General features: G+C 62.6%; 61 protein-coding genes (1 of these 61 running past the window's edge). 16 read left to right on the forward strand and 45 right to left on the reverse strand.

The genetic code is table 11. The features are described 5' to 3' along the window. Window positions 1-268: 268 nt before the first annotated feature. Window positions 269-985 (reverse strand): hypothetical protein, encoded by a 717-nt coding sequence (locus ACZIRK_RS32425; protein WP_474418834.1) that lies wholly within the window; start codon window positions 983-985, stop codon window positions 269-271. Here ACZIRK_RS32425 and ACZIRK_RS32430 point away from each other — a divergent pair. Continuing rightward, window positions 974-1372, forward strand: a complete 399-nt coding sequence (locus ACZIRK_RS32430; RefSeq protein ID WP_130226755.1) for an ester cyclase — start codon at window positions 974-976, stop codon at window positions 1370-1372. The two genes, ACZIRK_RS32425 and ACZIRK_RS32430, sit on opposite strands and share 12 nt — an antisense overlap. Before the next feature lie 72 nt (window positions 1373-1444). Here the strand turns inward: ACZIRK_RS32430 and ACZIRK_RS32435 are convergent, their stop codons facing one another. The 5 genes from ACZIRK_RS32435 to ACZIRK_RS32455 all read right to left on the reverse strand — a co-directional run bounded on the left by ACZIRK_RS32435 (window position 1445) and on the right by ACZIRK_RS32455 (window position 7167). After that, window positions 1445-3073 carry a class I adenylate-forming enzyme family protein gene (locus ACZIRK_RS32435; RefSeq protein ID WP_474418835.1) on the reverse strand — a complete coding sequence of 543 codons (1629 nt, stop codon included), beginning with the start codon at window positions 3071-3073 and terminating at the stop codon, window positions 1445-1447. 4 nt (window positions 3074-3077) lie between these two features. Further along, entirely contained in the window at window positions 3078-3899 is an 822-nt protein-coding gene (panB, locus tag ACZIRK_RS32440; RefSeq protein WP_130226757.1) for a 3-methyl-2-oxobutanoate hydroxymethyltransferase, read from the reverse strand. 2 nt (window positions 3900-3901) lie between these two features. Then, a complete protein-coding gene (locus ACZIRK_RS32445) occupies window positions 3902-4486 on the reverse strand; it encodes an NnrU family protein (protein ID WP_130226758.1) in 585 nt (194 codons plus the stop codon). A gap of 217 nt (window positions 4487-4703) precedes the next feature. Then, entirely contained in the window at window positions 4704-5312 is a 609-nt protein-coding gene (locus ACZIRK_RS32450) for a hypothetical protein (RefSeq protein ID WP_464347993.1), read from the reverse strand. A 235-nt stretch (window positions 5313-5547) separates the two neighbouring features. Next, window positions 5548-7167: a peptide chain release factor 3 gene (locus ACZIRK_RS32455; RefSeq protein WP_028166038.1), complete on the reverse strand. Its 1620-nt coding sequence runs from the start codon at window positions 7165-7167 to the stop codon at window positions 5548-5550. Window positions 7168-7322: 155 nt separating this feature from the next. Between ACZIRK_RS32455 and sugE the strand changes: the two genes are divergently transcribed. Continuing rightward, entirely contained in the window at window positions 7323-7637 is a 315-nt protein-coding gene (gene sugE, locus ACZIRK_RS32460; protein ID WP_028166037.1) for a quaternary ammonium compound efflux SMR transporter SugE, read from the forward strand. Here sugE and ACZIRK_RS32465 read toward each other — a convergent pair whose 3' ends face one another. The 7 genes from ACZIRK_RS32465 to ACZIRK_RS32495 form a co-directional block, all read right to left on the reverse strand. Then, a complete protein-coding gene (locus ACZIRK_RS32465; protein WP_130226760.1) occupies window positions 7638-8642 on the reverse strand; it encodes an inorganic phosphate transporter in 1005 nt (334 codons plus the stop codon). It lies immediately after the preceding gene. A 96-nt stretch (window positions 8643-8738) separates the two neighbouring features. Continuing rightward, a complete protein-coding gene (locus tag ACZIRK_RS32470; RefSeq protein ID WP_028166035.1) occupies window positions 8739-9383 on the reverse strand; it encodes a DUF47 domain-containing protein in 645 nt (214 codons plus the stop codon). Between the two features lie 202 nt (window positions 9384-9585). Next, a complete protein-coding gene (locus ACZIRK_RS32475) occupies window positions 9586-10554 on the reverse strand; it encodes a branched-chain amino acid ABC transporter permease (protein WP_028166034.1) in 969 nt (322 codons plus the stop codon). A gap of 1 nt (window position 10555) precedes the next feature. Next, a complete protein-coding gene (locus ACZIRK_RS32480) occupies window positions 10556-11419 on the reverse strand; it encodes a branched-chain amino acid ABC transporter permease (RefSeq protein WP_028166033.1) in 864 nt (287 codons plus the stop codon). Between the two features lie 68 nt (window positions 11420-11487). Next, window positions 11488-12708 carry an ABC transporter substrate-binding protein gene (locus ACZIRK_RS32485; protein ID WP_028166032.1) on the reverse strand — a complete coding sequence of 407 codons (1221 nt, stop codon included), beginning with the start codon at window positions 12706-12708 and terminating at the stop codon, window positions 11488-11490. 39 nt (window positions 12709-12747) lie between these two features. Continuing rightward, a complete protein-coding gene (locus ACZIRK_RS32490; RefSeq protein WP_130226761.1) occupies window positions 12748-13494 on the reverse strand; it encodes an ABC transporter ATP-binding protein in 747 nt (248 codons plus the stop codon). Continuing rightward, on the reverse strand, window positions 13487-14242 hold the full coding sequence (locus ACZIRK_RS32495; protein WP_028166030.1) for an ABC transporter ATP-binding protein: 756 nt from the start codon (window positions 14240-14242) through the stop codon (window positions 13487-13489). Before ACZIRK_RS32495 ends, ACZIRK_RS32490 begins: the two co-directional genes overlap by 8 nt. Window positions 14243-14577: 335 nt before the next feature. On the opposite strand from ACZIRK_RS32495, the gene ACZIRK_RS32500 reads away from it, so the two are divergent. Continuing rightward, window positions 14578-15180 carry a PAS domain-containing protein gene (locus tag ACZIRK_RS32500; protein WP_130226762.1) on the forward strand — a complete coding sequence of 201 codons (603 nt, stop codon included), beginning with the start codon at window positions 14578-14580 and terminating at the stop codon, window positions 15178-15180. A 175-nt stretch (window positions 15181-15355) separates the two neighbouring features. Here ACZIRK_RS32500 and ACZIRK_RS32505 read toward each other — a convergent pair whose 3' ends face one another. After that, complete coding sequence (locus ACZIRK_RS32505; protein WP_130226763.1) at window positions 15356-16180, reverse strand: helix-turn-helix transcriptional regulator; 825 nt, start codon at window positions 16178-16180, stop codon at window positions 15356-15358. 91 nt (window positions 16181-16271) lie between these two features. On the opposite strand from ACZIRK_RS32505, the gene ACZIRK_RS32510 reads away from it, so the two are divergent. Beyond that, window positions 16272-17162, forward strand: a complete 891-nt coding sequence (locus ACZIRK_RS32510) for an SDR family oxidoreductase (protein ID WP_130226764.1) — start codon at window positions 16272-16274, stop codon at window positions 17160-17162. A 121-nt stretch (window positions 17163-17283) separates the two neighbouring features. Beyond that, window positions 17284-17916 carry a TMEM175 family protein gene (locus ACZIRK_RS32515; protein WP_130226765.1) on the forward strand — a complete coding sequence of 211 codons (633 nt, stop codon included), beginning with the start codon at window positions 17284-17286 and terminating at the stop codon, window positions 17914-17916. On the opposite strand, the gene ACZIRK_RS32520 is transcribed toward ACZIRK_RS32515, so the two are convergent. The 8 genes from ACZIRK_RS32520 to ACZIRK_RS32555 all read right to left on the reverse strand — a co-directional run bounded on the left by ACZIRK_RS32520 (window position 17881) and on the right by ACZIRK_RS32555 (window position 24456). Next, window positions 17881-19641, reverse strand: coding sequence for an MOSC and FAD-binding oxidoreductase domain-containing protein (locus ACZIRK_RS32520; protein WP_130226766.1), 1761 nt, complete (start codon window positions 19639-19641; stop codon window positions 17881-17883). The genes ACZIRK_RS32515 and ACZIRK_RS32520 overlap by 36 nt on opposite strands. Before the next feature lie 34 nt (window positions 19642-19675). After that, a complete protein-coding gene (locus ACZIRK_RS32525) occupies window positions 19676-20479 on the reverse strand; it encodes a DUF427 domain-containing protein (protein WP_474418836.1) in 804 nt (267 codons plus the stop codon). Window positions 20480-20693: 214 nt separating this feature from the next. After that, window positions 20694-21026: a cupredoxin domain-containing protein gene (locus ACZIRK_RS32530; RefSeq protein WP_130226768.1), complete on the reverse strand. Its 333-nt coding sequence runs from the start codon at window positions 21024-21026 to the stop codon at window positions 20694-20696. A gap of 19 nt (window positions 21027-21045) precedes the next feature. Beyond that, window positions 21046-21564 (reverse strand): DUF4142 domain-containing protein, encoded by a 519-nt coding sequence (locus ACZIRK_RS32535; RefSeq protein WP_474418837.1) that lies wholly within the window; start codon window positions 21562-21564, stop codon window positions 21046-21048. 94 nt (window positions 21565-21658) lie between these two features. Then, entirely contained in the window at window positions 21659-22348 is a 690-nt protein-coding gene (locus tag ACZIRK_RS32540; RefSeq protein WP_130226770.1) for an RNA polymerase sigma factor, read from the reverse strand. 79 nt (window positions 22349-22427) lie between these two features. After that, the gene (locus ACZIRK_RS32545; protein ID WP_474418838.1) at window positions 22428-22799 is read right to left on the reverse strand and encodes an ArsC family reductase; all 372 of its coding nucleotides are present in this window, start codon (window positions 22797-22799) and stop codon (window positions 22428-22430) included. Window positions 22800-22879: 80 nt separating this feature from the next. Beyond that, on the reverse strand, window positions 22880-23383 hold the full coding sequence (locus ACZIRK_RS32550) for a cytochrome P460 family protein (RefSeq protein ID WP_130226772.1): 504 nt from the start codon (window positions 23381-23383) through the stop codon (window positions 22880-22882). A gap of 26 nt (window positions 23384-23409) precedes the next feature. After that, complete coding sequence (locus tag ACZIRK_RS32555) at window positions 23410-24456, reverse strand: alpha/beta fold hydrolase (RefSeq protein ID WP_130226773.1); 1047 nt, start codon at window positions 24454-24456, stop codon at window positions 23410-23412. Window positions 24457-24613: 157 nt separating this feature from the next. On the opposite strand from ACZIRK_RS32555, the gene ACZIRK_RS32560 reads away from it, so the two are divergent. After that, window positions 24614-26155 (forward strand): winged helix-turn-helix domain-containing protein, encoded by a 1542-nt coding sequence (locus ACZIRK_RS32560; RefSeq protein ID WP_474418839.1) that lies wholly within the window; start codon window positions 24614-24616, stop codon window positions 26153-26155. 18 nt (window positions 26156-26173) lie between these two features. On the opposite strand, the gene ACZIRK_RS32565 is transcribed toward ACZIRK_RS32560, so the two are convergent. From ACZIRK_RS32565 to ACZIRK_RS32585, 5 genes are all read right to left on the reverse strand, one after another. Then, the gene (locus ACZIRK_RS32565; RefSeq protein ID WP_130226775.1) at window positions 26174-26581 is read right to left on the reverse strand and encodes a DUF1801 domain-containing protein; all 408 of its coding nucleotides are present in this window, start codon (window positions 26579-26581) and stop codon (window positions 26174-26176) included. Window positions 26582-26630: 49 nt separating this feature from the next. Beyond that, window positions 26631-27155, reverse strand: a complete 525-nt coding sequence (locus tag ACZIRK_RS32570; protein ID WP_474418840.1) for a DUF1801 domain-containing protein — start codon at window positions 27153-27155, stop codon at window positions 26631-26633. Window positions 27156-27173: 18 nt separating this feature from the next. Next, complete coding sequence (locus ACZIRK_RS32575) at window positions 27174-27605, reverse strand: SRPBCC family protein (protein ID WP_130226777.1); 432 nt, start codon at window positions 27603-27605, stop codon at window positions 27174-27176. Next, window positions 27602-27925 (reverse strand): ArsR/SmtB family transcription factor, encoded by a 324-nt coding sequence (locus ACZIRK_RS32580; protein ID WP_130226778.1) that lies wholly within the window; start codon window positions 27923-27925, stop codon window positions 27602-27604. Before ACZIRK_RS32580 ends, ACZIRK_RS32575 begins: the two co-directional genes overlap by 4 nt. A 152-nt stretch (window positions 27926-28077) precedes the next feature. Continuing rightward, entirely contained in the window at window positions 28078-29400 is a 1323-nt protein-coding gene (locus tag ACZIRK_RS32585) for a dicarboxylate/amino acid:cation symporter (protein WP_130226779.1), read from the reverse strand. Between the two features lie 404 nt (window positions 29401-29804). Between ACZIRK_RS32585 and ACZIRK_RS32590 the strand changes: the two genes are divergently transcribed. Beyond that, entirely contained in the window at window positions 29805-30560 is a 756-nt protein-coding gene (locus ACZIRK_RS32590) for a GntR family transcriptional regulator (RefSeq protein WP_130226780.1), read from the forward strand. On the opposite strand, the gene ACZIRK_RS32595 is transcribed toward ACZIRK_RS32590, so the two are convergent. Beyond that, window positions 30561-31664, reverse strand: coding sequence for a Zn-dependent alcohol dehydrogenase (locus tag ACZIRK_RS32595; protein ID WP_474418841.1), 1104 nt, complete (start codon window positions 31662-31664; stop codon window positions 30561-30563). A gap of 26 nt (window positions 31665-31690) precedes the next feature. Then, window positions 31691-32014, reverse strand: coding sequence for a DUF6166 domain-containing protein (locus tag ACZIRK_RS32600; protein WP_130226782.1), 324 nt, complete (start codon window positions 32012-32014; stop codon window positions 31691-31693). Window positions 32015-32162: 148 nt separating this feature from the next. On the opposite strand from ACZIRK_RS32600, the gene ACZIRK_RS32605 reads away from it, so the two are divergent. From ACZIRK_RS32605 to ACZIRK_RS32615, 3 genes are read left to right on the forward strand one after another with little or no spacing between them, the layout of a single operon-like run. After that, window positions 32163-32954 (forward strand): sterol desaturase family protein, encoded by a 792-nt coding sequence (locus tag ACZIRK_RS32605; RefSeq protein WP_028166010.1) that lies wholly within the window; start codon window positions 32163-32165, stop codon window positions 32952-32954. A 5-nt stretch (window positions 32955-32959) separates the two neighbouring features. Next, window positions 32960-33352 (forward strand): hypothetical protein, encoded by a 393-nt coding sequence (locus tag ACZIRK_RS32610; protein WP_474418842.1) that lies wholly within the window; start codon window positions 32960-32962, stop codon window positions 33350-33352. A gap of 12 nt (window positions 33353-33364) precedes the next feature. Further along, a complete protein-coding gene (locus ACZIRK_RS32615) occupies window positions 33365-33535 on the forward strand; it encodes a hypothetical protein (protein ID WP_165421325.1) in 171 nt (56 codons plus the stop codon). A gap of 13 nt (window positions 33536-33548) precedes the next feature. Here the strand turns inward: ACZIRK_RS32615 and ACZIRK_RS32620 are convergent, their stop codons facing one another. Continuing rightward, window positions 33549-34214 carry a DUF429 domain-containing protein gene (locus ACZIRK_RS32620; RefSeq protein ID WP_130226783.1) on the reverse strand — a complete coding sequence of 222 codons (666 nt, stop codon included), beginning with the start codon at window positions 34212-34214 and terminating at the stop codon, window positions 33549-33551. A gap of 146 nt (window positions 34215-34360) precedes the next feature. Between ACZIRK_RS32620 and ACZIRK_RS32625 the strand changes: the two genes are divergently transcribed. Next, the gene (locus ACZIRK_RS32625; RefSeq protein ID WP_130226784.1) at window positions 34361-34741 is read left to right on the forward strand and encodes a tautomerase family protein; all 381 of its coding nucleotides are present in this window, start codon (window positions 34361-34363) and stop codon (window positions 34739-34741) included. Between the two features lie 59 nt (window positions 34742-34800). On the opposite strand, the gene ACZIRK_RS32630 is transcribed toward ACZIRK_RS32625, so the two are convergent. The 4 genes from ACZIRK_RS32630 to ACZIRK_RS32645 form a co-directional block, all read right to left on the reverse strand. Then, on the reverse strand, window positions 34801-38127 hold the full coding sequence (locus tag ACZIRK_RS32630) for a DEAD/DEAH box helicase (protein ID WP_474418843.1): 3327 nt from the start codon (window positions 38125-38127) through the stop codon (window positions 34801-34803). 279 nt (window positions 38128-38406) lie between these two features. Next, the gene (locus ACZIRK_RS32635) at window positions 38407-39162 is read right to left on the reverse strand and encodes a hypothetical protein (protein ID WP_474418844.1); all 756 of its coding nucleotides are present in this window, start codon (window positions 39160-39162) and stop codon (window positions 38407-38409) included. Window positions 39163-39181: 19 nt separating this feature from the next. Next, complete coding sequence (locus tag ACZIRK_RS32640) at window positions 39182-39742, reverse strand: MOSC domain-containing protein (RefSeq protein ID WP_130226786.1); 561 nt, start codon at window positions 39740-39742, stop codon at window positions 39182-39184. 136 nt (window positions 39743-39878) lie between these two features. Beyond that, window positions 39879-40229 carry a Lin0512 family protein gene (locus ACZIRK_RS32645; protein WP_130226787.1) on the reverse strand — a complete coding sequence of 117 codons (351 nt, stop codon included), beginning with the start codon at window positions 40227-40229 and terminating at the stop codon, window positions 39879-39881. 231 nt (window positions 40230-40460) lie between these two features. Here ACZIRK_RS32645 and ACZIRK_RS32650 point away from each other — a divergent pair, with 231 nt between their 5' ends. After that, window positions 40461-40625: an alpha/beta fold hydrolase gene (locus tag ACZIRK_RS32650; RefSeq protein ID WP_130226788.1), complete on the forward strand. Its 165-nt coding sequence runs from the start codon at window positions 40461-40463 to the stop codon at window positions 40623-40625. Between the two features lie 39 nt (window positions 40626-40664). On the opposite strand, the gene ACZIRK_RS32655 is transcribed toward ACZIRK_RS32650, so the two are convergent. From ACZIRK_RS32655 to ACZIRK_RS32670, 4 genes are all read right to left on the reverse strand, one after another. Next, complete coding sequence (locus tag ACZIRK_RS32655) at window positions 40665-41333, reverse strand: methyltransferase family protein (RefSeq protein ID WP_130226789.1); 669 nt, start codon at window positions 41331-41333, stop codon at window positions 40665-40667. A gap of 23 nt (window positions 41334-41356) precedes the next feature. Further along, complete coding sequence (locus tag ACZIRK_RS32660; protein WP_130226790.1) at window positions 41357-42577, reverse strand: MFS transporter; 1221 nt, start codon at window positions 42575-42577, stop codon at window positions 41357-41359. Window positions 42578-42699: 122 nt separating this feature from the next. Further along, complete coding sequence (locus ACZIRK_RS32665) at window positions 42700-43164, reverse strand: RrF2 family transcriptional regulator (protein WP_130226791.1); 465 nt, start codon at window positions 43162-43164, stop codon at window positions 42700-42702. Window positions 43165-43212: 48 nt separating this feature from the next. Beyond that, window positions 43213-43800: a TetR/AcrR family transcriptional regulator gene (locus ACZIRK_RS32670; protein ID WP_474418845.1), complete on the reverse strand. Its 588-nt coding sequence runs from the start codon at window positions 43798-43800 to the stop codon at window positions 43213-43215. A gap of 161 nt (window positions 43801-43961) precedes the next feature. On the opposite strand from ACZIRK_RS32670, the gene ACZIRK_RS32675 reads away from it, so the two are divergent. Then, window positions 43962-44738: a DUF3313 domain-containing protein gene (locus tag ACZIRK_RS32675; protein ID WP_474418846.1), complete on the forward strand. Its 777-nt coding sequence runs from the start codon at window positions 43962-43964 to the stop codon at window positions 44736-44738. 149 nt (window positions 44739-44887) lie between these two features. On the opposite strand, the gene ACZIRK_RS32680 is transcribed toward ACZIRK_RS32675, so the two are convergent. The 4 genes from ACZIRK_RS32680 to ACZIRK_RS32695 form a co-directional block, all read right to left on the reverse strand. After that, window positions 44888-45256 carry a YciI family protein gene (locus tag ACZIRK_RS32680; RefSeq protein ID WP_130226793.1) on the reverse strand — a complete coding sequence of 123 codons (369 nt, stop codon included), beginning with the start codon at window positions 45254-45256 and terminating at the stop codon, window positions 44888-44890. 772 nt (window positions 45257-46028) lie between these two features. Then, window positions 46029-47306, reverse strand: coding sequence for an MFS transporter (locus ACZIRK_RS32685; RefSeq protein ID WP_130224789.1), 1278 nt, complete (start codon window positions 47304-47306; stop codon window positions 46029-46031). Next, window positions 47296-47820, reverse strand: a complete 525-nt coding sequence (locus ACZIRK_RS32690; protein WP_130224787.1) for a hypothetical protein — start codon at window positions 47818-47820, stop codon at window positions 47296-47298. The genes ACZIRK_RS32685 and ACZIRK_RS32690 overlap by 11 nt, the downstream gene beginning before the upstream one ends. Before the next feature lie 8 nt (window positions 47821-47828). Next, window positions 47829-48662 (reverse strand): class I SAM-dependent methyltransferase, encoded by an 834-nt coding sequence (locus tag ACZIRK_RS32695; RefSeq protein WP_130224785.1) that lies wholly within the window; start codon window positions 48660-48662, stop codon window positions 47829-47831. An 87-nt stretch (window positions 48663-48749) separates the two neighbouring features. On the opposite strand from ACZIRK_RS32695, the gene ACZIRK_RS32700 reads away from it, so the two are divergent. Beyond that, complete coding sequence (locus ACZIRK_RS32700) at window positions 48750-49724, forward strand: LysR family transcriptional regulator (RefSeq protein ID WP_130224783.1); 975 nt, start codon at window positions 48750-48752, stop codon at window positions 49722-49724. Between the two features lie 132 nt (window positions 49725-49856). Here the strand turns inward: ACZIRK_RS32700 and ACZIRK_RS32705 are convergent, their stop codons facing one another. Continuing rightward, entirely contained in the window at window positions 49857-50516 is a 660-nt protein-coding gene (locus ACZIRK_RS32705) for a TetR/AcrR family transcriptional regulator (protein ID WP_165435113.1), read from the reverse strand. 88 nt (window positions 50517-50604) lie between these two features. Here ACZIRK_RS32705 and ACZIRK_RS32710 point away from each other — a divergent pair, with 88 nt between their 5' ends. Further along, window positions 50605-51345, forward strand: coding sequence for an SDR family NAD(P)-dependent oxidoreductase (locus ACZIRK_RS32710; protein WP_130224779.1), 741 nt, complete (start codon window positions 50605-50607; stop codon window positions 51343-51345). A gap of 198 nt (window positions 51346-51543) precedes the next feature. Here ACZIRK_RS32710 and ACZIRK_RS32715 read toward each other — a convergent pair whose 3' ends face one another. After that, entirely contained in the window at window positions 51544-52479 is a 936-nt protein-coding gene (locus ACZIRK_RS32715) for a DMT family transporter (protein ID WP_245474601.1), read from the reverse strand. Between the two features lie 76 nt (window positions 52480-52555). Here ACZIRK_RS32715 and ACZIRK_RS32720 point away from each other — a divergent pair, with 76 nt between their 5' ends. Beyond that, window positions 52556-53329, forward strand: a complete 774-nt coding sequence (locus ACZIRK_RS32720; protein WP_130224777.1) for an AraC family transcriptional regulator — start codon at window positions 52556-52558, stop codon at window positions 53327-53329. Between the two features lie 145 nt (window positions 53330-53474). Here ACZIRK_RS32720 and ACZIRK_RS32725 read toward each other — a convergent pair whose 3' ends face one another. After that, window positions 53475-53996: the 3' portion of a LysR family transcriptional regulator gene (locus ACZIRK_RS32725; RefSeq protein ID WP_130224775.1), read on the reverse strand. The gene runs 375 nt beyond the window's last position; the window shows 522 of its 897 coding nt (coding positions 376-897); the start codon falls outside the window, past its right edge — the gene reads right to left on this strand; its stop codon occupies window positions 53475-53477.

Genomic DNA, 53996 nt, shown 5'->3' on the forward strand with positions numbered 1-53996 from the left:
GGAGATACGGTCCCATTGCGTGTCGTTTAGAACGAGCCGATCCAGAACCCCCAAGGCTTCCTCCTAAAAGAAAGCCTTGAATCACGTTCCGTCTGATTTGAGAATCCCAAGAGTCCACACAGCCTAGAGCGTGATGATTTTTCTTCGAATCATCATCTCGCTCTATCTTTTTGTTTGAGCATGATCTCCGCGCAAACGCTTCGCGTTTGTCGCGAGGGAAAACCGGTACCCACTTTTCCGGATCATGCTCTAAAGCCGGGCAGATCGGTTACGGTGAAGGATTGAGCGCGAGCAGCGGCGGGTCTGCACTCGCCGCAGTTGTCCGCTTCAACGTTCCCCCGTGAAGGAGCTTGCCATCCGGCGCCGCAACCTCGATCAGTTCTGCCGCAAGGAAAGCGTGTTGATCGGGTTTGAATTGGAAACTGTGGTTGCCGCTTCCAAGATCGGCGTTTTCGAGATCCTGTCGATAGCGGTCGGCCAGAACGCTACCGACCAGCCTGCCGTCAAAATAGAGTTCCACGCGAAGCGGGATTTCGGGATAGTCGACGCACTGAGCCCAGCCAGCAATGGTGTGAGGCTTTATATGATCGACGTAACCTCGCAGCGTGCCACCCTTCAAGATATCCTGGACGCCGTCTTCGATCGCGGCGAGATCCTGCCGGCACAGATCACGTGATAGCGCGAGGCTGAACTGATCCGTGTCAAGCGCCCGAGAGAGCAGTTCCTTTCGGTGAGCCTTCATCTCCAACAGCGCCGTCACATTCTTCAGTCTGACATAGGCGCCAACGACCTGCTGGATTCCCTGGTTCATCGCCTTGCGAAATCCCTTAAAAATCGTTGGGGAAATATGCCTTGGCTGCCAGGCTGGGTAAAGGTTGTCCTGACAGCCACAGCGCATTCGCAGGGCAGCGATGTGACCGTGGTGGCGATGGAACCCATTGATCTCGGATACCTGCGTTAAGGGAGGTTTGTCGTGACGCCGCAATATCTCTCCAAAGTCTATCGAGACTACATCACCTGCTTGAACGCGCAGGACTGGACGAATTTGGGACGGTTCGTCAACGATGACGTACGCCACAATGGCCGGCAGATTGGATTGTCAGGCTATCGCCAGATGCTCGAAAATGACTTTCAGCAGATCCCGGACCTCTCGTTCAATATCCAGCTCTTGATCGCGGAGCCGCCTTACGTGTCGAGCCGCCTGCTCTTCGACTGCACGCCGAAAGGAGAATTTCTCGGGCTCAAGATCGACGGGAAACGAGTTTCGTTCGCCGAGAACGTTATTTACGAATTTCGGGAAGGTAAGATCGTCGAGGTTTGGTCGGTCATAGACAAGCCGGCCATCGAAGCCCAGTTGCGACGCTCGCAATGACGCCCATCACTACCGTCGCTTGTGATGTGCTCCGCCGCAACCGCTTGCTCGCGCCGCAACGCCTCCCTGTGGTTATGGGTACCTGCTTTCGCAGGACGACGGGAGAGGTTGGGCGTCCGCCAGCGCTTCGCGTAACTGTCGCTTGATCACCTTGCCGTTGGCATTGCGCGGCAACGGGTCGCGCGTGATCGCCATTGTTTCCGGCACCTTGTAGTCGGACAACCGCTCGGCGCACCAGGCGCGCAAAACTTCTGCGCCAACCTCGTCGCGGGTCACCACCACCGCATGGACGCGCTCGCCCAGCACCGGACAGGGCTTGGCGATGATCGCGCTCTCCACGACTGCGGGATGGCCTGCCAGCACCGACTCGACTTCGGCGGAATAGATCTTCAGGCCGCCGCGGTTGATCATGTCCTTGGCGCGATCGAGCACGCGGACAAAATCGCGCTCGTCGATTGAGCCGAGATCGCCGGAGTGCCAGAAGCCGGCGGTGAAGCTCTCAGTGGTCGCCTGCGGATTGTTCCAGTAGCCTTTGATGACCGAGCCGCTGCGGATCCAGATCTCGCCGATCTCGCCGCGCGGCAGCTCGCGGTGATTGCCGTCCATCACGATGATCTCCGCGCCGGGGCACGGCAGGCCGACGCTGTCGATATGCGCAGCCGTCAATTCGCCCGGCATCAGGGTCGAGGGCGATGTGGTCTCGGTGGCGCCGTAGCAGTTCGCGAGCTTCAGTCCGGGCAATTTCGCGTCCAATCGCTCGATCGTCGCAACCGGCATCGGGGCGCCGCCGAAGCCGCCGATGCGCCAGCTCGAGAGATCGTAACTGTCGAAATAGGGCTGCAGCAGGCAGAGATTGTACATCGCCGGCACCATCACGGTGTAGGTGACGCGCTCGCGGGAGGCGACCTTCAGATATTCCGCCGCCTTGAACTCGGGCATGATGATCAGCGCGCCGCCGCAGCAAGCCATGGTCGTGATATTGGCGACCGCGCCGGTGACATGCGCCAGCGGCACGGCCGCGATCGAACGATCCGCCGCTGTGAGTTTCAGGGTGGACACGAACACCATCGAGGAATGGATGACGTTGCAATGCGCGAGCATCGCGCCTTTCGGCCGTCCCGTGGTGCCTGATGTGTAGAGGATCATCGCGATATCCTCTTCGCCGACCATTGCGGGCGCTTCGGATGGCGCATTGTCCAGCAGCGCCGCGAATTGCGAGGTGCTGTCATCGCTGACCGAAATCCGATGCTCCAGCGCGGGGACATCGGCCGCGTCCGGCACACGCGCGGCAAGCGTCGCCTCGTGGATCAGGAGCCTGGCGCCGCAGTCGCCCAGGACATAGGCGATCTCCGGCTTCTGCTGCCGGGTCGAGAGCAGCACGGTCACCAGGCCCGCATGCGCGGCGGCGAACATCGTCAGCACGAATTCGATGCGATTGCCGAGCAGCACCGCGACACGATCGCCGGCGCGCAGGCCGAGCTTCTGCAATCCGGCGGCGACCTGCGCCGATTGCTGCACGACCTCGCGCCAGCTCATCCGCCTGTCGCCGCAGATCAGCGCCTCGCCGTCAGGGTTTCTTGCGGCGGCGTCCGATATCATTGCCCAGATGCTGTTCGGCCGCGCGCAAAACACCGGCACGACGCGGTCGCCGAAACGCGCTTCAAGCCGCATGTCCGGAATCGAATGGCCTGACCAGTCCATCTGGCTAGCTCTTTTTCATGTCGTAGACATGCTCGGGCCCGGGGAATTTGCGCGTGCGGACGTCGGCGGCATAGCCTTCGATGGCCGCTTCGATCGAGGGCCCGAGATTGCCGTAGCGGCGGACGAATTTCGGGGTGCGCGGCGACAGTCCGAGCATGTCCTCGAGCACCAGCACCTGGCCGTCGCAGGCGGCGCTTGCGCCGATGCCGATGGTGGGAATGGCGATCTCTTGCGTGATCTTGCGCGCGAGCGGCTCGGCCACGGCCTCGATCACGACCGAGAAGGCGCCGGCTTCCGCGATCGCCTTGGCGTCGTTCTCGATCGGCGCCCAGCCCCTCTCGTCGCGCCCCTGCGCGCGGAACGAGCCGAGCGTGTTGATCGATTGCGGCGTCAGCCCGATATGGCCCATCACGGGAATGCCGCGCTCGGCCAGGAACGCCACGGTCTCGGCCATGCGAGCGCCGCCTTCGAGCTTCACCGCGCCGCACTCGGTCTCCTTCAAGATCCGCACCGCGGAATGAAACGCCTGCTCCTTTGACGCCTCATAGGAGCCGAACGGCATGTCCACTACGACAAGCGCGCGCTCGGAGCCGCGCATCACAGCGCGCCCCTGCAGGATCATCATCTCCAGCGTGACGGGCACAGTAGTCTCGAGCCCATGCATGACGTTGCCGAGAGAATCGCCGACCAGGATGACGTCGCAGTAGCGGTCGACCAGCGCCGCGGTATGCGCGTGATACGACGTCAGCATCACAATCGGCTCGCCGTTCTTGCGGGCACGGATATCGGGTGCGGTCTTGCGCTTGATGGCTGATTGTACGGACATTGTTAAGCTCCAACGACGGGAACGCCAATCACGACCGGATGGAACGCGAAGGCCAGTGCGACATAGGCAATGACGCCGACTGCGACCGCGATCGCATCATTGCCGGCACCGCCGACCGGAATCGGCGGGCCGCCGGCGTCAGTGCGATGTTTCAGCGAGATGCGGTCAAATACTGCCCAGGCCAGGAACGAGCCGAACAGGATGATCGAGCCGAGATCGCCATTGGCGAGCAGATGCGCCGCCGCCCATAATTTGATGCCGGCGAGCATCGGATGTTTCAGCGTCGTGTAGATGCGGCCGCGGATGTAGGAGGCCACCACCAGGATCACGGCGGGCAGCATCAGCGCGATGGTGATGTGCTTCAGGAATGTCGGCGGATACCAGACGTCAATCCAACCCGTCGCGCGATAACGGGCAAATCCCCAGATGATCAGCGCGAGCCCGACCGCAGAGACCACCGAATAGGCGATCTTGTAGCCGCCCTCGCCCATTGCATCGATGCAGCGCGCGCGCAAGCCGCGCTGGGTCGTGAGCGTGTGGACGGCGAAGAACAGGATCAGTCCCAGGATCATCACCAGCAGTCCCACGATGTCCCTCCCTCGGCGTGGTGCGGTTATTGAGCCTCGCGTATCATTTTAGCCGCATGGAGTGCAATGCGCCAAAATGGGCGAGCCCTTGGCATCGACCCTCCGCGCGTCATAGGCGGGCTTGACCCGCGTATCCATCTTCCGCGCAGCGGACAATAATGATTCTCTTGAGGGATGGATTGCCGGGTCAAGCCCGGCAATGACGACGGTCAGGGGCTTACGGCTTCTCCGCCTGCTTGCCCAATTCGCGGTTGTCGACATAGCGGATCGCGATCGGGCGGCCGGCGAGCGCGCCGCCGAGGCCGCTAGTGAATTTGAGCGGCAGGCAGCCTTTCAGCGAGGCGTCGATCGCGTTCAGGTAGGTGGTGCGGGTATCCGCGGGAACGCCTGAGGTGGCGAACGTCATGCGCGGCGCTCCGATCATCTCGCCGGATCGCTTGAAGCTGAAACGGACCGACATCTGCATGCCCTCACGCCCGTCGTCGGCCGGCGGCGGCGTCCAACAGGAGCGCAGCGCCTGGAAGAGATCGCCGATGGTATCGAGATCGTGATCAGGCTTCTTGTATTTGGCCGCCTGATCCTGCGGCGGCACCGTCATGATCGTGAGCTGCAGGTTCTCGCCATAGGGGTAGTTCATCTCGGGGATGCACGGCCAAGTGCTAAACACGCCGCAATAGGACGGCGTGCAGGGTCCTTCCTCGAGCACGCTGCAGGGCGTATGCGCGAACGGCACGGGGTTGATCTGGTGCCGAAGCCGCTCGGCGGCATGGCCCGCGGAAATTCCGAAGACGACGAGGGCGATGCAGATCACGACGCGTCGCAGCATGAGAGAAGCCCTTTGGATGCCGCCTCGATGAAAATGAGGGGCGCGAGGGACGTCATCAAGCTCGCACGCGTTCACTTCCTTGCGTGCGCGGCATGGAGGTTCCGCCCGTACCGCTGTCATCGCCCGACTTGATCGGGCGATCCAGTATTCCAGAGACGATCGTGCTTCACGGAGAGGCCACGGCGTACTGGGTCCCCCGCCTTCGCGGGGGACGACGGCCGGTGCGACGCCGCCCCTACCCCTTCCGCTTGACGTCCTTGACGTTGGAGAAGGTGATACCCTCGGCGCGCTCCTGGGTGTAGCCGAGATAGAATTCGTTCCTGGCCATGAACACGGGATCGCCGTCGACATCGTCGGCGATGGCGGAATTGTTGGCGGCGACGAAGGTGTCCAGCTTCTTGCGGTCGTCGGAGGAGATCCAGCGCGCGAGCTGGAATTCGGACACTTCGAATTCCACGGGCAGCGAGTATTCGGCATCCAGCCGTGCCTTCAGCACGTCGAGCTGCAGCGGACCGACCACGCCGACCAGGGCCGGAGCGCCGTCGCGCGGGCGGAACACCTGCACGACGCCCTCCTCGGACATCTGCTGCAAGGCTTCCTTCAATTTCTTCGCCTTCATCGCGTCCGTCAGCCGCACGCGGCGGACGATTTCCGGCGCGAAGCTCGGCACGCCGACGAAGGTCAATTCCTCGCCTTCGGTGAGCGTATCGCCGATCCGCAGCGTGCCGTGATTGGGAATGCCGACGACGTCGCCGGCGAAAGCTTCGTCCGCCACCGAACGGTCCTGGGCGAAGAAGAATTGCGGGCTCGACAGGCTCATGTTCTTGCCGGTGCGCACCAGCTTGGCCTTCATGCCGCGGCTGAGCTTGCCCGAACAGAGCCGCGCGAACGCGATGCGGTCGCGGTGGTTCGGATCCATGTTGGCCTGGATCTTGAACACGAAGGCGCTCATGCGCGGCTCCGATGCCTCGACCTTGCGCAGGTCGGAATCCTGCGCGCGCGGCGCCGGCGCGAACTGACCGAGACCTTCCAGGAGGTCGCCGACGCCGAAATTGCGCAGCGCGCTGCCGAAATAGACCGGCGTCAGATGGCCCTCGCGGAACGCGTCGAGCTCGAACGGCTTGCAGGCTTCCGACACCAGCGCGAGCTCGTCCTTGATCTCGGCGACGTCGAGGTTGGGATTGCGGCTGGCGAGATCGGCGATGTCGATCTGCTCGGCCTGCCCGGTCTTGGCGCCGCCGCCCTCGAGCAGGCGCACGCCGCCGTTCCTGACGTCATAGGTGCCCATGAAATCGCGGCCGCGACCGACCGGCCAGGTCATCGGCGTGGTGTCAAGCGCCAGCGTCTTTTCGATCTCGTCCAGGAGGTCGAAAGTGTCGCGGCTCTCGCGGTCCATCTTGTTGATGAAGGTGATGATCGGGATGTCGCGCAGGCGGCACACTTCGAACAGTTTTCGCGTGCGGGCTTCGATACCCTTGGCGGCGTCGATCACCATCACCGCCGAGTCGACTGCGGTCAGCGTCCGATAGGTGTCTTCCGAAAAGTCCTCATGGCCCGGCGTGTCCAGGAGGTTGAACACGTGGTCCTGGAACTCGAAGGTCATCACCGAGGTGACCACCGAGATGCCGCGCTCGCGCTCGATCTTCATCCAGTCGGAACGCGTGTTCCGCCGTTCGCCCTTGGCCTTGACCTGGCCGGCGAGATTGATGGCGCCGCCGAACAAGAGGAGCTTTTCGGTCAGCGTGGTCTTGCCGGCGTCCGGGTGCGAGATGATCGCAAACGTGCGCCGCCGCGCCACTTCATCGGCAAGCGGGGAACGAGACGGCGATTCGGCTGTCAGGGCAAGGTCGGACATGGCGGGAGCGTTTGGCAGGGAAACCAGTGTCAATCAAGCCTATATGGTGATTGCGGAGCGCCAAAGCCAGCCCCATATTCGCGCACAGGAAGGACGACCTTCCTGTTCGCGATAATAGCCGCGGGGACGACCCTGCCTTATCAAGGAGGGTCGTCATGGCCTGGACTATCTTGCTCATCGCCGGTCTGATGGAGATCGGTTGGGCGATCGGGCTCAAATATACCGAAGGTTTCACAAGGCTCGTTCCATCGGCGCTGACGCTTTTGAGCATGGTCGGCAGCATCGTCCTGCTCGGGCTCGCGCTGAAGACACTGCCGATCGGAACCGCCTATGCGGTGTGGACCGGCATCGGCGCGGTCGGAACGGCGATGCTCGGCATCGTCCTGTTCGGCGAACCGGCCACCGCGCTTCGGCTGTCGAGCATCGGGCTGATCGTGGCCGGCATTGTCGGCCTCAAGCTTGTGACCTGATCAGCGCAGCGCCAACACCACCCAATAGGTAACGGCCGCAACCGCCGCCGCGGCCGGGATAGTGATGACCCAGGCATAGACGATCGAGCTTGCGACATTCCAGCGCACCGCCGACATCCGGCGCGCCGCACCGACGCCGACGATGGCGCCGGTGATGGTGTGGGTGGTGGAAACGGGAACCCCGAGGAAGGTCGCCATGAACAGGGTCGCCGCCCCGCCGGTCTCCGCGCAGAAACCCTGCATCGGCGTCAGCTTCGTGATGCGGAGGCCCATGGTGCGGACGATGCGCCAGCCGCCCATCAGGGTGCCCATCGCCATCGCCGCCTGACAGGCCAGCACCACCCAAAATGGAATGTGAAACTCCTCGCCGAGACGCCCCTGCGAATACAGCAGCACGCCGATGATGCCCATGGTCTTCTGCGCGTCGTTGCCGCCATGGCCGAGCGAATAGAGCGAGGCGGAGACGAATTGCAGGGTGCGGAAGGCGCGGTCGACGGCGAACGGCGTCGACCGCACCGAGAGCCAGGACACGATCGCAACCAGCACCAAGGCCAGCAGGAAACCGATCAGCGGCGACAGCACGATTGCGAGCAGCGTCTTGGAGAGCCCGCTCCACACCGCCGCCGAGATCCCCGCCTTCGCCATGCCGCCACCAATCAGGCCGCCGATCAGGGCATGCGAACTCGACGAGGGAATGCCGAGCGCCCAGGTGATCACGTTCCAGACGATGGCGCCGACCAGCGCGGCGAAGATCACGGTCACATCGACGACCTCGGGCTCGATGATCCCGGTGCCGATGGTATTGGCGACATGCAGGCCGAACACCATGAAGGCGATGAAGTTGAAGAACGCCGCCCAGAACACCGCGTACTGCGGCCGCAGCACGCGCGTCGAGACGATGGTCGCGATCGAATTCGCGGCATCGTGCAGGCCGTTCAGGAAATCGAACAGCAGGGCGACCGCGATCAGGATCACCAGGATCGGAAGACCAAGCGTGGCGTCCACGTAAACCGCCCTACTTTATTTTCTTGAGCATGATCTGCGCGCAAACGCTGCGCGTTTGTAGCGGGGAAAACCGGTGCCCACTTTTCGGGATCATGCTCAGACCTGTTCGATCACGATCGAGTTGATCTCGTTGGCGACGTCGTCGAAGCGGTCGGCGACTTTTTCGAGGTGATCGTAGATCTCGGCACCGACGATGAAATCCATCGTGTTGGCGTCGCGATGCTTGAGATAGAGCTCCTTCAGCCCGATGTCGTGGAGATCGTCAACCCGGCCCTCGAGCTTGGTCAGTTCCTCGGTGATCTGCGTCAGCATCGCGACGTTGCTGCCGATCGACTGCAACAGCGGCAGCGCGCGCCCGACCAGGTCGGCGCATTCGACGATCAGAGTGCCCATTTCGCGCATCGGCGGCTCGAACGCGCGCACCTCAAACAGCACCACCGCCTTGGCGGTCTGCTGCATCTGGTCGACGGCATCGTCCATGGCCGTGATCAGGTTCTTGATGTCGCCGCGGTCGAACGGGGTGATGAAGGTGCGGCGGACGGCAGTCAGAACCTCGCGGGTGATGTTGTCGGCGTCGTTCTCGAACTGGTTGACGCGCTGGCAGTGGACCGGCGTCTCGTCCCCACCCTTCAGCATGTCCTGCAGCGCCATCGCGCACTGGACCGCGGTCTTGGCATGCCGGGCGAACAGGTCGAAAAACCGCTCCTCCTTGGGCAAAAAGCTTCGAAACCAGCGCAGCATAGGCTCAAAATCCATCTTTCCGGAGGACGCTCCGGGATCACCTGTCACAAAACTGTCATAGAACATTTTGTACAGGGACGGCCAGCGCTCCGCGGGCGGAACCGGGTCATCCACCGCTTTGTAGCTCGTGGCTCCGATGCCTCCGACGGCCCAACGCAACAGTGTGGCGTTGGGCTCCAATCGAGCGGGCCGGCCGATGGTGCTACAGCGACCGCCTCAGCAAACGCGCGACCTCGCCGATGATGCCGCGGCGGAAGGTCAGCACGCAGGCGACGAAGATGACGCCCTGGATCACGGTCACCCACTGGCCGTAACCGGCCAGATATTGCTGCATGGCGATGATGATGAAGGCGCCGACCACGGGACCGAAGATGGTGCCGAGGCCGCCAACCAGCGTCATCAGCACGATCTCGCCGGACATCGACCAGTGCACGTCGGTCAGCGAGGCGTTCTGGGCCACGAACACCTTGAGCGAGCCGGCAAAGCCCGCCAGCGTGCCCGATAGAATGAAGGCGAGCAGCTTGTACTGGTCGGTCTTGTAGCCGAGCGAAATCGCCCGCGGCTCGTTCTCGCGGATCGACTTCAGCACCTCGCCGAAGGGCGAGTTGATGGTCCGGTAGATCAGGAGGAAGCCGCCGAGGAAGCCGGCGAGCACGACGTAATAGAGCACTGTCGGCTTGGCGAGGTTGAAGACGCCGAACAGGAAGCCCTGCGGAATGCCCTGGATGCCGTCTTCGCCATGGGTGAACGGCGCCTGCAGGTAGATGAAGTAGAGGAGCTGCGACAGCGCCAGCGTGATCATCGAGAAGTAGATGCCCTGCCGGCGGATCGAGATGTAGCCGGTGATGACGGCAAGCCCGCAGGCCGCGGCCGTGCCGATGATGATGCCGAGCTCCGGCGGCAGCGCCCACACCTTCAGCGCATGCGCCGAGACGTAGCCGGCGGTCCCCAGGAACATCGCGTGGCCGAACGACAGCAGGCCGCCATAGCCGACCAAGAGGTTGAAGGCGCAGGCGAGCAGCGCAAAGCACAGCGCCTGCATCACGAAGAACGGATAGATGCCGGTGAGCGGCACGATGGCCAGCAGCACCGCCATCACGGCGAAGGCAACCATCTCGTCACGCATCGCGCGGGGCGTGACCGGCAGGGTATCGTCGGTAAGTGCTGACATATCAGGCCGCCCGTCCAGTCAGTCCCGTCGGCTTCACAAGCAGGACCAGCACCATCAGAACGAACACGACGGTGTTGGAAGCCTCAGGGTAGAAATACTTGGTCAGTCCCTCGATCACGCCGAGCGCAAAACCGGTGATGATCGATCCCATGATCGATCCCATACCGCCGATCACCACCACCGCGAACACGACGATGATGAGGTCGGCGCCCATCAGCGGTCGGACCTGGTTGATCGGCGCCGACAGCACGCCCGCGAGCGCCGCAAGCCCGACGCCGAGGCCGTAGGTGAGCGTGATCATCCTCGGCACGTTGATGCCGAACGCGCGTACCAGCGTCGGATTTTCGGTCGCAGCGCGCAAGTATGCGCCGAGCTGCGTCTTCTCGATCAGGAACCAGGTGGCCAGGCATATCACCAGCGAGAAAACGACCACCCAGCCGCGATAGATCGGCAGGAACATGAAGCCGAGATTGATGCCGCCGCGGAGCGCGTCGGGAATCTGGTACGGCAGGCCGGAGGAGCCGAAATAGTTCTGGAAGATGCCCTGGATGATCAGCGCGATGCCGAAGGTCAGCAGCAGGCCATAGACGTGGTCGAGCCCGGACAGCCATTGCAGCATGGTCCGCTCCAGGATCATGCCGAAGATGCCGACCACGATGGGCGCGATGAGCAGCGCCCACCAATAGTTGATGCCGGCGATGTTGAGCAGGAAATAGGCGCAGAAGGCGCCCATCATGTAGAGCGCGCCATGGGCGAAATTGATGATGTTGAGCATGCCGAAGATCACGGCAAGCCCCAGGCTGAGCAGCGCGTAAAACGAGCCGTTGATCAGTCCCACAAGTAGCTGTGCGTAGAGAGCCTGCATCGCGTTGGCCTTCGCCCCCCTCCCCCCAAATGGAGCCCGCCGGCTTCACCGCCGGCGGGCGATGATAGTTACTTCTTGAGCAGCGCGCACTTGCTTTCGGAAAGCGGCGTGAACGCCTGGTCGGCCGGAACGGTGGCGACCAGCTTGTAGAAATCCCAGGGCCCCTTGGATTCCGAAGGCTTCTTCACCTCGAACAGGTACGCCGGATGGATGGCGCGGCCGTTCGGCTGGATTTCGCCCTTGCCAAACAGATCGTCCTCGGTCGGGATCGACTTCATCTTCTCCACGACCTTGACGCCGTCGTGCGGATTGCCGCCAAGCGCTTCCAGCGCCTTGAAATAGTGACGCAGGCCCGCATAGACGCCGGCCTGGACCATGGACGGCATGGCGTGGTTCTTCGAACGCTCGCCGAAACGCTTGGCGAACGTCCGGGTCTGGTCGTTCATGTCCCAATAGAAGGTCTCGGTGAAGTTCAGGCCTTGCGCGACATCGAGCCCGAGCGCCTTGACGTCGGTGAGGAACAACAGCAGCGCCGCCAGCTTCTGGCCGCCGGAGACGATGCCGAATTCAGCCGCCTGCTTGATCGAGTTGGTGGTGTCGCCGCCCGCATTGGCAAGGCCGATGATCTTGGCCTTGGACGATTGCGCCTGCAGCAGGAAGGACGAGAAGTCCGAGGTGTTGAGCGGATGCTTGACGCTGCCGAGCACCTTGCCGCCATTGGCGGTGATGACGGCCGTCGTGTCGCGCTCCAGCGCGGCGCCGAAGGCGTAGTCGGCGGTGAGGAAGAACCAGGTGTCACCGCCGGATTTCACCAGCGCCTGTCCGGTGGAATGCGCCAGCATGTAAGTGTCGTAGGTCCAATGCACCGTGTTCGGCGTGCACTGCGCGTTGGTCAGGTCCGAGGTCGCCGCGCCGGAGTTGATGTAGACGCCGTTCTTCTCCTTGACGACGTTGTTGACAGCAAGCGCCACGCCGGAATTCGGCACGTCGACGATGATGTCGACCTTGTCGACGTCGAACCACTGCCGCGCAATGGTGGAGCCGATGTCGGGCTTGTTCTGGTGATCCCCGGAAATGACGTCGATCTTCCAGCCCTTGGCGAGCAGCCCGGAGTCCTCAACCGCCATCTGCGCCGCAAGCGTCGAGCCGGGCCCGCCGAGATCTGAATAGAGCCCGGACTGGTCGGAGAGCGCACCGATCTTGACGGTCTTGTCCTGCGCAAGCGCGAGGCCAGCCGTAGCGAACGCCAGGGCGGTGCCAAGCAGCAGCGCCGAAATCCTGTTCTTCATATGATTGTGGTCCTTCTTGCTTTTCTTGAGGTCGGCAATTCAGACGCCGAGATAAGTGTGGAGCTTGTCCATGTTGGCGGAGAGCTCCGAATTGGCAAAACCGTCGATCACCTTGCCGTGCTCGACAATGTAATACCGGTCAGCGACCGTCGACGCGAAACGGAAATTCTGCTCGACCAGCAGAATGGTAAAGCCCTCCGATTTGAGCCGCGCGATAGTATGGCCGATCTGCTGGATGATGACCGGCGCGAGCCCCTCGGTCGGTTCGTCCAGCATCAGGAAACGCGCGCCGGTGCGCAGGATGCGCGCAATCGCGAGCATCTGCTGCTCGCCGCCGGACAGCTTGGTGCCCTGGCTGGTGAGACGCTCCTTCAAATTCGGAAATAGGTCGAAGATCTGGTCAAGCGAGAGGCCCCCGGGGCGCACGGTCGGCGGCAGCAGCAGGTTTTCGCGAACGTCCAGGCTCGAGAAAATGCCGCGCTCCTCCGGACAGAAAGCGATGCCCATCCGCGCGATCCTGTCGGAGGGCGCGCGGATGATCTCCTGATTCTCGAAGCGGATCGAACCGGAGCGCTTGCCGATGATCCCCATCACCGACTTCAGCGTGGTGGTCTTGCCGGCGCCGTTGCGCCCGAGCAGCGTGACCACCTCACCGGCATTCACTTGAAAATTGATGCCGTGCAGGATGTGGGACTCGCCATACCAGGCCTGGAGGTCCTTCACAGCCAACACCGGCGCGGCCGCAGGCTTTGCGGCCGGAGCTTCAGCCATTTTCAGCTCAGGCATGACCGGCTCCCAGATAGGCTTCCTTCACGCGCTCGTCCTTGGAGAGGTCGGCATAATGGCCCTCCGCGAGCACCTGCCCTCGCGTCAACACGGTGATGATGTCGGAAAGATTCGCCACCACCGAGAGGTTATGTTCGACCATCAGGATGGTGTATTTCGCGGAGATGCGCTTGATCAAGGCGGCAATCTTGTCGATGTCCTCATGGCCCATGCCGGCCATCGGCTCGTCCAGCAACATCATCTCCGGGTCGAGCGCGATCGTCGTTGCAATCTCCAGGGCGCGCTTGCGGCCATAGGGCATCTCGACGGCGGGAATGTTGGCGAACTCGCTCAGGCCGACATCGTCGAGCAGCTCCAGCGCGCGGGCGTTGTAGCGGTCGAGCACGCTTTTCGAGCGCCAGAAATCGAAGGAATTGCCGTGTTGGCGCTGCAAAGCGACGCGAACATTCTCCAGCGCAGTCAGATGCGGGAAAACCGCCGAGATCTGAAACGAGCGCACCAATCCGAGACGCGCGACATCGGCCGGCGGCATCGCGGTGATGTCCTGCCCCTTATATGCAATCCGGCCGGCAGACGGCTTTAGGAATTTTGTCAGCAGGTTGAAGCATGTCGTCTTGCCGGCCCCGTTGGGCCCGATCAACGCATGGATGCTGCCGCGACGCACTTTCAATGCGACGTCGCGTACGGCAAAGAAACCCGCGAATTCCTTGGTCAATCCGTGGGTCTCGAGAATGAACTCGTCGGCCAAACAATTTCCCCCGTCGGCCTCGCTGCGATTGCGAGCGCGGCCAATCTTTTCCTGATCCGGTTGGTTTTCCGCGACCCCGGAAAACCATCCCGGACCGCCGCCTCCGGCGGCGGAATATGCCGATGCGACAAGGGTTAGGCAAGGTGGAAAGCAGAGCACTGTGGACGCACCCGTACCGGTTCCGCCTGCTCCAATAGTCCAATTGCGGCCACGCCCGATTTATCGCTTCGGAAAGTCGCCATTAACGGTGTTTTACTGCGCAGCCAAGCCTTCATAGAATATTTCCCGATCAAGCCGATGCTCCGGCCATCTGGTCCTGGGACGGATTTTCGACCTTGGAATTCGAGAGCGCCAATTCATCGATCATTAAATCGATCCGGCAGCGCGATCTGCTGAACACCTGGCTCAGGCTTTATGCCCGTGACCAATCGACGCCCCGCGTCGATGAATATGAGCCGGAACGATTAGAGGATGAGAGGCTCGACCTCGTCCACTACGCGGTCGAAGCCGAACCGCAGCCGCCGCGATTGACGATCCAGAGCGAGGGCACGCGGATGGCGCATGCCTACGGGCACACCGGAAAGGGCCGCGCTCTCGACGACTATCTGGGCCCGCGCCTCGCACCGATCATTATGCCAGTCTACCACGAATGCATCGCGCGCGGCCTGCCGGTCTACACGATCGCACATGTCGACGACATCTACGGACGGCCGGTCGCCTATGAGCGGCTGCTCCTGCCATTTGGCGAAGACGGCCGGATCAGCCGCATCATCGCCTCGCTCAAGACGATCTGCGAAGACGGCCATTTCGAGATCAAGAACCTGATGCGCGGCGGCGACAAGCTGCCGGCGCCAAAGCTGTGCGCGGTCATCGATCGCGATCTCTTCCACCGCACCCCCGGCCGCCTCGCAGCCGCCGACGTGCTCGAATTCGATTAGGGCGGCACGCATAAACGCCGGCGTCTGCTTTGAGACGCAAACCGGAAACCGTTCGCTCTGAACCTTGCCGCTTTGACGCGAAACGGAAGTCACACCGTCGCCTATCGAATCGCTTGTTCAACCAGCCAACGCGCACCTTTCGCTACCGCTGAGATCGAGTCCGTCGGGGGCGCGCCTACTTCGGCGGAGACTTCAGAAGCGCGCGGATCTTGTCCGCGTCCGCGGGCGTTGCAGGATTGTAGATCACCATATTGAGGTCGGGCCGGCCATCGACGGCGAAAGCAGAAAACTCCATCGAGAGTGGTCCCGCGGTGGGATGATGCAGGACTTTCACGCCATCGCCATGCCCTTGCACGTCGTTGTCACGCCACATTGCCGCGAATTCGGGGCTTGTCGCGCAGAGTTCATCGACCAGCGATTGCACATTGCGCGCCGCACCGGCGCGCGCCACGTCCGCGCGGAAGGACGCCACCACATAGCGCGCAACACTTTGCCAGTTGGACTGCGCTGCGCGCACGCGGCTATCGCGGAACATCATGCGCAGAACATTGCGCTGCCCATCCGGCAGTTTGCTGTAGTCGGTGAGCACCGTCGCGGCGGCCCTGTTCCAAGCGATCAAATCCCATGTCGCCGTGCGAATAAAAGCGGGACTGTACTCCAGCGTATCGAGCACGCGTTGCAGACGGGGTGAGATACCTTCGGGCGCGTGATAGCGGACTTCGGGTGGCCGGCCCAGGCCGAGCAGAAACAGATGTTCGCGCTCGACGTCGGTCAGCATCATGGCGCGAGCAATGCGATCCAGCACATCGGCGGAAGGCGCGCCGCCGCGCCCCTGCTCCAGCCAAGTGTACCATGTGGCGCTTACATTCGCGCGCTGCGCCACTTCTTCGCGCCGAAGTCCCGGCGTTCGCCGCCGCCTTAGCGGAAAGCCGAATGCCGCAGGATCGAGCTTAGCGCGACGATCCTTGAGATAAGCCCCGAGCGAGTTCGCGTCCGTCATCCTGTTAGCGATTATACCTGTATAATCTCACTACTTTACCCGAATGATCAGCTTAGCAATATCCCGGCATTCTGAACAGGGAGTGCTTCTCATGCGCGTATTCGTCACCGGCGCCGCCGGATTTATCGGCACCGAAACTACAAAAGAACTCATCGCAAACGGGCATCAGGTTGTCGGCCTCGCGCGCTCTGAAGCGAACGTCCAGACGCTCGAGAAACTAGGCGCGGAGGTTCATCGCGGCTCGCTGCAGGACCTGGAAAGCCTGAAGCGCGGCGCAAGGGATTCGGACGGCGTGATCCATCTGGCCTTCATCCATGATTTCACGAAATTCGCGGAGAATGGCGCGATCGACAAGGCCGCCATCGAAGCCATGGGCGACGTGCTGGCTGGCACGAACAAGCCTTTCATCGTGACCTCGGGAACGGGCCTCATCGCGCCAGGTGTGGTGATCACCGAAGATATGCGACGCGATTCAAGCCCGCATGTTCCGCGCGTATCCGAGCAGGCCGGTTTGGCCTATGCGTCGCGTGGCGTGCGCGCGATGGCGATACGCCTGCCGCAAGTGCATGGCGCCGACGGAAAAGCTGGGCTGATCACTTATCTGCTCGAGCTCGCGCGTCAAAAAGGCGCCGCCGCCTATGTCGGCGAAGGCGCCGAACGCTGGGCTGCGGCGCATAGGCAGGATGTCGCCCGCCTATACCGGCTTGCGTTGGAGAAGGGCGCGGTAGACGGAATTTACCACGCTGTTGGCGAAGAAGGCGTACCCATGCGCCAAGTCATCGAAGTGATCGGCCGCGCGTTGAATGTGCCGGTTGTTTCGATCAAGAAAGAAGAGGCGGCCGATTATTACGGGCCACTGGCAATGTTCGCCGGTTTGGACATGCCGGCCTCCAGCGCGTTGACGCAGCAGCGGTTGGGCTGGACGCCCACGGGGGCTAACTTGATCGCCGACATCGGCCAGCCGGGTTACTTCAAGGTTTGAGCGATCCGAGAGGTTTTCGAACACAAGCTCGAATACCAGCGCCCTAGCGTCTGCCGGCCGATTGACGCAAATACTTCGCTCTGCAAACCTCGCCCCCTTCGCGAGATCGGAGGGCGCGAGCGTGCTGCGTAGAGCGACACCGGAGCGACTGAGCACGTTCTCGGACGGCGTGTTCGCCGTGCTCATCACAGTGCTGGTCTTGGAATTGAGACCGCCGGAGCGGCCCACTTTCGAGGCGTTGCTGGCTCTCTGGCCGACGTGGCTAAGCTATGCCGTCAGTTACCTCTTCATCGCCATTGTCTGGGCCAATCACCACTACCTGATGCGCTACGCCGATGAGGCCACGCCGAGCCTGTTGTGGTTCAATTTCGCGCACCTGTTTTCGATGTCGCTGCTTCCCCTCTCCACGGCCTGGATGGCAGTGAGCGAACTCGCGCCGCAGCCGGTGGCGTTCTACGCGGCCGTTTTCTTCCTGGTGAACGCGACCTACATCGCGCTGATCTGGGAGCTCATCGATCGGACCCCCGACGGGAAGATTCCACCAAAGGTGCGCAGGATCATGCGCGTGCGGTCGCTGGCGACATTGTGCCTCTTCGGTGTGTCTGCCGTCGTGGCCTTGAGATATCCGCTCGTCGGCCTCGGAATCTGCATCTGCTGCCTCATCGGCTATCTGAGACCAGATCCGCCATGGACTCCGCAGCGCGATGGAACCGCGGACTCAAAAATCGACAACGACATCGCCGATCGGTCGTGAGCAGCAAACCAGAACGTTGCCGTCAGCAGGCTTATCGAGCGGTTCCGGTCCATAGGCGACCGCGCCTGAAACCAGGCCGCTTTCACAGTTGTGACAAACACCGGTCCGGCACGACCAACGAACCGGCACGTTGCACGCCTCGGCCAGTTCCAAGATGCTCTGATACGCCGACGCTTTCCAGTGTGCGGCAACGCCGCTTCGCGCGAACGATACCAGCGGACCGGTGTTGGCGTCGTCCTCCGGTGGATGAGGCGCACGCATCGGTGCGCCGACGATGCCGGGAGTCATCGACTCGCTGCCATTGAAAATTTCGACGTGAAGGCGCTCCGGCGGCACGCCAAATGACGCGAGCGCGGTTTTCATGTCCGCCATGAACCGGGCCGGGCCGCAGAGGTAGACCTCCGCCTCTCGCGGAACGCCGACCTCGTCAAAGATCGATTGCGACAGATGACCGGTCGCGTCGAAGTCCTCGCCGATCTTATCGCCCGAGCCCGGTCTGCTGTAGCTAACATAGCTGCGGCCGCGGGTGAGCCCGAGCATGAGGCGGCGGACTTCGGCGGCAAATGGATGATGCTGTCGGTCGCGAGCCGCGTGCAGCCACACGACTTGCCGTGTCGAGCGGGCCTCCGCCAGCGCGTGCAGCATCGCCAGAACAGGCGTCGCTCCGATTCCCGCGCTGAGCAACACCACGGGCCGCTCCCCGGACTGCAGAATGAAGCTTCCACGCGGCGAGCTGACGTCGAGCACATCGCCCACCTGGAGATGCTTCCGCAGGTAGGTTCCGGCCACCCCATTCGGCTCGATCTTTACGCTGATCCGATAGCGCTCCGTCGAGAGAGGACCCGAGAGGGAGTAGCTGCGAAAGAGTGGCGGGCCGTCGGTCGGTCGAAGACGTAAGACGAGGTACTGACCTGGCAAGGCCAGTTGCAGCGGCTGACCATGCGGATCCTGCATCGACAGCGAGAGGACGTCCGCGGACTCCTGATCGATCGCCGCCACGGCGAGTGGCCGAAATCCCGGTGCAACCGGATGCAAAGCTGCTGCCGGCGCGAGCCCCGCGTTTCCGCTCCCCGCAGCAGTCGTTTGGCTCTGCAGCAATGCCTCAAACGACGATCGCCATCCAGGCGAAAGCGCCTCGATGCGCAAGGCGCGCTCCAATCGGTCACGCGCGTGATCGGGCGAATAGAGCAGCGCATTGATCTCGGCGACGGTCATTCGCTCGTTCGCCTCGCCCACCTTCACGATTTCGTCGCCGGCACCCACCTCCCCTTCCCTTAGGACGCGGAAGTAGAACCCCGGCCGTCCGCTGGATGTCAGCAATGCCGGCATCCGTGGCTCGTTCATCCGAATGCCCACGCGATAACAGGTCACGCGAGGCTGAGTGACCTCGAACAGCGCAGTGCCGATCTGATAGCGATCGCCGATGCACACGGCGTCGTCAGGCAACCCGTCGATCGTGAAATTCTCGCCGAACTGTCCGTGGACAAAGTCGGTCCGGTTCAGTTGATCCTGCCAATGGCGATACGACTCGGTCTGGTAGACGAAGACGGCTCGCTGCTCACCTCCGTGGCCGGCCAGGTCCCCTTGACCGTCTCCGTCCAGATTCAACCGGCCTGCCCGACAGCGGCCGCGCACCGGATTTTTCCAGATCCCGGTGTGTACAGTGCGCCCCTTCCACGCGATATCGCGCGGAAGCCCGACGTTCACCGATAGCAACCGCGCCATGTCCTGCTCCGCTTTTGTGGGGACCGGAAGTTTCCTAGCCGCTCTCAGCCGCGGGGCCGCTATCGGGTGACCGCTGATGCCCATTTGCAGGGCGAACCACCTCGGCGAGGTCGAGGTTGCGATCGGCGCCATGCGGGACCACCGTCTGACCCGGCTCAAGATGGAGCTGGGTGCCATCGAGAAGGACCGTGACGAGATCAGGTTCGAACGACACCAGGTTGGAGATGCGGCGCACCTCGGGATAAGCATCAGGATAGAACCAGGCCGCCTGGCGTGCGTCACCGATGCTGTAGTAGCTGCACAGTCCTTTGTACGGGCAGAAGGTCTGGAGTTTCACCGGAGCGAGAGCGGCCTCATCGATATCAGCGCGTGGAACGTACCAGCGCGGCGCGAAGCCGGACTCGTAGAGGACCAGCGGCCGCTTGGTGTCGGCGATGATCCGTTCACCATGGCGGACAACGAGGTTACGCGAGGCCTGGCGAATGTCGATGCGGTGGTAGGGGTCAGCGGCATGGCCGAGGATTCTTTCGTCTTCTTCGTAGAATGCATCCATGGCCCGCCAGGCGAATGCGACGCGCGCCTGCAGTTCGCTCGCGTGGGCGGGCAGACCGGTGTGCTGCCACGCTCCTCGCGGCGCGATGTGTTGTTCGTCCGCCCGAACGCTGTACCAGGACGTGGGCCCGAGATCGGGATGCTCCGTGGTATGCTCGGTGCGCTCCAGGACGTGTGGCGAAACATCGCTCTCCGGGAAATAGGCGACCGGATACCGGCCCGGTTCGAAGAGCAAGAGGACATGCTCGCTGTCAGCGATCCAGATTTCCCCGAAGCGCACGCGCATGCGCCGGCGCAAACGCTCTACGTATAACAATCGCTTCGGCAGCGGTTCGGGCACGAGGAACCGGCCAAATGCTCCCGTTGAGAGCGGACCTTGTTGCCAGGACAGTCCCACTGCTCTCTCCCTCAAGGGTTGATGATCGAGGCCGGTTGACGTCCGGAAGTATATCTACCCTGGAACGGCGACCTGCAGCAAGGTTCCATGAACCTCCTGCCGATCAAGGCGACGCCTCACTGCCGATCTTGAGCACCGCCTTCATGTTGGGATGGAAGCGGCAGTAGTAGTCGACCGTGCCCGCCTTCTTCAGGACGTAAGTCACGGTCTTCCTCGGCGGTATCGTCACGTCGAAATCGCCGTTCTTCGCGGTCGCAGTGTGCGCGACCACGTCCTTGTTCACCCATTCAATGGTATCGCCGAGCTTGGCCGTGGCCTCGGCCGGCGAGACCACCAGATTCTCCATCACGATCGTGATCGTCGCGGCATGCGCGGGGACCGCCATCGCCGCAAGGGAAAGCACGCCGGCGATCAGACAGAGGCGTCCGGGCTGCATGGGCAGCTCCCCTACAATGTTATTTCAGCTCTGCGGCGACATGCTCGGCGTGCTGCTCGTGGCCCTGAAAGATCTTCAGGCCGGTCTGCAGCAAGCTCTTCAGCTCGGGGTTGCTGGCCGATGGGATCAACTTCGTTTCCAGCGCGCTGTCGACGATCTTGTGATAGGCGACCTCGTTGGCGATGTAGGCCTTGTCGAAGGCGGCGCCGTGGAGCTTGCCGAGCTCGGCGAGCTTGTCGGCCGCCTGCTTCGACAATGCCTTGCTGGTGTCGTTGTCTTCGGGCGTGACCTTGAGCTTCTTGACGAGGTCGAGCGCTTGCTTGTTCACGGCCTCATGGTCGCGCACCATGTCTTCCGCGAACGCCTTGACGTCCTTGTTGCTGGCCTTCGTCAGCGCCTGCTTGGCCGCCGCGATGTCGATATTGCCGGCGGTGTACGCGACGTGGGCGATCTGTGGATCGGTGAGCTTGCTTTCGGCAAGCGCTGGGCTGCTCAACAACATCACCGCGGCGATCGCCGCTCCCAATTGAGCGAACATATCTGGTCCTCCTGTGGCGCCTCGGGTTCCCGACGGCGCATTTCGCTTGCACAGGAGTTGGATGGCGATCGGTGGGCGAGGTTCCCAAAATTCTTCAGATGTAGTCGAGCCGTTGCAGCACGGCTTCGGTCAGCCGGTCGCAGCGGCGGCCGGCGAACGGGAACATCTCCATGATGACAGGACCAATCTTCTTCTCGACATTGTCGCGCAGCATGGCGCGGGCGCGGTGCAGCCGCGTCTTCACCGTCTCAGGCCTCAGGTCAAGAAGCTCGGCGGTCTCCTCGACATTCATGCCCTCAACCACGCGCGTGATGAAGACGAGGCGAAACGCCTCCGGCAGTTCGTCGATGGCGGCCTCGACAACTCTGTGGATTTCGCGCTGAGCCATGGATTTTTCAGGATCGTCTGCAGTGGACATCAGGGGAAACTGGATGATCTGCGCTTCCAGCGCGCCTTGCGGCAGTGACGAAATTTCGACCCCGGGCCGCTCGCGGCGCAGCCGTCCCAGCGCCTCGTTCATCGTGATCCGCGACAGCCATGTTGACAGGCTGGACTCGCCGCGGAAATCGGCAAGATGCGTGAAGGCCCGGACATAGGCTTCCTGGACGACGTCCTCGGCCTCGCTGTCGTTGCGCAGGATGCCGCGCGCCAGCCGATAGAGCCTGCGATTGTTGGCTTTAAGGATGGCGCGAACGGCGGCCTCGTCGCGCGCCAATGCGCGCTTGACGAGTTCGACGTCGCCGGCCGCAGCCGGCGCAGACTTGGGTGTGGTGGCCGATTGCATAGCGTTCTCGCCTTCATTCCAGCGGATACCAGAATTAGATGCGGCCGAGGCGCAGAGGTTCCCGAAAATCGCCCCCGCCCTACCCCTTGCGGCCGCGCGACTTCACTTCCTTGGCGTAGACCTCCTCCTTGAAGCCGACTAGGAGCTTGCCGCCGAGGTCCAGCACCGGCCGTTTGATCATCGACGGCTGCGCCGCCATCAGCGCCAGGGCCTTGCGCTCGTTCAGGCCTTCCTTGTCGGCGTCGGGCAATTTCTTGAATGTGGTGCCCGCCCGGTTGAGCAGCGTTTCCCAGCCGACCTCGTCGCTCCATTGCTTCAGCTTGTCCTTGGCGATGCCGGCCGCCTTGTAGTCGTGGAAATCATAGGCGACGCCATGGCCGTCGAGCCAGGCGCGCGCCTTCTTCATGGTGTCGCAGTTCTTGATGCCGTAGATGGTGATGCTCAAAGCCATTCCTCGGGTGCGTTGCCACGAGAAAGTAGCTGCGCAATCGCTGTTGCGCCAGATTGGGCACCACGCCTCCTGTGAATTCCTCAGCGTCCATATCGCGTGAAGACGAAATCGTGATCCTTCGCATGGGCTTCGTGGCAGGCGAAGCAGGTCCTGTGCTGGGCCTCGTCCACGGGCTTGCCGTCGATGAACCGGCCAAAGCCCCAGCCGCCGGTGGAGGCGTATTTGGCGGAGTCCTTGACCATGATCTGGACGGTCGTGGGCGAGCCGGTGATGAAGGCGCCGTCGAGGCCTTCGACCGGGACATGCTTCCAGGCTAGCTTGACGAAGGTCGTGCCGTCCGGAAACGGCAGCGTGCCACCCTTGCTGGCCTTGACCGCGGTGGCATTGCCGAGGACGCCCCGCAGTTCATCGAGGCCGACCTCCTGTCCGACCGCGATCAGCTTCCAGTCGCGATAGCCTTCGGGAATCCTGACACCGAAGATCGGCGACGCCCCATCGTCGGCAAGGCTGGCGGCGAAGGGCACTGCCGTCGTGGCGCACGCCACCATGAGAGCCGCCAGGGCCCATTTCAGATTCTGTCGCATCAGTTTGATACCGTGTTGCTGTTCGATCAGGCGTTATCGACATCGATGACGGCCTGCGCGAAGGCCTGCGGGGCCTCCTGCGGCAGATTGTGGCCGATGCCGCCGGTGATGAGGCGGTGCTCGTACTTGCCGGAGAATTTTTTGGCGTATGCGCCCGGCTCCGGATGCGGCGCGCCGTTGGCATCGCCTTCCATGGTGATGGTCGGCACCGTGATAACAGGGAATGTCGCGAGCTTCTTCTCCAGATCGTCGTATTTCGCTTCGCCTTGGGCGAGGTCGAGCCGCCAGCGGTAGTTATGGATGACGATGCGGACGTGATCGGAATTGTCGAAGGCGGCCGCGCTGCGCTCGAAGGTGGCGTCGTCGAAATTCCACTTCGGCGAAGCGAGCTGCCAGATCAGCCTGGCGAAGTCGTGCCGGTACTTGTCATAGCCCTGCTGCCCGCGCTCGGTGGCAAAATAGAACTGGTACCACCATTGCAGTTCAGCCTTCGGCTGCAGCGGCATCTTGCCGGCCTCCTGGCTGCCGATCAGGTAGCCGCTGACGGAGACCATCGCCTTGCAGCGCTCGGGCCAGAGCGCGGCGATGATGTTGGCCGTGCGCGCGCCCCAGTCGTAGCCGGCAAGCGTCGCCTTCCCGATCTTGAGCGCATCCATCAGCGCGACGATGTCGACCGCGAGCGCCGCCGGCTGGCCGTTTCGCAATGTCGCATCGGACAGGAAACGCGTGGGGCCATAGCCGCGCAGATAAGGGATGATCACGCGATAGCCGGCGGATGCCAGTAGCGGCGCGACGTCGACATAGCTGTAGATGTCGTAAGGCCAGCCGTGCAGCAGGATCACCACGGGACCACCAGCAGGCCCTGCCTCGGCATAGCTGACATTGAGGAGGCCGGCGTCGATCTGCTTCAACGGGCCGAACGACGTATGCGCCCCCGGCCGCGCCGCGGGCAGCGTCACCTTCTTGGCGCCCTGCGCATAGGCGGATCCGATCAGGCCGAACTGGGCGGCGGCGAAGGTTCCGGCGGCAACGCCGAAGAAGCGGCGGCGGCTCTGGTTGATATCCTGGGACATGGCGATCTCCGTTTCGAACTGGCGACCTTTTGCCCCCTCCCGACCGTGAGCGCTTGGAGACTATCTGGATTTATCCTTCAGATGGCTTTGATTTTTGCCTCAGCCGCCTTGTGCTAGGTTCGCTGCGACTCCCGTCACAGCCGGCAGGCCCTATAAATTGCTCTATCATTTCAACGACTTCGTTCTGGACACCGACCGCCGCGAGCTGCGCCGGGACGATGGGCTCGTCGCCGTCGAGCCGCAGGTGTTCGATCTGTTGGAATTCCTGATCCGTTCACGCGAGCGTGTCGTCAGCCGCGACGACCTGTTAGCCGCCGTCTGGCACGGACGGATCGTCTCGGAGGCGACGCTGAGCAGCCGGTTGAACGCCGCACGCGCGGCGATCGGCGATAATGGCGATGAGCAGCGGCTGATCCGCACGCTCCCCCGCAAGGGCATTCGTTTCGTCGGCGAGGTCCGCGAGCAAGCCGCCGACGAGAGCACGAGCCTGCCGGTTGCCGCCTTCGAAGGCCCGTCGATCGCGGTGCTCCCGTTCACCAATATGAGCGGCGATCCCGAACAGGAGTATTTTGCCGACGGGATCGCCGAGGACATCATCACGGCGCTGTCGCGCTGCAGCGGACTGTCCGTGATCGCGAGAAACTCCTCCTTCACCTACAAGGGCAAGGCGGTCGATATCCGCCAGGTCGGCCGCGAGCTCGGCGTCGGCTACGTGCTGGAAGGCAGCGTTCGCCGCGGTGGCGATCGGTTGCGGATCACGGGACAGCTCATCGACGCGAATTCGGCCGTCCATCTCTGGGCCGACCGCTTCGACGGCGACGCGAGTGAGGTCTTCGACCTGCAGGACCGCATCACCGAAAGCGTGGTGGCCGCGATCGAGCCGACGCTGCATCTCGCCGAAGCGGAGCGCCGCAGGTCCTCTCCCCCAAGCCGGCTCGACGCCTACGATCTGCTGCTGCGCGCCTACAGCCTGCGTTATGAGTTCATCGCTGAGAGCATTGCGGCGGCGATCGATTGCCTCGACCAGGCGCTGGCGATCGATCCGGCCTACGCGCCGGCCATGGCGGCTTCCGCCTATTGCCATGCGCTGCGCCATTTCCAGGGCTGGATCGGGCCGGACCAGGACTATCGCAGCAAGGCCGTCACGCTGGCCTGGCGCGCGGTCGAGCTGGGGCCGAACGATGCGCAGGTGTTGTGGATGGCGGCGTTCGCGATCTGGAACATGGCCGACGAAATCGAGCCGGCGCGCGAATTGTTCAGCCGCTCGCTTGCGATCAATCCGAATTCCGCGATGGCGTTGACGCTCGGCGGCTGGATCGAGGCGATGCGCGGCAATCAGGGCGCCGGGCGTGCCATGATCGAGCGGGCGCAACGGCTCAATCCCCGCGACCCGCGCGGCTGGTTCGCTTCCGGAGCGCTCGCGATCTGCGCCGTTTTGGATGAGAATTTCCCTGAAGCGATTACCTGGGCGGAAAAAGCGCTGGCGCAGAACCGCCGCTTTGCGGTGGCGCTGCGCGTCCTCACGGTGGCGCTGGTGAAGACCGGCGAGCGCGACCGCGCAGCGCAGGTCGCTCGGGAATTGCTGAAGGTCGAACCGGAATTTTCGATCGCGGGATTCCTGTCCCGAATCCCCTTCCCGGTCGAGCCCATGGCGCAAACCTATGCCGAGGCGCTGCGGGCGGCCGGCGTGCCGGAATGATGCGTCTTCGCTGACTCCTCAAGCCTTCTTTGGTTTCTTCTGAGAGCGATTCAGTTCCACGGCCGCGCGAATGAGAGCCTTCAACGCTGCTTCGTTGATCTTGTCGCCCTCATGGATGTCGATCGCACGCCTGGTGTTGCCTTCGAGGCTGGAGTTGAAGAGGCCTGAAGGGTCCTCCAATGAGGCGCCCTTGGCGAAGGTCATCTTGACGACGCTCTTATAGGTCTCGCCGGTGCAGATGATCCCACCGTGCTCCCACACTGGAACCCCTCTCCACTTCCACTCCTCGACCACTTCAGGGTCGGCTTGCTTGATGAGATTGCGGACTCGAGCAAGCGTCTCGCCCCGCCAGTCACCCAGCTCCTCGATCCTCGCATCTATCAGCCGAGAAGGAGAGTCTGCTTCCTTCGAGCCGCTTTTCTTCATGGTGGCTGTAGCCTTCTTGTCCGCTATCGTTCGTCCTCGCACCCGCCGCTCACATCCATTCGCCGGGCATTTCGCTGGCTTGCTTCACCCAGGCGGCGAACTGCGCTTCGTCGAGTTCGTCGTCTTCATGAATGTCGAGGTAGCGCGTGTCCTTGCTCTTGGACTCGCCAGGCGGAACAGGACGCAATGACCTGCCGCGAAAGAAAGCCACCTTGACGTACTTCGTGAAGCAATGGATGCCGAGGAACCAGCCCTGGCCCTCGACGCCATAAAACGGAGAGTTCCATTTGACCGCCTTGCGCACGCTGGGGACGGTGCGCACGATCAACGCATCGAGGCGGCGTCCGACATCGCTTTTCCACCCCGGCATGGCGGCGATGTAGGCCTGCACCGGGGCGTCGCCGTCCGCCTTCGCGATCTGTGGGTTGCCTCCTGTGAGGAGAACAGGCTTTGCGTCCTTGCCGGACTGCAACGTCGGGGCCGCCGCCTTGCGCGGTTTGGCCGCTTTCGCCGCGCCCGGCTTGGCCGCCTTTCTCGCAACTTTCGTTGACTTGCTGGACGTCCTGTTGGCCATTGTGTTCACCCGCAGAGCTCACTCTGTCCGCCCCAACACCTGCTCCAGATTCGCAAAGAACTGCTGCCACCCGGCGTTGGCGCCGCCGTAGGCCTGCTTCTGATCGGGACGGAAGCCCGACTGCTCCATACGCAGATGAGTGCCCGTGCTCGTTGGCGTGAGCGTGAAGGTCACCACGCTCTTCAGGTTGAAGGCTGCATCGTCGTGCACAAAATTCCAGGTGTAGGACAGCGCCTTGTTCGGCTCGATCGCGAGGACCTCGCAGTCCAGCACACCGCCCCACTCGCCGCGAAGATTGAAACGGTGACCCACGACTGCCTTGAAGTCGTTCTTCATCAGCCATTCCTCGATCAGATGCGGTTGCGTGAGCGCGCGCCAGATCTTTTCCGGCGGATGAGGTATCTCGCGTTCGACAATGACGGAGCGCGTTTCGGTCGCAATGTTGGTCATTGGTCCATCCTTTTGAGCAGATCTTCGAGGTGGTCGAACCGGCTTTGCCAGAAGCCGGCCATCTGGCTGGTCCAGTCGATCAGCGGGGCTAACGCGCCGAGCTGCGCGCTGTAGTGCGTCTGGCGGCCTTCGTGGCGGTCGCGCACGAGTCCCGCCTGCTTCAGAACGACAAGGTGCTTCGAGACGGCCGGTTGCGAGACCCCGGCCAGAGCCGTCAGAGCCCCGACCGTCTGCTCTCCTTCGCGGCACAATCGCTCAAAGATGGCCCGCCGGGTCGGATCGGCGAGCGCCCTGAAGAGCTCATCGTGAGCGTTTGGCATTTGGGATCGATAACCCGTTGGCTATTGATCGATCTATAACCGGCGAGATATGCGTCAGTCAAGCGGGCACGTGGACCGGCGCCCCGGTGGCCATAGCGAGCGTGCCACACGATTTTTTTGCTATATCCGGCTGGTTATGCATCATGGCGTCGCTACGAGCCCCCGCCCGGCTCGAGCGCCTCGCCGAGTTCGAGGGGGTTTGCCATGGTCTCGTGCAGCTTCGCCTTGTCGAGCTCGCCCTCCGAGAGACTGATGACGACGCAGGCGACGCCGTTGCCGATCAAATTGGTGAGCGCGCGGCACTCGCTCATGAACTTGTCGATGCCGACGAGGATGGCGAGCGACTGGATCGGGATGTCAGGCACGATGGACAAGGTTGCCGCCAGCGTAATGAAGCCCGCCCCGGTGACGCCGGACGCCCCCTTTGAGGTGATCATGGCGATGCCCAGAATGCCGAGTTCCTGCCAGATCGTCAGAGGCGTGTTGGTCGCCTGTGCCAGGAACAGCGTCGCCAGCGTCATGTAGATGTTGGTGCCGTCGAGATTGAAGCTGTAGCCGGTCGGGATGACGAGGCCGACCACCGGGCGCGAGGCACCGAGATGCTCCATCTTCTGGATCATCTGCGGCAACACCGTCTCCGACGACGAGGTGCCGAGCACGATCAACAGCTCGTCCTTGATGTAGCCGATGAAGCGGATGATCGAGAATCCCGAGAGCCGCGCGATCGAGCCGAGCACGATCAGGACGAACAGCGCGCTGGTCAAATAGAAGGTGCCGATCAGCGCCACCAGATTCCAGAGCGAGCCCAGCCCGTAGGCGCCGACGGTGAACGCCATCGCACCGAACGCGCCGAGCGGCGCGACACGCACGATGATGCGGATCACACCGAAGAACACTTTGGCGGCCTGGTCGATCGCATACGCGATCGGCTCGCCGGCCTTGCCCATGAAGGCGATGGCAAAGCCTGATAGAATCGAGATCAACAGCACCTGCAGGAGGTCGCCGCGCGCCAGCGCGCCGAAGAAGCTGTCGGGAATGATCGCCATCAGATGGGCAACGATCCCCTCCTCTTTCGCCTTGGTCACGTAGGTCGCGACCGATTTGGCATCGATTGAGGACGGATCGATGTTGAAGCCGCTCCCGGGCTGCAGGGTCCTGCCGACGATGAGGCCGACCGCCAGCGCCACGGTCGAGACGGTCTCGAAATAGATCAGAGCCTTCAGGCCGACGCGACCGACGCGCTTGAGGTCGCCCATCGAGGAGATGCCGTGCACGACGGTGCAGAAGATCACCGGCGCAATCATCATCTTGATCAGCGCGATGAAGCCGTCACCGAGCGGCTTCATCTCCTTGCCGAGACCGGGATAGAAATGGCCGAGCAGGATGCCAAGCGCGATCGCGATCAGGACCTGGATGTAGAGGACCTTGTACCAGGGATGGTGATGGGCGGCGGGGCGAATCGCTTCTGCTGTCATGGAGGCTCCGCGGATGGAGGGATCAGGATGACGCCATCATGGATGAGGTAGCGCCGCGAACAATGCACGTTCCTGTTCATGCTGCTTTGCGGAATAGTCGACCTTAACCCTGCTACCGTAGCACGTTGTGCGAGCACAATCTTTCAAGAAAACCCGATGCCCGCTTTTCCGGATCATGCTCTGGTGTACGGTTGGGCTTGGCGTGACGAGCTCGCGCAGCATCCGCCGTGTTAGCGGCCGACGCGCTGCACAACCATGTCGTGCTGATCTCGGGCGGCGAACGCTCGAAAGCACCTCGCACTGATCGAGAGCATCGCGGCTGCGCTAACCGCACCGAGGCCCAATTGACCCTCCTCGTCACGCGTGAAATATCGTCGTGACGAGCAAAGGGAGAATCACGGCAGATGGCCGCGGACAGGCGAACCCCACGAGCCCGCACCAGCAAGACTGCCAGGTCCAGGAAGAGCGAGCCAGACTCGCGCGACGTGCCGCCTAGCGTCGACCTCGAACGCGACGAGCGCGATCAGGCGACGTTGACCGACCGCGCCTATCGGCAACTCGAGGAACTGATCGTTACCCTTGCCTTGCCGCCCGAGACCATCCTGTCGGAACAGTCGCTGGCGGTGAAACTGGGCATCGGCCGCACCCCGATCCGGGAGGCGCTGCAGCGGCTGGCCCGCGACGGCCTCGTCGTCATCCTGCCGCGACGGGGCATCCTGGTGTCGCAGATCAATCTCAGGACTCAGATGCGTCTGCTGGAGGTACGCCGCGAGCTCGAGCGGCTGATGGCGCGCGGCGCTGCCGAGCGCGCAACGCCGGAGGAAATCGCTCAATTTACGACTATCGCCAGGGACATGCGCCGCGCCTCCGATGAAGCCGACGACATGACCTTCATGCGGCTCGATCGCGCCTTCAACGAACTGGTCAGCCAGGCCGCGAGAAACGAGTTCGCCTCCCGTGCCATGGGCCTGATGCACGGCCTGTCCCGACGCTTCTGGTACCAGCACTATCGGGAAGTCGGCGACCTGCCGCTGTCGGCGCGCCTGCATGCCGACGTCGCTGAGCGGATCGCCGCGCGCGATCCGGAAGCCGCGGCGAAAGCGTCCGATCGCCTGCTCGACTACATCGAAAGCTTCACCCGCAAGACCATCGAGACCTGATCACAACACCACGACGCTGCGGATCGCAGCGCCGCGTCGCAGCGCCTCGAAACCCGCGTTGACATCTTCGAGCGAGATGCGCGCGGTGATCAACTGATCCAGCTTGAGGCGGCCGTCGAGTGCGGCCTGCGCCAGCATCGGAAAGTCGCGCAGCGGCCGCGCGCCGCCATAGCTCGAGCGCCGCATGCGCTTTTCCTGCATCAAGGAACCCCATCGAAACGCGACGTCCTGCGCGACATCGATCTTGCCGAGCCAGATGACCTCGCCGCCTGGCCGCACCGCCTCACTCGTCATCCGAAACGCACGCGCACTGCCGGCCGACTCCAGAACGAGCTCGACGCCGCGGCCATCGGTCAATTGACGCGAGAGATCGATCACGTCCTCTTTGGCGGCGTTGATCGCGTGCGTTGCCCCGAGCTGCTTGGCCAGATCGAGTTTGTTGTCGTCGAGATCGACGGCAATGCCGGCGCCGGCCATACGCGCGCCTTGCACGGCCGCAAGGCCGACCGCGCCGCATCCGATCACCATCACGCTGTCGCCGTAGTGGATGGACGCGACATTGAGCGCGGCGCCCACGCCGGTCATGACGCCGCAACCGATCAGGCAGGCTTGATCGAAGGCAAGCTCCTTCGGCACCACGATCGCCTGTTGCGCCGGCACGATGCAGTATTCAGCGAGCGCGCCGAGATACATCAAATGTTTGAGCTCACGCCCGTCGCCCAGCCTGGCGCGACTGCGTCCGTCGAATTGCACCGCGAGCGGCGCCTGTCCCAGGTAGGATTCGCAGAGGATCGGCAGGTCGCGATCGCAATAGAAGCAATGCCCGCAATGCGGATTCCAGGAGAGGACGACGTGGTCGCCGACCGCGACGCCGCGCGCATTCGGCCCGACCTGCTCGACGACGCCGGATGCTTCATGACCGAGCAGGATCGGCATCGGATTGCGCAGGCTGCCTTCGATCACTTCGAGATCTGTATGGCAAAGCCCCACCGCCTTGACGCGGACGAGCACGTCGTCGGCCGCGAGTTCGCCCGCCTCGACCGTCTCGATGACGAGCGGCGATTTCGGCGCGTGCAGCACCGCCGCCTTGTATTTGAGCCCCACTTCCAGATCTCCCGCCCTGCCCTGTTTCAGGATGCGGCCCGAAAAGCACCACTGTCTTTCCGCAGCGCCGCCAGCGCTGCGTCGATATCGGCGGAACTCATTTCCCACTCGTTGCCGAAATTGGCAACCACCGCCTTCATGAACGGCTCGACCAGCGATTTTGCCGTGGCGTCATCGTTCAAGTGCTCGGCCAGGATCGCCAGCGCCAGTTGTCGCGGCTCCTCCCCCTCGTAGCTCCATTCAAAACCGTTCGCGGTGTAGCGGTGCAGATCGAGCCTCTGATCGAGCGGCCGGCCATCCACCGTGACCACGACTCCATCGATAGTGCGGTCTCCGCAAAACCTTTTCATGCGTGGTTCCTCCCGACACCTCAGAGTCTTAGCATGATCCTTTCGGAAAACCGGTTTCCACTTTTCCGGATCTTGCAGCAATGATAGATTAGTGATATATCACACGCTAATTCAAATGTCATCCAAGTTCGACATCGGGAGGTCGGCCATGGAACTCGCATCAACCGCCATGTCGGATCGACAACGCCGCTACCGTGAAACTTATCGCGAGCGGGTCGCCGGCTGGTACAATGGCTGGCTGCACGTCTTCATCATCTACGTGATCGGCTTCACCGCACTCTACATCTACCTCGCCAATGTCCGCGACCTGCGCGCATGGGAATTGCTGATCGTCCCCGTGACTTTCCTGGGCGCGAATTTCTTCGAGTGGTGGATCCACCGCTACGTGATGCACCGCCCCTCGCAGATCAAGGCGTTCCGCGCGATCTATAACCGCCACACCTTGATGCATCACCAGTTCTTCACCGATCAGGAGATGCGCTTCGCCGACCATCATGATTGGCGCGTGACCTTCTTCCCGCCTTACGCCCTCGCGACCTTCACCCTGATGTCGATCCCGCTCGCGATTGTCGCCGGCTATCTCATCTCGGCCAATGTCGGATGGCTCCTGATCGCGACGACGACGTCGATGTACCTGATCTATGAGTTCATGCATTTCTGCTGCCATGTCGAGGAGAACTGGTTCGTCCGCAACGTGCCGATGGTGAACACCATCCGCCGTCATCACACCGCCCATCACGACCAATCGATCATGATGGAGCGTAACATGAACCTCACCTTCCCGATCATGGACTGGCTGTTCGGCACGTCCGATCTCGATCGCGGCCTGCTCGGTCATCTCTTCAACGGCTACGAGACGCGCTTCGTCAAGCGCAACATGCGCAAGACCGCGCGTACCCCGCGGATCGATCCGGCCGTAAGCTCCGTGCCGGCGGAGTGACCACCATGGCCGGCATCGAGCCGAATGGCCTCGCGCTGGTGCTGTTCGCGGCAGCCTTCGCAGCCTGCTGCCTCAGCTTCTTCACGCTGGTCGGCATGTTTCCGCCAAGTGCCAGGCCGCAATCGATCGCGGGCGCCGCCGGCGGGGTGCTCGTGCTCGCCAATCTCGCGTTACTCGTGATCCTGCTCGCGGGTGTGATCTTGTTCGCACACGAGATGCTGCGCTGGACCTCCGTCGTGGTGTTCGGCGGCCTGATCTTCCTGTTCATTCCCGCGGTGTTTCAGGTCATTCCGGGTGCGTGGCGCGACGGCCGCAGCGGGCTCGCCGTCCTTGGCCTAGTCCAGATCGCCGCGCTCGCGCTGATGCTCTCCCCGCTGCAGGGGTTTACCGCCTCATAGAGGAGTGTGCCGATGCCCTTCCCGATCAAGACAGCCCTATCGATCATCGTGCTGCTCGTCGCTTGCGCCGCCTATTTCTACCAGGACTCGATCGGGCAGCATGGTCCGAAGATCGCGATCATGGTGCTCGCTCCGTTCATGGTGATCGCGATGTGGATCTTCCCGGAGGTTACGCGGAAGTGAAGCGCTTGGTTTCTCAGTAGTTGATCTCCATTCGCAGGCCGCGAACGTCGATCTCATCGCCGCCGAGCCGCGCGTTGCTGTCGCGGGCTGCCGCCGCGCAGGCACAGGCATCGATCAGATCGTCGCGTCCGATCCCGGTGCCGCGACGTTGCGCCAGCCAGCTTGAAAGCTTGACGAAGCCCCGCTCGGCCAACAGTTTCAAGCGCTGCTCGCGGCCTCGCTCCGACTTCTTGCCATCCAGACGGATCTGCTTGCCGAGATTTCGGAAGATCAGTTCCGGATGTGCCTCGCCGATGGTCGCCTGACGCTTCGGCGTGATGAAATCGTCGACCTCCCTGATCTTGTCCCTGATGTTCCAGAGCTGGCAGGACACGCCCATGCCCGGGCCCTCGTGATGCCAGTAGTACCGATTCGCCGAAGCCTGGTCCGCAAACTCCCAAAGATTGCGCCGCGCGCCGAGAAACACCGAAGCGCCGACCAGTTCGCGGGCACGCAGATCGCAGGTCCGGTGCCCCCTCATCGTCAGGCCAATCGGCATGTCGATCATGGCGCGCTTGTGCGCGGCCGCGAGAAGCCGATCCAGGCGCGGCGAATAGTCGAAGCCGTGACTGCCCTGATCGTCGATCCAGGCCACCACCCAGCCGCCGCGAAAGCCGTCGAGACCGAGATAGCAGGACACGTCCGCTCCTTGTTTGTTGCGGTTACATTCTACGATGCAACTCTTGATCTTCAATACCAGCATATGCAGCTAATGTAATTGCGAGCATCTGCAGACGATCGCCGCGGCGGACGCGACGAAGTCGCATCGGATAACAGGAGACGGACATGCCCCTCGTTCGCATCGATCTTCGCAAGGGCAAGGACGCGGCGTTCCGGCAGGAAATTGGCCGCATCGTATATGACGCACTCATCAGTGTCGGCGTGCCGGAGAAGGACCGGTTCCAGCTCCTCAGCGAGCATGACGCAGATGGCTTCCTGTTCGATCCCGATTATCTCGGCATCCACCGCACCAACGATCTCGTGATCATCCAGATCACCTGGAACGAAGGCCGTACCACCGCGCAGAAGCAGGCGCTCTACAAGGCGATCGCCGACGGCCTGCACACCGCGCTCGGGCTACGCCGTGAAGACATCTTTATCAACCTCGTCGAGGTCAAGAAGGAAAACTGGTCGTTCGGCAACGGCATCGCTCAATACGCGAGCTGACACGACCGCGTCGTCGTCAGACAGTCTTTCCTGTTCGGCCTTGCACCCGCCCCGTTTCGCTATTCCTCGAACAGCGCACGCACGTCCTCTTCGGTGAGTGCCGCGCCGATGCGTCCCTCGCGATCGAACAGGCTGTCGGCCAAGGCGCGCTTCCGCGCCTTGAGCTCGTCCATCTTCTCCTCGATCGTACCCGATGCCACCAGCCGATAGATGAAAACTGGCTTGTCCTGGCCGATACGATGAGCGCGATCGATCGCCTGTTCCTCGACCGCCGGATTCCACCAGGGATCGAAGATGACCACCGTATCGGCCGCCGTCAGGTTGAGCCCGACGCCTCCGGCCTTCAGGCTGATGAGGAAGACATCGCTGTTGCCGTCCTGGAACGCTTCGATCGCGCGCTTGCGATTGGTCGTTTGTCCGGTCAGGACGCTGTAGCGGATAGCTTCCGCATCGAACCTGCCCCTGATCAGGTCGATCATCGAGGTGAACTGCGAGAAGACGATGATCTTCCGGCCCTCGCTCAGGAGTTCGACAACCATTTCCATCAGCCGCTCAAGCTTGGCCGATGGGCGCTTGGCGCGATCGTCGAGCTTCAGCAGCGCCGGATCGCAGCAGGCCTGGCGCAGCCTGAGCAGCGCTTCGAGAACGATGATGTGGCTCTTGGCCAGGCCGCGCTCCTGGATCGCCTTACGGACCTTGTCCGACATCGACAGGCGAATGGAATCGTAGAGGTCACGCTGACTGCCTTCCAATGCGATGCGCTCGACGATCTCGCTCTTGGCCGGCAATTCCTTAACCACCTCCGCCTTGGTCCGGCGCAAGAGAAATGGTTTCACGCGCTGCGCCAGCGCTGCTGCGCGTCGCGTATCCGTGCGCTTCTCGATCGGGATGCGCCAGCGCCGGCTGAAATCCGCCTTGTCGCCAAGATATCCCGGATTGGCAAAGCTCATGATGGACCAGAGCTCGCCGAGATGATTTTCCACCGGCGTCCCGGTCAGGCAGAAGCGATGCCGCGCTTTGACGCCGCGCAACCAGCGGGTGGTCGCGGCATTGGGATTCTTGATCGTCTGCGCCTCGTCCAGCACGGCCATGTGCCAATCGCGAGACAACAGGACATCGTGATCCCGCGCAATCAGCGGATAGGTAGTCAGGACAAGATCATGGTCCGCAATGGCGGCGAAGCTCTGCTTGCGATCCGAACCGTGAAGCACGAGCACCCTCAAATCCGGCGCGAACTTCTGCGCTTCGTTGAACCAGTTCGTCGTCAGGCTGGTCGGCGCAACGACAAGGGCGGGCTCGCTGAGATGACCGCGCGCCTTCTCCAGCGACAACAGCGCCAGTATCTGGACGGTCTTGCCGAGCCCCATGTCGTCGGCCAGCACACCGCCAAGACCGCTCTCGCGCAGCAAGTCGAGCCAGCCCAACCCCTGCGCCTGGTACGTCCGCAGTTCAGCGCGAAAATTTGCGGGCAACGGCGGATTCGACAATTCGCGATCCCGAAGCAGATTGGCGAGGCGCCGAAGACTGTCGGCGCCGCGGAAAGCAAATTCGCCATTTTCAAGCGCCAGCAGCGGCACGACATCCGCGCGCGAGAGCCTGATCTTTCCGGATGTGTCACCGAAAAGGCCGCTCAAACTGAGGCTATGAAGCGCAAGCACGAGCGGCAGGAAGCGATCTGCCGCGAGCGACAGGTGGCGGCCGTCGGCAAGCGGAAGATAGAAGTGGTCCCCTGCCTCGGCGAGCTGCTTGATCCGATCGGGCGTGAAATTCGGTGTCGCAACCAGGGCGGCCAGGACCGGCGCCAGATCGCGTCGCTCGCCGTCGATTTCGACGCCGAGCGCCAACTCGAACCAGTCGATACCGCTGGATTCCAATTCGGCATCGAAGACGCCCTGCGACTGCACCAGCCGATACGGAAAATCATCATCGACCAGCACATCGAAGCCTTCCGCGCGCAATTCGGAAACGCCGAACTCGAGAAAATCGAGCCAGGCGTGAGGCTCCCCGAACGTCAGATCGTCGACATGACCGGCATCGAGAAACGGGTGGATCAATTTCGCTTCGCGGAAATCGAACTCTGACAGCCGCTTGCGCGTGCCTTTCTCCTTCGACCGCCGCCGTGTGATCGTGTAGACCTCGCCGGCCTGAAATGCTTCGAGCGGATTTTCCCTTTCCCTGGGCTCGATCTCGATCGGGCCGTAGCGGAAACTGAGATGGGCAACCGCGGTCCGTTCGGGCCTGTCGTGGAAAAAGTGGGCACTTGGGCCCTCGCGTCCCCGCTTAAGCCGCAGGATCGGAATCGGATCGTCGTCGATCTTCACCGCCGCTGCCGGCGTTCCCGGCAACAGGCCACGATGAAGCTGCGGCAATCTCTCGCCGAGGCGGCGCGCCACTTCCGCAACTTGCGCGCGCGGGATGACGGGCGCCGACAAGAGCTGATAGGAAAGTCGAGGCGGCAGGCCCAGTTGGACCGGGCCGATCACGCCTGCGGCCTCATCCATATAAACCGGCGGCTCGGCGTTGAGGGCCGTCGCTCCCCGCACGGTCAGTTGCGGGGAAACTCCTTGCTTGCTGGCCTGCTGCCAATCGATGCGCCCCTCGCGCGCCTCGCCCCACTGTAGCGGCCGCCCCTTGTGATCGCGCCAGAACGCACGTCCGGTCGCGATGATTTGCTGCAGGAGCGCGAGGGATTGCAACCGAGGTGGGTGATAGTACGCCCCTCGCTCTCTCGTGAGCCGCATCAGAATGTCGATGTCGGTATCGCGAAAATACTTCGGTGCACGTTCGGCCGAGAAACTGGAAATGTTCGGACGCGTGGGACTGCTCCCGAACGTCCCGTCCTTGCGCATCTGGACCGAGAGTAGCGACACTCCCAGCAACGGCATTTGCGTGCCCGCTTGAGCGGGCTGCAGGCAGTAGAGCAACCGATGCGTCACATCGACGGGATAATCGTCGCCGCGCACGGCGGCGCCGATACTGTCGAGCCATGCGGTGACATCGTAAGGCAGAATCGACACGGAGCGGACGGGCGTCTTGCCGATGTCCGTTTTCTGCTCGGACGGCAATACACCGCTCAGCGCCTGGAGCATCGTCGCCACGACATGCTTGCAATTGGCTCCGATCGGACAACTGCACGTGCCGTCGAGGTCGATTAGACGCCCATGGTCGAATTCGAGCTCGATGTCGACACGATAAGGGCTGGGCTCACCTCCACGTACCTTGCTGCGAATGCGCGTGAGGTCGTCGCTGATTTCCAATCCCGTGACGCGCCCTTGGGCCTGATAGGCGTAGCCCTTCTCAAATGCAGAACGGCTGAAGAAGCTGTAGATGTCCTTTGTCTTCACGACATCCGGGAGCACCTGACCAAAATCCTCGACTACAGACATTTGCTGTGATCCGGCAATAACGAGCGGGATCCGTGACTTTTCGCAATCACGCCCGCCCGAACAGCTTGGTCATAGTAATGCGCCGAAGTCGTGGTGCAAATTTGCCTGGCGCGGCCGAGCCCCACCGCGCCGGTTCATTGCGAAGGTCCGGTTCTTTTCAACAGAAATTTTGGTGAGTCGAGACTTGCTTGGAAAGGAGTACCATCGCGGTCGGTTCCCGCCTCTCGCCCCCTGTCGTGGGTAGCCGTGCGTTTCTCACGCCGTTCTCTGAACTGCGCTTCAGGTCGCAGCGGCGGAGGCATCCGCTTCCATCGCCGAGATCTTGCCGGTGTTGAAGTCGACGACGAATGTCACGATACTGGATTTCACGGCCGCCGTGGCCTGCACCGCGCTTCCGCTCGCATTCTGCGCCGCGGTTGCCGACACGGCGGCGCTGTTCATGGCGAAGGTGAATATCTGGCGGTTGCCGACCTTCGCGCTCGATACCATCGTGTATTGTTTTCCCGTGCCGCCGCTGCCAACTCCGGCGGAACCGCCGAACAGCGTCGACGATGCGCTGGAGCCATCGGGGCTGTAAATCTGGACGTCGCTGTTGTTGGTCAGCGCGTTGCCCGTGGCGGGGACGTGGAAGCCATTGAAGGAGAACGTCTCCGAGAAGCTGCGCTTCTGGAGGATCGTGCCGGACGGCGGCGCGTCGCCATTCGCGTCAGTCGAGGCCGCATTGCGGTTGCCGGCAGTCACCGTCACTTCGGTGGTGCTGGTCAGCGAAATCCCTGCGAGTTCTTCGAAGCTGACTGGCTTACCGCCTGAAGAGGACGGTTGTGCCTTGTCGGACGAAGAATGCAGCGGCTGCGGCTTGCCCGCCGCTCTCAGCGATTGGACCAGGGCCGACAGCGTGTCGGCCGCGACCTGCTCTATTTTTGACTGGGCCAAAACCTGCTTCGCGCGACCGGAGAGATCGACAATGTCGGCCGGATCGCCCGAGGACTTCGTGTCAGATGACGCGGCGCTGTCCGGCTGAAGATCGTCCGCCACGGACGGGACATGGCTACAGTCACACCACTTCGAGCGGCACGAATGGTCCATCGGGCAACCGCACGACAATGGCATCGTCCGGCCGCACCTCGCCGCCTTCAACGACAATGCCCATCACGCCGCCCTTGCGAACGAGTTTGCCGTCAACGCGCGCGATGATCTCGCGCAGCATCCCCGGCTGAAACGTATCGATCTGCACGCAACAACTGCGCAAGCCGGTGATCTCGACGACCGCATCGCGCCCGATGTGCAGCCGCGTGCCCACTGGCAGCGCCATCAGGTCGATCCCGCACGTAGAGATGTTCTCGCCGAGGTCGCCGGGCTGCGCGACGAAGCCCTTGCTGGTCAGATCCTCGATGAGCTCGGCCTGGATGAGATGAACCTGCCGCAAGTTCGGTCGCCTGGGATCACGCGCCGCATCGAAGCGATGCTTGACCAGCGGCCCACAATGCGCGTCGCCTTCGATGCCGAGCCCCTTGCGCAGCACGACGACGTCTTGCCGATGTTTGGTGAAGCTGTGCGTGCCGCTGAGGAAAACACCGAGCACGAAAGGCGTCTGAATTTCGGTCAAACCAGGCATGGCACAAACTCCCGTTGTGCTGACATGCGTTGGTTGACGTTAACGCCTACGCGGCAAGCTCGACGAGCAGACCGTCTGCTTGTTGTTTTTCACAGCGAAAACAGATTGGCAAGCCTAACTATCAGGCATGAGGTGCCTAAGCCGGTTTGCCGTCGTCGAGACTGACGATGACAGCGGCGTTGGCGATGATGATGGCATCGCTGCCCTGCTCGGCCGGAATCTCAAGCCCGCCCTTGACCGCGGTGACGGTCACCGTGCCGTAAGGCAATTCCTTCGCGACCACAGCGGTGTCGACCGCATCGGGGTTCGGCACGGCGATGGTAACATCGACGAACATGTCGTTGGCAGTCTTGCCGAGCATGCGGAAGAAGCCGAGGCTCGAGTGACGGATCGCGTCCGAGACCGCGCGCCGCGCCGCCTTGGTCGCATCCTTGCCGTGAACATCGACGCCCATGCCCATCTCGGTGATACAGCGAACGCGTGCCATTGGATTTCCTGTCAGTTCGACTGCAGGGAACCAATCATATTCCCGGTTCGTAAGCAACCAGTGCTCTTGAAGCATGACATCCCGCCACGACTCTCGACAGCGATCGGCGAGGCTCTTTGTCAGTGATCAACTCCTGAGCCGAACAGGAACCTCTGTCGCAAGCACTGGTTCTGACCGCAAAGGCCGACACCTGTCGGCCCATGGTGCACGGTCGACCAGACGGAGACGTCCATGACAAAGTACTCGGAGGGCAAGGAGCGGTTCTTTGCGAATGGCTACGAGAGACGCGTCCTTCCCGATGTAGGACATTTCATCCCGCGCGAAGCGCCAGCCGAGGTTCTCACCGCCATTCGAGAGCTGTTGTCGGCCCGTGCGCTTTACAAAGCCATTGGTTAGATCATCGCGGCCCGCGTGCGTGGTCAGCGAGGGCCGCCGCTACCAGACCGACGGGACGAACCGATAGCGCACGTGCGAAGCATACTCCTCGTAGCCTTTCAGCTCCGCCCTCAGCGCGCTTTCCTCATGCAGGGTCCGCCAGGCGATGCCGAGGATAAACACCACCGACATCGCAAGACCGATCCAGGAACCGAGCAACAGCGGCAGGCCGACGATAAGGAGCAAAGCACTCGCATACATCGGGTGGCGGACGATGGCGTACGGTCCGGTATCGATCACCCGCTGATCCTCCTGGATCTTCACCACGGGCGCGGCAAAGGTATTTTCCCGAAACGTCCACCACACGCCGAGCAGATAGAGCACGGTGAGGACACCGCCAACCACCTGCAGCCAGACCGGCACCGCGCTAAAACCGGTGCGTGCGGCATCCCATGACATGAAGATCATCCAGGCGCAGAACAGCACGATGAAGAGCGTCAGCCAGATCCGGTCCCACGGCTTTTGGTCGCGCTGCACCGGTGAGCTCATGCGCTCGCGCAACAGCCGCGGATTGCGCTTGGCGAGCCACAGGGTAATCGCAAGGCCGCCGATCGCGAATATGGCGAGGAACGCCCAGCCTCCGGGATAAGCCAGGGTGCCGGCCGGCCACAGGATCATAGCGCCCATGATCGCGGTCCAGACCACGATCTGAAGAGTGACTTTCACCATGACATGCTCCGTCGCGTCATCCCTCACGCCGGCACTGGCGCCGCCTCGGCCTTGACCTTGGCAAACGGCCTGAACGTCAGCGCGATCAGGAACGCGCCAAGTCCAACCGCCCAGGAGCCGATGTAGAGCCAAGCGTAACTGGCGAAGGTGTCGTAGATCAGACCTCCCGCCACCGGCCCTGTCGCCATGCCCAGGCTGCCTGCCATGGCGGTTCCGCCGATCACGGTGCCCATCATCCGCAACGGAAAATTCTCCCGCGCAAGCACGGCATAGAGCGGCATGGTGCCGGCATAGATGAAGCCGAACACCGCCGCAACGGCGTAGAACGCGGAGAGCTCCCGCACGAAGGCATAGGCGAGCGCGCCGAAGGCCTGCGCGAACAGGCCCGAAACCAGCACGCGCTTGGCGCCAAAGCGGTCGCCGAGCAGGCCGAACGCGATACGGCCGCCCATCCCCGCCAGACCCTCGACGCTATAGATCGTGACTGCGGCGATCATCGGTATGCCGCAGCTTATCGCATAGCTCACGGTATGGATGATTGGCCCCGAATGGGTCGCGCAACAGAAGAAATTGGTCGCAAGCAGCACGATGAACTGCGGCGAGCGCAGCGCTTGCGCCAGCGACATCGCCGGTTGCGGCTCGCCTTCGCCGGCGGCAGGGCCGTGTTCGCGTTCGAGCGCCGGCGGGCGGCGCACCAACAGCGATACGGGAATCATGATGCAGGCGACAGTAACGGCAAGGATCTGAAGCGAGGTTCTCCAGTCATGGATCGAGACGAGCCAGGCCGCGAGCGGCGACATGGTCATGGGCGCCATCCCCATGCCTGCCGAAACCAGCGACACGGCAAGGCTGCGATGGGTATCGAACCAGCCGGTGACGCAGGCCATCATCGGCGCGAAGATCGCGGCGGCCGCGCCGCCCACCATCAGGCCGAAGATGAATTGAAACGCGACCAGCGATGAGGCAAGGCTGGCCAGCCCAAGGCTTGCCGCAAGCACGATCGAGCCGGTCAGCACCACCGGCAGCGGCCCGAGGCGGTCGGACAAGGTCCCCCAGATCATGCTGGTGAACGCCATCGCGATGAAGCCGATGGTCATGGCGCTGGACACGCCGGTGACCGACCAGCCGGTGTCCCGCGTAATCGGCAGGAGAAAAACCGGCAGCGAGAACATCCCGCCGATGGCAACGCAGCCCAGAAGCCCGCCGGCTCCGACAATCACCCAGCGATAGTGAGCATCCTTCATTCCGTGTCTCCACTGCAGCTATCCCTGGCTCCAAGACGAACGCGAGGCGCCAAAGACGACATGCAGGGGCTCACTTTTTTGCGAGGTCGCAGAAGGCGCTCAGAAAGAACCTGGCGCCGTCTTCAGTGGACATGATCGATCTCCGTTCGGCGCGAGCCTTTGCGGGCAGTCAGACGCGCGTGAAAGTCGGCGCTCAGCACCGCCAGGGTAACTTCGCCGAGACGCGCGAGCAGGAGCGCCTCCGCATCGTGAAACGCCTTGTCGAGCGCTGCATTGACGGCCTGTTCGACCAGGCAATCCGGCGCGTCGGTCCGATTGCCTATCGCAAGCAATGACGGGCAGCCCAGCGCATCATAGACATCGCGCAACGTCACCTCTTCGAGATCGCGCGCGAGCATCCATCCGCCGCCATGGCCCTTTTCGGATCGGACGTAGCCGCAGTCGCGCAGGCCGGCCATGATCCGCCGGATCACCACCGGGTTGGTGCACATCGCTTTCGCCAGCACCTCAGATGTCACCGGCCCGCCGTGCTCGGCCATGTGCAGCAGCACGTGAAGCACCCCAGATAGTCGGCTATCTCGTCTCATGTAACTTCAAATAGTTCGTGATGATTCATTGGTCAACCACCGCCTCGCCTACCTCGGCTTGACCAGCGGCAGGAACACGGTGTCGACCCAGGCTTTTCGCAAGGCCGGCGGCGGCGCCGAAAAGTTCATGATGACGTGGTACCGAAACAGGTCGCTGAGCAGAGAAGCCACCGGAGGCGTCAGCTTTGCCGCATCGATCTCGCCGCGCTTCACGGCGCGTTCCAGAATCGCCGAGAAAGGTCGTGCTCCACCTTCGATGAGAGCGGCGTGCAGATCCTTCGGTGTCGACCAGTTCTCCGAGAAATAATTGCTCGAAAACAGGGTGAAGGCCGCCGCCGTTCCGGCGGCGCGATCAGCCGCACGCTTCAGAAACTCCAGCAGCTCCGTCCGGACATCGCCTCGATCCGGCACCTCCAGCGGGTGCTTCGCCATTTGCTGCCGAATGGCCGCGACGGCAAGCGGCGCCTTCCCGTCCCATCGGCGCGCAAGCACGGGACGGCTCGTCCCCGCCCTTTCCGCGACCGCCTCCATCGTCAACCCGGCATAACCGCGCTCGGCCAGTTCGAGCCACGCGGCCTCCAGGATTGCCTCTTCCAACTCCGCGCCGCGCCGCCGCTCGCCCATAACTATGCTCACTCCAAATAAGATGCATTAATGTATCTTGACTCCGCATCACGGTTCCGACTAGATGCGTCAATGCATCTTATGCCCGGAGCCACGCTGTGACAAGAACGCCCCATTCGTGGCTTCGAACTATATCTCTGCCATTCGCTCTGACGGTTGCCGGATGCGCTTCCATGCCTCAGAAAACGGCGGGCACGCTGGCAACCTACAACAATCTGGGAGAGCAGAAGGGCATGCTCTCGAAGTCGAGAAATTACGTCGACGCCAACGCATTGGCGTCGGTGAAAACCGTACGCATCGTTCCGACGACGTTTGCCCATGGCGCGTTGGCGCAGGTGAAGGCGGCGCAGGATCGCGCGCTGGTCGCAAACGCACTTGATCGCGAGGTTTGTGTCGCTTTGAGCGACAAGTTTCAAATCGTCTCGCTACGTGAACATGCCGACCTGACCGTTCGAACTGTCGTCACCGACGTGCTGCCGACCGACAAGGCCGCGGCCGGCGTGTCGACAGCGGTGACCTTGGGCACCGGCGCAGCCTTGCCGGTCAGCGTTCCGCGTCTTCCCATTGGCCTGGGCGGCCTTGCCGTCGAGGCCGAAGCCGTCGACCGGAGCGGCGTGCAGCGCGCTGCGATGGTATGGGCCCGCGGTGCGAATTCGATCATGGACAACCCTCGCGTTTCCGAAGTCGGCGACGCCTATGGCTTGGCAACCAAGTTCGGCAACGAGTTCTCGCGGATGCTCGCCACCGGCAAGGAGCCGGGGGCCCTGGATATCTCGCTGCCCTCCGGTCAGCGCGTGCAGTCGTGGCTGGGCGGCGAACCGAAATATGCGACGTGCGACAATTTTGGCCGCGCGCCCGGTCTGGCGGGACTTCTCGCCGGCAAGATCGGCGCCCCGCCGGAGTGGACCGACAAGACTCCGCAAGTCGCCCGCGACTCCGGAAGGCCGTAGGATGGGTAGAACGGAGCGAAGCCCATCGCGGTGGAGCAAGTCGCGCGAATGATGGGTTTCGCTCCGCTCTACCCATCCTACGATGTCGTCCCTGCGGTCACTCTCCGCCTCCGCTCTTCGAGCTGCGGCGCAATCCGCCCTTCGCTCGCTCATTGCAAATCAGCCATCTCGTATAGCGGCCGGATTTCGATCTCGCTCGGTCCGGGCATGGGATTGGGGCAACGCTTTACCCAGGCGACCGCCTCGTCCATGTCCTTGACTTCCCAGAGCCAGAAGCCGGCTACCAGCTCGCGGGTTGCGGCGAAAGGCCCGTCGACGACCGTCCGGCTGGGACCATCGAACGCAACCCGCTTACCCTGCGAGGACGGTTTGAGGCCGTCGGCGGCGAGCATGATGCCGGCCTTACGCAGCTCATCATTGAATCTGCCCATCGCCTCGAGCATCTCAGTCGCCTCGGGCGTGCGGACAAAGCCCTTTTCGCTGTCTTCGGTAGCCTTCACGAGCACCATCACACGCATCGCCTGTCTCCTTGTTGTTCGAGCCGGCCTCATCGGCTTGGCATCAGAACGACGAACGGGATCTTCGTAGGCCGACATCGTCTCGCGATTTTTTTGACGGTTGAAAGAGGATACGAGTTCGCATTCTCGCGGCGCGTTGCGTCCGAGCTTTGCGTCACTTTCCACCCTCCTCGATAGCAGAGGGCGCAGGGAAAGCCGGGTGCCGGCTGCACCCGTGGGTCCCGTGCAACAGAAAGCACGGGGGTAGGACCACAGGTTCAACCGAAGCATTCCGGCTTTCCCTGCGCGATGGTTTACGGCTTACTTCGTGCTCTCCCCGGTGACCGGGCTCTTTTGCCACCGTCGCTCTGCGGATACTTGATCCACAGAACTTAGCGCCAGCGTCGGGGCGCCAGGACCACACGACTTCGCCGTCCGCTGATGTCACGCTCGTCAGTCGCGACACCCGCGTCCACCGCATCCCACCGCAACGTTCATGACGATCGCGAGCCGCCCCTCATCCGCCGTGAGACGCGCGGAGTTAAATCACTGATTTGCCCGACGGCGAAAGCGGAATATTTTTCGCTGATAGTCTGGACAGACTTCTGGCTGATTTGCCCGTCGGGTTGTTATGTCGCACCTAACGCGGCCGCATCGTCATTGCGAGCTCGTCCTTCGGACCTTCGGGATGCCGGCGGTCGTTGTGAAGCGAATGGCGAATTACGCTTTCTGCTTTCGCTCTTTGAGCTGCGCCGGAAAGCCAATCCGCTCTTCGCTCGCTATCGTCCGCCTCTCAAGTAGACGCGGTAAGCGGCTGGATCCGCCTCGAACTCCATTTTGCCTCGCGCTCGGGATTTACGAACGCGATCGCGATGGCGCCACCTACCAGCATAATGACCCCGCACATGAAGAAACCGGTGTTGAACCCGTCGAGCGGTGTCGTGGCGCTCTCGATGACACTGCCCATGATATAGGGTGCGAGCAGGCCGGCTGAGCTCGCGACTGCGGCGCCTATCGCGAGCAGCGCGCCGCGCTGCGCCGCCGGAGTGATTTCACCGACGACGGCATTGCCGATGACATAGATCGCCGAAGGCAGCGCCACCGCGAGCGTTGTCAGTGCAATTTTAACGGGGATGCCCGGAACGTACGGCAGCATCACCAGCGCAGCGCCGCCAAGCACGACGCCCAACCCGCCGAGGATGCCGCGCGCCACTCTGCTCGATACGCCGCGTGACAGCAGGCGTTGCGAGTACCAGCCGGTCCCAAGCATCGCGACCGCGCTGCCGCCGGCAGGCAGCGCTCCCAGGAATCCGATCGAGCTTTGCGCAAGGCCAAGACCCTTCACCAGGTACGCGCCTTGCCACGAGAGCGCCAGCGACAGGGCCCAGTTGGCCCCGAACGACGCCGCCCAGCACGCCAAGATCGTTGGGCTCAGCAGGAACTGCACGTAGCCGACCCGCAGGGACGATTGCGCTGCATCCTTTGCGCTCCCGGTGTCCAACGCCCCTTCGCGGCCGAAGACAAACCACAATGCGCACCAAACGAGGCCGACCAGGCCGAGTGAGCCGAAGGCCCAATGCCAGGTCCAACGAACAATGATCCAGTTAAGCAGCGGCAGTGCCACCAGGACGCCGATCGCCCCGCCTTGCACAATGACGGCAGTCGGAAGTGTACGCAGTTCGTTGGGAAACCATTTGTAGGCGGAATGCAGCGCCACCGGTGTCGCGGGACCTTCGCCGATCCCGAGCGCGATGCGACAGGCCACCAGCGTTTCGAACCCGACCGCGCCGATCATCGAAAACTGGGTCAGCGCCCAGATGAAGCCCATCGCCAGCAGCACCCAGCGCGTCTGCACCCGGTTGACCAGAAAGCCGGTCGCGACCGACGAGACCGCGAACAGCAAGAAGAAACTGGAACCGACCAACCCGAACTGGCGCGGGCCGAGTTGCAGCTCCTGCATGATTGGTACCGCGGCGATCCCGATCACCGCTTTGTCGGCAAAATTGATCACCATGAACATGAAGAGCAGCACCACCACGATCCAGGCGCGGTTGCGCTCGCTAGCGCGCATTGGACCAGCCGGAGAGAGTGCGAGCCGGCTGGGCCTGCGGACGTGCCAGCAAATAGAATGCGGCGACGTGCGTGATCATCAGCGCAGGCACGTAGATGATCGGGATCGCGTAAGTGGCGCCCAACTCCCCCGCCAGCGCGGCAAGGCCAACCTCGATGCCGTGGTAGTAGTCGACAATGATGTCGGCCGCACCGACGAGATTGAAGGCGACGACGAACAGCCAAAAGAGCGGACGTATGTTGACCGTGACAAGCGCCATGATTGCCAGCACCCCGGTTGCGAAGTCACCGTAGGCAGCGAAGCTGGCGAAGCCAGCCGGCAGATTGGGGCCGACGACGCCAGGAACGATGAAGACGAGCCCGAAGAAGCGGAAGCTGTGCAACGTAGCGATGGCCCGCTGCGCCTCGACCTGGTCCATTGCCTTCAGCCTCGGCCACACATACGCGCCGAAGCAAAGCAGCCACGGGACATAACCCATAACAAGATGTATCTGGAAAACGGTTGCCGTAGACATTTGGCCTCCTATCGGGTGTTGACCGGTGCAGCCTCGAACACTGCGCTCAGGATGCCGACCCGGCCCTCCATGAGACTTTGTCCCAGGTTGGCTGCAAGCTGCGCGAAGTTCGGCCCCATCACCACGCCGAGATTTGGCGAAGGCGGCGGGCCCGACGCACGCAACTCAGCGATCCAGGCTTTGGCGGCCTCGGTGTCATCGTGCCATTCCAGTGTGTGGAAACCGGCCGGCTCGATCGCCTCGCGCGTCGCGGCGGCGGTCAGAAGAAAGCTTGTGGCCGGCGTTCGTGCCCAAGGAACGGGATAGTGCGGCTCGCCGCCGTTCAGCACGACATCGTAGATTGCAAACCTGCCGTCCGACTTCACTACGCGCCGGATCTCGCGATAGAGCCGCGTCCGGTCGGAAATGTTCATTGCCACATGCTGCAGCAACACGACGTCGAAACGGCCGTCCTCGAACGGAAGGTCCAGCGCGCTGGCGGCCTCAAACGACACCTGACCGCTCTGCCCCGTTCGCTCGGTCAGATAGCGCGCGGCATCCACGAATGGCTCGCTGAGGTCGACGCCCGTCACCCGGCAGCCATAGGTCGCAGCCAAAAAGCGCGCCGGCCCGCCGACGCCCGAACCGACGTCAAGAACCGACATGTCGGCGCTCATTCCAGCCAACTTGGCAAGCTCGGCGGTCGCGGCGAGTCCGCGGGTGTGAAACTGGTCAAGCGCGGCTAGCTGCTGCGGCATGAGCCGCTGTTTCTCCGGCCCGAAGGCCGTGAGCGCCGTCTTCAGCCGCTCGGTCAAGCCGGTCGCGCGATAGTGATCGCGCACGCCGTCCAGGATATCGGTCATCGCAAGGCTCCCCTAAAGCATCAGGTTCGCACCGGATAAGTAAGACCGCTTCCGGCGCGCGACTATCCGCGATAATGTCGATGAGCCATGAAGCAGAACTTCACAGTCAGGCACGGCGCGCTCGACGGCGTGGAGGCGTTCCTGAGCGTTGCGCAGCACCGCAACTTCCGTAAAGCGGCCGCGGAACTCGGGGTAACTCCATCGGCGATCAGCCAAGCCGTACAAGCGTTGGAGGCGCGAGTCGGTGCGGCGCTCTTCGTCCGCACCACGCGCAGCGTCGGTCTGACAGAAGCCGGCGAGCGATTCATTTCGCGCGCGAAGCCCGCCTTCGCGGAGCTCGTTGCCGCAAGCGAGGTCGCACGTGAGCTGGGGCAGCGCCCGGCCGGACTATTGCGCCTCTCAGTGCCGCGCGCGGTGGTGCCGATTTTGCTGGAGCGGCTGATCGCATCCTTCTGCCGGACCTATCCCGAAGTCGAAGTGGAAATCGTCGCAAGCGGGGAGCTGGTCGACCTTGCGGCCGAAGGATTTGATGCAGGCATCCGGCTGGGCCAGTTCATCGCCGCCGACATGGTCGCGGTACGGCTGACGCCGCCGTTCCCGCTCGTGGTCGTTGGCAGCCCCGAATATCTGCAGCGACGAAAACGGCCGGAGCGCATCGACGATCTGCGAGACCACGCCTGCCTGCGCATGCGCCGTACAAACGGGTCGATTGCGCCCTGGCCCTTTGTTGACGGCAACAGGACGGTGGAGGCGATCGTCTCGGGGCCGCTGATTGCGCACGACTACCCCACACTCCTTGGAGCGGCGATAAAAGGTTTGGGACTCGCGCAACTGCCCGGTCCGCTTGCCAAAGCGCCGATAGCTGAAGGCCAATTGCAAGCACTACTGACGCCCTTCTCCGTCACCGCACCGGGGGTCTTTCTGTACTATCCAGGGAAACGTCAGGTCCTGCCCAAACTGCGTGCCTTCATCGAGCACGTGAAGAACGAGAGCGCTGATGCGTCGCGCGTCGGTACAATTGCCAGGAAGGTTCGCAAGATTCGCGGCGCAAACACTACTTGACTTGAGGGCAACAATGCGCAGGCGGTCAAGATAGACCGCGATTATAAGCATCAACCGGATTACCCACCATAGTTGGTGCGAGGAGTGGCTGATTACGCTTTCCGCCTCAGCTCTTCGAGCTGAGGCGGAAAACTAATCCGCCCGACGCTCGCTGGAGACGATACCGTCCCACCCAGCCATGGCAATCTCGGCTACAGCCTGGAGTTCGGCTCTGTCGGCGCCGTCACGGGCTCGGATCGCCATCCCGCTCTGCACAGTTTGCAGAAACCTCGCGAGCTTGGCGACATCGAGAGATTTTGGCAGCTCCCCTTCTGCGACGCCCTTTTCCAAACGGGCCATGAGCACATCAAACGCGCCGCCCCGTGCCGTGCGCATCAGGTCGCCCAGTTCGGTGTGGCCATCGCTTCCAACCGTCGCCAGCGTGACCATGCATCCGTGGGGCAGGTCGCAATCCGATCCCGTCATTGCAGCCGCGGAGTCGCGCAGGTACGCCAGCGCCGCGTCGCGCGCCGTGGCGGCCTTGCGAAACCGCCCCAGGACCAAGTGCTCATAGGTCGCGGAGTAGAACCGGAGCGCTTCGGCATACAGCTCATCCTTCGAGCCGAAGGCTGCATAGAGACTGGTCGAACCGACGCCCATCGCCTCCGTCAGGTCTGCAACCGAGGTCGCCTCGTAGCCCTTGATCCAGAACAGCTTCATTGCCTGCGCCAGAGCGGCTTCGCGGTCAAACGCGCGCGGCCGACCACGTCCACGGCGCGCGCATTCCGATGAGCTCTGATCCTTTTTTTGCATCGATCACTACATAAACATGTTGACGCCCCTGCGCAACGATTCTAGGAAGTATGAATTATGCAATGATCACTACATAAAAGGACGAACGATGATCAATTTGGCCGGAAAACGGGCGCTTGTGACCGGTGGCTCTCGGGGGATCGGGGCGGCCATCGCGCTCGCGCTCGCTGAACACGGTGCGGACGTCGCGCTGACCTTTCGGCACGCTTCCGAGCGTGCCCAAGCGGTGGTGACGTCGATCGAGCGGCATGGCCGCCGTGCCGTGGCCATCCAGGCCGACAGCGCCGATCCGATGGCCATCAGGCGGTCCGTCGATGAGGCCGTCGGAGCGTTGGGGGGGCTGGACATTCTCGTCAACAACGCCGCCATCGCGCTCTACGATACGATCGCCGACTTCAAGGTGGACGACATCGACGCGCTTCTCGCAGTCAACGTCCGCGGTCCCGTACTCGTCACGCAAGCGGCCCTCCCCCACCTTGGCGCAGGCGGCCGCGTGATCACCATCGGTTCCGCCGGCGCGGAGCGCATCGTCGGGGCGACCGGTACGGTCTATTTCATGACCAAGTCCGCGCTGCAGTCCTTCACCCGCGGTCTGGCGCACGAGCTTGGGCCACGCGACATCACGGCTAATCTGGTCCAGCCGGGCTCAACCGACACCGACATGAATCCCGCGGACGGTGAGTTCTCGGACTTCCAGCGCAACCTCATCCCGTTGGGCCGATATGGCGCGCCTGCGGATATCGCCGCCACCGTCGCCTTCCTCGCAAGTCCCGCCGCCCGCCAGATCACCGGGACCATCGTGAACGTCGATGGTGGGATGTTGGCCTGAAGGCCCGCAAACTGATTGCAACAAAGGCGCAGACTAGAGCGGGATGACGATTCGAAGAAAAGTCATCAGGCTCTAGCTCTTTGTTTGAGCATGATCGTCCTGCGCAAACGCTTCGCGTTTGTCGCGAGGGAAAACCGGTGTCCACTTTTCACCTGTTAGGCGTCGGGTTGTTGTGTCGCACCCGCTGCGCCCACCTCCTCATTGCTCGCGCAGCATCGCAGCAGGCGCGCCACGTAAGGGACGGCGGAAGATCTCAGCGCAGGCTACACCGGCGAGAGCAGCGCCGCCGCCGATCACGTGATAAGCATGCACCGGCTCTCCAAGCAGAACGATGGCTCCGAGCGCGGTGAGGACCGGCAGCAGATTCATGAAGACCGCGCAGCGGTTCGGCCCAAGGATGTGAACGCCGCGGACCCACAAGAACGGAAGAACGACTGAAGCCAGTCCACCTGCATACGCGATCAGCGGCAGCGTGTCGGCGTTCAGCGATCGCATCGGCGCGGGCGTCGCCAGGAAGGCCGGGAACATGATCGCCAAGGCGCAAAGCGCCTGCGTGTAGGTCGATTGCCACCCGGCGACCGGAAGGCTCCAACGCTTCAACAGCACGCCGTAGAGCGCATAGACCAGCGCCGCCAGAAACATAAGGGGGTCGCCGAGGTGGACGCCGCTCTGCGCGAGCGATGCCGGATCGCCCGCACTGACCAGATAGACGAGCCCGAGAAGCGACAGGATTCCGCCGCCGACCATCCCGATGGTCGGCGCGTCCTTCAGCAGAAGCGCACTCAATGCCACGGTGAGCAGCGGCGTCAGCGCGGTGAACACGGCCATGTTGGTTGCCGTGGTGCTTTCCGCCGCGAGGTAGGACAGGCTTTGGAACAGGCACATGGCCAGAAAGCCAAGAATGGCGAATTGACCAAGATGAGGCCAGATCACCGCGCGATCTCGCCACGCTCCCCCTGCAACGAACGTGCTCATCAAAAGCACCGCAAGCAACAGACGATAGAATGTGATCGCCTCCGGGCCGATCGTGTGGGCAGACATCCTGGAAACGATCACGTTTCCGGACCAGAGGACGATGGCGGAGAAGGGATACAGAAAGGCGAACTTGTTCTTCATGGCCGATGACGCGCTCATTGTTGAAGCCCGCGCTTACGACCTTTCACCACTGTCCGTATCGCTCTAGAGTGAACGTGGCTGTAGAGAATGGGACATGCAGAGCGATCCAACCCGCAAACATCTGGATTTTCACGACACCCGCCGCGCCATGGCTGCGATGGACGTCAACTATCCGGATGGCGCCTCGACGGGATGGCATTCGCATCCCAAGGGGCAACTGCTTTATGCGATCGAAGGTGTGATGATCGTGCGCTCGGCGGAGGGAACGTGGGTCGTTCCGCCGAACCGGGCGCTTTGGCTACCCGCAGGGCTGGAGCATGACGTGAAGATGTCGGGCGCCGTCAAAATCCGCACTGTCTTCATCGATGCGACGGCAATCCGACATATGCCGACGAAGAGCTGCGTGATCGACGTGTTACCGTTGTTGCGCGAACTCATCGTTGCGGCGGTTTGCATTCCGCCAGACTACCAGGACGGCGGCCGGGACGAACGCCTGATGCGCCTGCTCGCCGACGAGGTCACGGTGTCGGACGTGTTGCCACTGCATCTGCCTCTGCCGGGCGATGCCCGCATCAAGTTCATCTGCGAAGCAATGATTGATCAACCATCCGACATCTCGACCGCGGAACAGTGGGCAGCGCGATTGAATGTGACGGCCAAGACCGTACATCGATTGTTCGTCAAAGAAACCGGCATGACATTTGCGCAATGGCGCGAACAGGCGCGGCTTCTTTTTGCCCTCCGCAAGCTGGCAAATGGCGAGCGGGTCATCGATGTCGCATTCGATTGCGGCTATGCCAGCCAGAGCGCATTCACCGCGATGTTCCGGCGGCATTTTGGAAAACCGCCATCCGAGTTCTATTGCTGAACGACGCGCGTCTGCGAGGAACGGCGGATTACGCTTTCCGCCGCGGCGCAAGCGCAAGGCCGGTCTTGTTGATTATGGATCGCACTCCGTCGAGATCGTTTGTGTGGCGCGAAATCAATATTTCCAGAATATCCGTGGCCGCGCGTCAGTCGCGCGATACGGACAGCCCCGCGAGAAGCGGGGCGTACGCGGCGAGCCTGCGGGACACGAACTCAGTGAAGAGCCGCACGCGCTTCGTCTTACGTGTCTCCCCCTGGGTGAGAAGCCAGAGCGTTCCGTACATGTGCAGGTCAGTGCCCGGCACCCTCACCAATAGGGGGTCGGCATCTCCGACGAAGCACGGCAGTTTCGTCATCCCGACCCCTTGCTGTGCTGCAACGATCTGCGCCTCGGCGTCTGGGGTCCTGAACGGAACCCCCGTGGTACGAACCTCTCCCTCGCGGGCCCAGTCCGGGAGTCCATGATTGTTTATGACGATCCACCGGATGGGATCAGACGCGCCCGCACGCCACGCGGCTAGTCGATCGCGAGACATGTAGACGCCGCCGAACAGCTCCGGTCCCATCAGACCGTGAAGATTGAGCGGCAGGGTCTTGCGGTCGGAGACGATGCGGATCGCGACATCGGCCTCTCGGTTGGTCAGATTGGCCGGCTCGCCGGACGACAG

The organism is Bradyrhizobium sp. Leo114 (assembly GCF_055229415.2).

Coding starts and splice junctions, on each gene's coding strand:
- ACZIRK_RS32470 (WP_028166035.1), bottom strand. CDS start 9,383: ATGCTGCGCTGGTTTCGAAGCTTTTTGCCCAAGGAGGAGCGGTTTTTC.
- ACZIRK_RS32450 (WP_464347993.1), bottom strand. CDS start 5,312: ATGCTGCGACGCGTCGTGATCTGCATCGCCCTCGTCGTCTTCGGAATT.
- ACZIRK_RS32530 (WP_130226768.1), bottom strand. CDS start 21,026: ATGCAGCCCGGACGCCTCTGTCTGATCGCCGGCGTGCTTTCCCTTGCG.
- ACZIRK_RS32600 (WP_130226782.1), bottom strand. CDS start 32,014: ATGAAAAGGTTTTGCGGAGACCGCACTATCGATGGAGTCGTGGTCACG.
- ACZIRK_RS32695 (WP_130224785.1), bottom strand. CDS start 48,662: ATGACCGATATCCTGGACGGCGTGCGCGATCACTATCGCGCGACCGGC.
- ACZIRK_RS32585 (WP_130226779.1), bottom strand. CDS start 29,400: ATGACAGCAGAAGCGATTCGCCCCGCCGCCCATCACCATCCCTGGTAC.
- ACZIRK_RS32700 (WP_130224783.1), top strand. CDS start 48,750: ATGAAGCAGAACTTCACAGTCAGGCACGGCGCGCTCGACGGCGTGGAG.
- ACZIRK_RS32485 (WP_028166032.1), bottom strand. CDS start 12,708: ATGAAGAACAGGATTTCGGCGCTGCTGCTTGGCACCGCCCTGGCGTTC.
- ACZIRK_RS32625 (WP_130226784.1), top strand. CDS start 34,361: ATGCCCCTCGTTCGCATCGATCTTCGCAAGGGCAAGGACGCGGCGTTC.
- ACZIRK_RS32520 (WP_130226766.1), bottom strand. CDS start 19,641: ATGGCGCGGTTGCTATCGGTGAACGTCGGGCTTCCGCGCGATATCGCG.
- ACZIRK_RS32680 (WP_130226793.1), bottom strand. CDS start 45,256: ATGCGTGTGATGGTGCTCGTGAAGGCTACCGAAGACAGCGAAAAGGGC.
- ACZIRK_RS32705 (WP_165435113.1), bottom strand. CDS start 50,516: ATGCAAAAAAAGGATCAGAGCTCATCGGAATGCGCGCGCCGTGGACGT.
- ACZIRK_RS32510 (WP_130226764.1), top strand. CDS start 16,272: ATGCGCGTATTCGTCACCGGCGCCGCCGGATTTATCGGCACCGAAACT.
- ACZIRK_RS32435 (WP_474418835.1), bottom strand. CDS start 3,073: ATGGACTGGTCAGGCCATTCGATTCCGGACATGCGGCTTGAAGCGCGT.
- ACZIRK_RS32550 (WP_130226772.1), bottom strand. CDS start 23,383: ATGCGACAGAATCTGAAATGGGCCCTGGCGGCTCTCATGGTGGCGTGC.
- ACZIRK_RS32455 (WP_028166038.1), bottom strand. CDS start 7,167: ATGTCCGACCTTGCCCTGACAGCCGAATCGCCGTCTCGTTCCCCGCTT.
- ACZIRK_RS32675 (WP_474418846.1), top strand. CDS start 43,962: ATGCCTCAGAAAACGGCGGGCACGCTGGCAACCTACAACAATCTGGGA.
- ACZIRK_RS32605 (WP_028166010.1), top strand. CDS start 32,163: ATGGAACTCGCATCAACCGCCATGTCGGATCGACAACGCCGCTACCGT.
- ACZIRK_RS32525 (WP_474418836.1), bottom strand. CDS start 20,479: ATGCGCGTGCGCTTCGGGGAAATCTGGATCGCTGACAGCGAGCATGTC.
- ACZIRK_RS32540 (WP_130226770.1), bottom strand. CDS start 22,348: ATGCAATCGGCCACCACACCCAAGTCTGCGCCGGCTGCGGCCGGCGAC.
- ACZIRK_RS32545 (WP_474418838.1), bottom strand. CDS start 22,799: ATGGCTTTGAGCATCACCATCTACGGCATCAAGAACTGCGACACCATG.
- ACZIRK_RS32480 (WP_028166033.1), bottom strand. CDS start 11,419: ATGCAGGCTCTCTACGCACAGCTACTTGTGGGACTGATCAACGGCTCG.
- ACZIRK_RS32715 (WP_245474601.1), bottom strand. CDS start 52,479: ATGAGCGCGTCATCGGCCATGAAGAACAAGTTCGCCTTTCTGTATCCC.
- ACZIRK_RS32570 (WP_474418840.1), bottom strand. CDS start 27,155: ATGGCCAACAGGACGTCCAGCAAGTCAACGAAAGTTGCGAGAAAGGCG.
- ACZIRK_RS32665 (WP_130226791.1), bottom strand. CDS start 43,164: ATGAGACGAGATAGCCGACTATCTGGGGTGCTTCACGTGCTGCTGCAC.
- ACZIRK_RS32630 (WP_474418843.1), bottom strand. CDS start 38,127: ATGTCTGTAGTCGAGGATTTTGGTCAGGTGCTCCCGGATGTCGTGAAG.
- ACZIRK_RS32475 (WP_028166034.1), bottom strand. CDS start 10,554: ATGTCAGCACTTACCGACGATACCCTGCCGGTCACGCCCCGCGCGATG.
- ACZIRK_RS32610 (WP_474418842.1), top strand. CDS start 32,960: ATGGCCGGCATCGAGCCGAATGGCCTCGCGCTGGTGCTGTTCGCGGCA.
- sugE (WP_028166037.1), top strand. CDS start 7,323: ATGGCCTGGACTATCTTGCTCATCGCCGGTCTGATGGAGATCGGTTGG.
- ACZIRK_RS32580 (WP_130226778.1), bottom strand. CDS start 27,925: ATGCCAAACGCTCACGATGAGCTCTTCAGGGCGCTCGCCGATCCGACC.
- ACZIRK_RS32575 (WP_130226777.1), bottom strand. CDS start 27,605: ATGACCAACATTGCGACCGAAACGCGCTCCGTCATTGTCGAACGCGAG.
- panB (WP_130226757.1), bottom strand. CDS start 3,899: ATGTCCGTACAATCAGCCATCAAGCGCAAGACCGCACCCGATATCCGT.
- ACZIRK_RS32565 (WP_130226775.1), bottom strand. CDS start 26,581: ATGAAGAAAAGCGGCTCGAAGGAAGCAGACTCTCCTTCTCGGCTGATA.
- ACZIRK_RS32655 (WP_130226789.1), bottom strand. CDS start 41,333: ATGGTGAAAGTCACTCTTCAGATCGTGGTCTGGACCGCGATCATGGGC.
- ACZIRK_RS32505 (WP_130226763.1), bottom strand. CDS start 16,180: ATGACGGACGCGAACTCGCTCGGGGCTTATCTCAAGGATCGTCGCGCT.
- ACZIRK_RS32660 (WP_130226790.1), bottom strand. CDS start 42,577: ATGAAGGATGCTCACTATCGCTGGGTGATTGTCGGAGCCGGCGGGCTT.
- ACZIRK_RS32645 (WP_130226787.1), bottom strand. CDS start 40,229: ATGGCACGCGTTCGCTGTATCACCGAGATGGGCATGGGCGTCGATGTT.
- ACZIRK_RS32650 (WP_130226788.1), top strand. CDS start 40,461: ATGACAAAGTACTCGGAGGGCAAGGAGCGGTTCTTTGCGAATGGCTAC.
- ACZIRK_RS32490 (WP_130226761.1), bottom strand. CDS start 13,494: ATGCCTGAGCTGAAAATGGCTGAAGCTCCGGCCGCAAAGCCTGCGGCC.
- ACZIRK_RS32685 (WP_130224789.1), bottom strand. CDS start 47,306: ATGCGCGCTAGCGAGCGCAACCGCGCCTGGATCGTGGTGGTGCTGCTC.
- ACZIRK_RS32615 (WP_165421325.1), top strand. CDS start 33,365: ATGCCCTTCCCGATCAAGACAGCCCTATCGATCATCGTGCTGCTCGTC.
- ACZIRK_RS32710 (WP_130224779.1), top strand. CDS start 50,605: ATGATCAATTTGGCCGGAAAACGGGCGCTTGTGACCGGTGGCTCTCGG.
- ACZIRK_RS32720 (WP_130224777.1), top strand. CDS start 52,556: ATGCAGAGCGATCCAACCCGCAAACATCTGGATTTTCACGACACCCGC.
- ACZIRK_RS32535 (WP_474418837.1), bottom strand. CDS start 21,564: ATGTTCGCTCAATTGGGAGCGGCGATCGCCGCGGTGATGTTGTTGAGC.
- ACZIRK_RS32590 (WP_130226780.1), top strand. CDS start 29,805: ATGGCCGCGGACAGGCGAACCCCACGAGCCCGCACCAGCAAGACTGCC.
- ACZIRK_RS32555 (WP_130226773.1), bottom strand. CDS start 24,456: ATGTCCCAGGATATCAACCAGAGCCGCCGCCGCTTCTTCGGCGTTGCC.
- ACZIRK_RS32690 (WP_130224787.1), bottom strand. CDS start 47,820: ATGTCTACGGCAACCGTTTTCCAGATACATCTTGTTATGGGTTATGTC.
- ACZIRK_RS32640 (WP_130226786.1), bottom strand. CDS start 39,742: ATGCCTGGTTTGACCGAAATTCAGACGCCTTTCGTGCTCGGTGTTTTC.